The organism is Streptomyces sp. CLCI03 (genome assembly GCF_053615355.1).
Genome location: NZ_JBSIFU010000004.1, coordinates 1 through 53,893 on the forward strand (window position 1 = coordinate 1; position 53,893 = coordinate 53,893).

Genomic DNA, 53,893 nt, shown 5'->3' on the forward strand with positions numbered 1-53,893 from the left:
GCTATGTGGCTTCGTTCAGTTTCAAATTATTGCTCGCCAACTCCCTCACCTCCGGGCCTGACCGTGGTGATCAGCCGGACCCGTACCACCCTGATGACATCGGGGGCAGTGGGCCCCGACGCCCCCGGTCCCCAGGGCCTGATGCTGGTCGAGGCCTGGCCGACCGGCGCCGCCTACGTGTGGGAGACGTCCGACCGGCGCCTGTGCTGGGCGTCGGCCGGCGAGACCGGATCCTCCGAGCGAGCCTGCGCCACCGATCCCATGACCCTCGCCACCTCGCGCGGGGTGGACCCGATCGCAACCCTCTTCACCGATGGATGGGTTCGTCTCTTCGCTGCCGACCACCAGCAGGTGACCTCCGCGACCTGCGGCGGCGAACCCCTTGAAGTCCGCCGGGTCGGTACCGTCGCGGACGGTGCCCGGACCCTGTATGCGGTGTGGTTCCCGGACGACACGAAGGGCAGCATCACGTTGCTCCTGAGCCACGACGGCACCACGTCCACGGCTCCGCTCCGGCTCGGCGGCATCGGCGACCGCATCTGCGTCCCCTCCTAGGACTTGTCCAGCCGCACCGCAAGTCACCGGAGTCCCACGGCCGACGGGGGCGTTCGGGTGCCCACCGGCCGCGCGACGGACGACCCCGAACCGCGATATCGGGGCCCCGGCCGGCGTCACCTGCCGCTCGTCGTAGTAGCTCCACCAGGTCCCGCCGGTCAAGGTGCAGCCCGGCCCGATCTCCGGGTACACGATCGGCTCGGCCAGGAGCACCTCCGCGCGGGTGTTGCAGCCGTCGGACGGGATGTCGCCCGTGTTCCAGTGGCGGAAGGAGGTCCGCTGATTTCATGATCATCATGGGCCGGTTGTACCGGCCGCCGCGCCATCAGCAACAGGTCACCCTGGCCCGGTCCACCCGCCCGAGCACGCCGGTTCACCGGCGAAACGCCACTGCACCGGGCCGGTCAGCCGGCCGCCGCCGCCGGACCCTCTCCGGACCTGGGTACGTCTTCGAGCCCCACGTCCAGGCGCAGCCGCTGGAATCGGAGCGGGTGGCGGTGGACGCCGTCGTGGTCGATGGCGCGGTCGGCGCCGACTTCGGCGACCGGGGTGGGGTGGACGAGGGTGGTGTCGAGGACGTCGCGGCTCCCCCACGTCGCGGAGAAGCGCACGCCCTCCCACGGGTGCCCGGGTGCGGCCGCGGTGAGGTGCTCGGCGACCTGCCGGGCGGCGTCCGGGCGCAGCCGTCGAGTCGATGTGCCTCCAGCGCCAGAGCTCGAGATCACCGTCGTGGGCAGCCGCCTGCGGATCCTGATCACGTCCGAGTGGACGCCCGACCTGATCGCCGAGATCACCCCGCGGGCCACTGCGGACCTCGCCCTCGCGGACGGCTCCGACATCTGGACCGGCCTCAGGGCCGCCGAGGTCACGCTCGTCGAGCTCTGAACGGCCGAAACGGCCCGCCGGATGAACCGACGGGCCGTCACGAAATGCCGACTCGACTTACGGAGTCGTTGTTTCCTTGGTTCGGGTGAACCGGTCGCTGAGGGTGCAGACTTCATCGAAGTCCATCGAGACGCAGAGTTCGCTGCTCTTGAGCACGCTCAGCATGATGCTGCGGTCGCCTTGGGGGATTTCGGTGAAATTCACTCCGATCGTATCGCCGGCCGTTGCTTCCTTTGACATCGCCACGAGCCCGCCCGGGGCCCCGTTGTCCACATAGAAGCCCCAGCTCCCGCGCCCCGTTCCGGTGGGGCAGCCCTTCACGAGCGAAGGGTCGAACTTCAGCCCCTGCGAGGTGAAGGTGTGGTCTGCCGCGAAGGACAGGTGGGCGCCGGCTGCCGTTGACCAGTCCCCTTCGATGTCGCCCGCCTCCGCCGTGCCTTTGCTCTCTCCTGAACCGCCGCACGCCGAGAGGAGCAAAACAAATGCCAGGAGGAATAGTCGACGGCCGCGCATGTGGTCTCCGCAGTCTCTGAGTTGGCGATGTGAGTGAGCTTCTGCCTTACGGAACATCCGCACATGTTGAGCGGGATTCTCTCCTGCCACGAGAAGTCCTGCGTAGTGGCGGCGCCGAAGGTCTTGGTGAAGAAGGGATTCCAGGATCTGCGGATCATGTGTGTGGCGGAGTTCCAGTCGCTCTGGTTGTGAACGGTGAACTGGATTCGCACGTCGCCCTTCTTTTTGTCCACGCTGGTGATGCGGGCGGTCCCGGAATAGGTTCCAAGGTATGCGTCGGCACTGTTGGCGTGACCGAGCGGGAGACGCTCGGAGCGGACCCACAGGCCTTGGTTCGGTCGGAATCGATGACCGTCCGGTCCTCAGTCCGTGTCAGCCGTGACGGCAGCCCGCCGGCCTGGGCCTTGGTCACGTGGTCGGCGTGCTCAGGCGTCACGGTGCGGGTATGGACGAGGTTGGAGGCCGCCCACGGAGTGAACCACTCCTGGCGGTGTTCCAGGACGACTACGGATTGCTGCCCTGCAAGGACGCCTTCGCCTACCTGCCGGCCCCGATCCCCGACGGGGCGACCCACCTGCGGTGCTGGTCGCACGGAGTGCTGGACGAGACGTACCAGGTCACCTTCCGCATGCCACAGGCCGACCTCGACACCGCCGCCGGACGAGAACCCGTTCCTCCTCCGCCCCTGCGGGGCCGGCCTCTGCGTGGGCGTGATGCGAGACCGCATGGACCGCACCCGCACCGGTGCCACGGACATCGCGCTGACGGCACACCACGCCGACGGCGGCACCACACTGGTCTCCTTCGACGCCGGCTGGACCACCTCGCCGCCAGCAGCGCTGAACCCTGTGCTGCTCCGCACCGGCGGGGCGGGGGGGTGTACCGGCAACGGGCCTGCGGGCGGCAGGCCGCAGCCAGGAGGTCGCCGAGCACGGCGACATCACCGGTCGCGTCGGCCTGTACGGCGCGGTCGAGGAGTGTGGAGACCTCCCGGATCCGGCGCTCGGCCAACACCCGGCCCGCAGGCGCGACGTACGGGGTGAAGCTCACTGCCCCGGGGCGGCGGCAGGTCGTAGGCGAGCGTCTCGCCGGCTGACCACACCCGCCGGAACAGCGGTCCGCATGGTCCCCGGGTGACACCACCGCGTGCCCGACCAGGGCGCCGCCTCGTCAAGGCGGTCGCGCACGGGGAGGGCCGGTGTCGTGGAGCCGGTCGAGGAGATCCGCATCGCCGGGGGCGAGGGCGGCGGGGGTACGGACGGTGCGCTGCGGGGAGTCGCGGGCGGTCGCGGCCAGGGCCCGGCGGGCGGCTTCTGGGCCTCGCCGGTGAGCAGGCGGCGGCGGAGCCGACGCACTGGCACGACCGTGGGGCGGCCGCCCGGCGGTCGTCCTGATCGGCGTGGCGGGTCAGGAGCCGACGGGGGCGGGCGGCTTGAGAAGCGAGGTCGGAAGGTGGACGGACCTGGTCTGCAGGTCCCGGCCGTGCGCCTGGACGGCGAGCACGGCCAGGGCGATCGTGCCCAGGGGAGCAGGGTTTCGGGCGCGGGATGCTCGCCGACGTCGGCGCGGTGCCGGGCCGGTCGTTCGTCCGGGGCCCGCTCGAACGCGCTCTGATCGTCGGTCAGCAGGACGCGCAGCAGGCGCTGGTCAGGGCTCACGGCGTGGGCGGCGTCGAGGGCGAGGGCGGCGTCCGGTCGCTCGTCCGTCGAGGGCTTGGCCGGCGTCACCTGTGGCCGGTCTTGGGACAGGTGGCCGCGGGCCGGGGTCAGGTAGGCGCACAGGACGTCCGTGTGTGCGAGGTCGTCCGGTTCGGAGGCGGAGTCCCGGCCGGCGTGAGGCAGGTTGTTGTGGAGTGCGGGGGCGAAGTCTCTGCGCAGGAGCAGGCCGATCGCCTGCTCCCCGTCCTGCACCGGACCTCCGGTGACGCAGATTTCGAAGGCGTCGATCCATGTGCGGGCGGTGATCGTGTCGGTCGCGTCGTGCGTCTCGTCGTAGTCCAGCTCCTGCTGGTCGGACGCGTCCTGGTGAGGGGCAGGGGATCTCGCGGTCGCCTCCGGGAGCGTAGCCCAGGGCCGGCACACCCGGGCGGCACGCAGCGGTGCCGGGTCCTCGGGGGCGGTGGCGTGTGCGGTTGCCGCTCGTTCGGGTCGCGGCGCGGTCTGCCGGGTCGCCGAGTGCCGGCAGGGATGGGGCATCACACCGTTTCAGCCACCGGACGGACCGCGTCCGTCGTCGAGGTCGAGGGTGGCGATCGCGCCTCCTTCAGGGGCGTTCGCGAAGGTCAGTCCGGCGCCGAGGACCTTCGCCTGGCCGAGCGCGATGGTCAGCCCGAGTCCGTGCCCCCGTCCTCGCTCGGGGGTTCCCGTCCGGAAGCGTTGCGGGCCTTCCGTGAGCAGTGCGGTGGGGTAGCCGGGCCCTTGGTCCCGTACGAGGATCCGTGCGCCCGTGGTGGTGGCCTCCACGGTGACGTGGACGGGGTCGGCTCCGTGCCGGTGTGCGTTGGTGAGGAGGTTGACCACGATGCGTTCCACCCGGCGCGGGTCGGTCTCCAGGATCGGGGTGGCACGGATCGCCACGGCGGTCGGCGTCCCCGTGCGGCGGACGATGTCGGTGACCAGTTCGCCCAGCGGCACCGTGTCGGTCCGGGCTTGTTCGGCTCCGGCGTCGAGCCGGGAGATTTCCAGGAGGTCCTCGACCAGGGCGTTCAGGGCTCGGGCACGGTCCCGGACGAGTTCGGCCGCTTCGTCGTTCTCCGGGAGGAGACCGGCTGCGGTGGACAACCCCATCAGCGGGGTGCGTAGTTCGTGCGCGACGTCCGCGGTGAAGCGGCGTTCGCCCTCCAGCTTGTGCTGCAGGGCGGCGGCCATCTCGTCCACGGCTGCGGACATCTCGGTGATCTCGTCACGGGCCCGGCCGCCCGGTCCGATCCGGGCGTCGAGGTCGCCGTCGGCGATGGCTCGGGCCGTGCGGGATCCCCGGCGCAGTCTGCGGTTGATCGGTTCGGTGGCCAGGGCGGCGAGGGGTACGACGACCAGGAGGGCGGCGAGCACGGCTTCGACGATGCTGCGGTCCAGGAGTTGGAGGCCGCGTACCTCGGAGCTCATGTCCGTGCGGGCGACGAGTACGCGGCCGTCCTCGACGGGCATGGCCGCCCACATCCAGTACCAGTTGGGGGGTTTGCGGTCGTTCCAGGTCGCGTACAGGGCGGCCGGGTCCTTGGCGGCCAGCGCCCGGGCGAGCGGTGCGTCGAGCCGTTCGGGGGTGAGGACTTCGACTTCGAGCGGTGCGCTGCCCGTGCGGGTGTACTCGCGCTCCGCGGCTGCCAGGCGTGCGGAGAGGCGTTCGTTGCCGGTGTGTTCGCTTCGCTGGGCCATCGCCTGGTGGACGAGGACGCCGATCACGGCGGCCACGGCGCAGCAGGCGGTTGCGGTCAGGGCGGCTATCTTCCAGCGCAGGGCGCGCGGGTTGAGGAGTGCCATGGGTGGGGACGGTCCCTCAGTCGCGGACGAGTTTGTAGCCGAAGCCCCGGACGGTCTCGATGCGTCCGGCTCCGATCTTCTTGCGCAGCCGTAGTACGCACAGGTCCACGACGCGGGTGTCGCCTTCCCAGCCGTAGTCCCACACGTCCCGTAGGAGTCGGCGGCGGTCGAGTACGGTGCCGGGTGCCGCCGCGAACTCCAGCAGCAGCCGTAGCTCGGTGGGGGTGAGCGGAACGGGATGGCCGTCCCGGTGTACCTCCAGGCCGAGGGTGTTCACGGACAGGTCTCCGAAGACCAGCTCTGCGGGGGTCGTGCCGGTGTCGGCGGAGGCGGCTGCGGGGTGTGCCGGTCCGGCCGCGCGCGCCGGAGTCGTCTGCGGTCGGGCGGGCCGGAAGGTGGCGCGGCGTAGCAGTGTGCGGATGCGGGCGACGAGGACGGGGGTGTCGACGGGTTTGACGACGTAGTCGTCGGCGCCCGCCTCCAGTCCGGAGACCACGTCGAGGGCGTCTCCGCGTGCGGACATCATCAGGACCGGGACCAGGCTCTGCTCGCGGATCCGGCGGCACAGTCCGATGCCGTCGAGTTCGGGCAGCATCACGTCCAGGATCAGCAGGTCGTGCCGGCCGGCCCGGAACGCCTCCAGGCCGTCGAGTCCGTTCGCGGCCACCGCGACCTGATAGCCGTACCGCTCCAGGGACAGCTGTACGGCGCGGCGGATGGTGGCGTCGTCCTCGACGACGAGGACGCTGACGGGGTCTGGGACGCGGGGTGCCGGCACGCCACCTACCTGCTCGGATACGGACATTTGTGGGGTTCATCCTAGTCAGTGGGGCCTGCGGTGCGGTCACTGCGGTCACAGCCGGAGGGAGGCCGCGACGGGGAGGTGGTCGCTGCCGGTGGTGGGGAGGGTCCACGAGGAGGTCGTGTTCATTCCCTTCACCAGGATCTGGTCGATGCGGACCATGGGGAACGGAGCGGGCCAGGTGAAGCCGAAGCCGGCGCCCGCCTCGCGCTGCGCGGAGGTCAGTTGGGAGGTCACCGGTCGCAGGGTCGTGTCGTCCGCCGTTCCGTTGAGGTCACCCATCACGACGACCCGGGCCAGCGGCTCCGCCCGTACGGCTGCGGCCAGCTTCCGGGCCGCGTCGTTGCGGCGGTCGGTGGTGAATCCGGCGTTCGGGGTCAGGCGTACCGAGGCGAGGTGGGCGGTGTAGACCGCGACAGGGCCGTGCGGGGTCTCGACGGTGGCCCGTACGGCACGTGTCCACGGCATGATCGGGACCGCTTCCACGTCGTTCAGGGGGTGCTTGCTCCACAGTCCGACGCCGAGGGTGTCGGAGCGGTACGGGTAGCGGGCGGCGAGCTCGCGTTCGTAGAAGGGCGTGGTCTTCGAGGACATCTCCTGAAGGGCGAGCACGTCGGCGCCCGATGCGGCGAGCGCTCGGGCGGTGCGTGCCGGATCGGGGTTGTCCTCGTCCACGTTGTGGCTCACCACGGTGAAGTTCCCGTTGCCGGATCGTTTGTCGGTGAGGGTCCCGCCGAAAAGGAGGCCCCAGACGGTCAGGGGGGCCAGGACGGCGACGGCCGCGAGTCGGGAGCGGCGTACCGCCGCCGCTGCGAGGAGGACGGGGATGCTCAGTCCGGTCCAGGGGAGGAAGGTCTGGAACAGGCTGCCGAGGTTGACGGCCCCGTTCGGGATTCTGGTGTGCAGGGCCATGGTCAGGGCCGCGCACGCTGCGCCGGCGGCGATCAGCGAGCCGCGGTCACGGCCGGTGGGCAGGCGTAGGCGGTAGCGGTTGGTGGGCGGAGGTGGAGGCGGGGCGGGCGGCTCCGCTTTCCTGGTGGCTTCGGAACGGTACGGAGTGCTCAGCACGGCATTTGCCTTCCGGTGTCTCGTGAGCCGGTGATCCGGTACCGGGAAAGCCTGGGAGAGGCGCGCTTCCAGGGCGTCAGGAGAGCCTTTCGAGGGGCCCGCAGTTGCGTTTCGGCTGGGTATCGGTCGTGCGGGGCAGCCTGATGTTGTGCTCGTGCCCGCCGAGCCGTCGATCGCGCTGAAAGGTCATGGCCCGGCCGGTCGGGGTCAGGGCGTGGCCGGACCGGTGCACCGGTATCGGGCCCGGCGGCGGGCAGGCCGCGGTGTGCGGTGCGCATCGTTCGACCGGTGTGCGGCTTCGTCGCCGGGGGCGGGGTGGGTGCTGGTCGGACCGGCTGCCTCGGGCAGCAGGACGGCGGCGTCGGCGGCTTTCGTCTGTGCCCGGTGCTCCTCGCTCGGTGCCGGGCGGCCGCGGCCTCCACCGTCTCAAGGTGCCCCGGCAAGGTGAACCACCCGCCCGCCCGGACGCCGGAGCACACCCCCAGAGGCGCTTGTCCTGGTGGATGGGGTGGTGGCCCTGGTCAGGAGGTGGGGGCGGGGGTGAAGGCGTCGAGGGACTCCGGGAGGGTTTGGCCGCCGTCGACGGTGAGGGTCTGGCCGGTGATGAACGCGGCCTCGTCCGAGGCGAGGAAGAGCACCGCGTGCGCGATGTCCGCGGTCTCCCCGAGCCGGCCCAGCGGGATCGAGGCGGCCGTCCGGCGCAGATAGGGCTCGCCCGGTTCCGCCAGGCCCTCGGTGCGGACGTTGCCGGGCAGTACGGCGTTGACCGTGATGGCGTGGGGGGCCGGCTCCAGAGCGGCACCGCGAAGGAACCCCAACTGGCCGGCCTTGCTCGCCCCGTAGTGCGACCATCCCGTGTATCCCGTGGTGGGGCCGGTGATCGACGAGGTGAGTACGATGCGGCCCCGGCCCGCCCGCCGCATGGCGGGCACGCAGGCCCTGGCCGCCAGGATCGTCCCGCGCAGGTTGACGGCCAGGACCTCGTCGACATCGGCCGCCGTCATCTCGCCGAGCGGTTTCTCGGGGAAGATACCGGCGTTCGAGCAGAGCACGTCGAGGTGCCCGTGGCGTTCCTCGGCCTCGGCCGCCATGTCCTCGATCGCCTGCGGGTCGCGGAGGTCCACGCCCATGCCCGAGACCCGGCCCCCGGTGGCCCCGACGACCTGGCGTGCCACTTCGGTGGCGACGGACTGGGTGCGGCCGGTCAGCAGGACGGACGTGCCGCGCCGGGCGAACAGCTCGGCGATCCCCCTCCCGATTCCCCGCGTCCCGCCCACTGACCGGTCCTGCCAGTGGGTCGTCGTCATGTGCCTTACCTCGCCCCGCCGTCGTTCCGATCCCGATGCCGGATCGGCCGGGACGGTGACCACCGTAGTGAGATGTCCGGCATAGGGGCGCTTTCCATCCCTGAACGGATGAATTCGAGACCGCGGGTGACGTGGGTTCGGCACGGGAGGCGCGAGGCGCGCGGGCCGGCGGGACCGGTACGGCCGCCAGGGCGGCCGGCGCGTCCGCGTCCTCGTCGGTGGACCAGCCGGACGACGTGTCCTCGCCGGCTGGGTCGTCGGCCAGGTCCGGCCACGGGTCATCGAGGCGGAACCGGTGCGTGGCGCTGTGCCTGCGGCCCCGGCCGACACCTGTGTGGCGATCGTCGGCCCGGTGGGGACTTCGGTCTTTCGAAGGGGTCAGTCCAGGAGCGCGGTCGCCTCGACCTCGACGAGGACGTCCGGCTCGAAGAGGTACTCGACGCCGATGAGGGAAGCCGGGGGCATGGGAAGCCGGAGGCCGATCTCCTCGGCGACGGCCTCCACGCCGGCCATGAGGTCGCCGATCTTCTCCGGGCTCCACCGGGTCACGTAGAAGGTCAGACGCAGCACGTCCGCGAACGACGCGCCCGCGCCCTCCAGCCCGATCGCTGTGTTGCGCAGCGCCTGGGCGACCTGCCCGGCCAGATCGTCGGGCGCGACCGGAGTCCCGTCGGCCTGGCGCGCGATCTGGCCGCTGACGTGGACGTGCTTGGCGCCGGTGCCTACGGCGACGTGGTGGTACGGGACCGGCTGCAGCATGCCCTTTGGGGTGAAGTGCTGAACAGTCATGGGTTCCTCTCCTCGAAGTAGGTATCTGTAAGCTACCTAGTGGAAGAAGGACACTTCAACGAGACCAGGTTTCGCCATGGATACCGCCGACGAACTCCGCATCGACGCCCCGCACCGCGAACTGCTCGACCAGATCCTCGACAAGTGGTCGCTCAGCATCCTCAACGAGCTCTGCGAACGCCCGTGCCGCTTCAACGAATTGCGCCGGGCCATTCCTCAGGTCACGCAGAAGTCGCTGACCGCGACGCTTCGGCGGCTCGAACGCAACGGTGTGATCGAGCGCGAGGTCGTCTCCACCCGCCCCGTGGCGGTCAGGTACCGGATCTCACCCCTCGGCAAGACCCTCCGGCCGCCCGTCGACGTACTGCTGGCATGGGCCTCGCAGAACATGCCCGCCATCGAACGCGCGCGTGAAAGATTCGAGACGCGGGAAGAAGCGGAGGGCGGCGTCTGACCCCTCCTGGGGCCACACGTCGCAGGTCCGACCCCTCTCCGTCGCCACCGGTCCCGCTTCGGAGGGCGGGCGGTCGAAACCCTCGCCCCCTCCACCTTCATCCGTTTCGACCGCAGCGGCACGACCATCACCGCGACCGTCCCCGCCTGTCGACCCGAAGGCGTTGTCGGCAGCCGACGTCGACAGCGGGCAGCCGGCAGCGTCCGGGCCTCGCGCGACGCACGCAGGCGGCCGATGGTGCGCCCCGTCGCCCCAAGGGAGGCGGGGCGCACCGTCGGCCGGCTTTTCAGGCCCGGGTGTAGCCGCCGTCGGCGAAGAGTTCGGCGCCGGTGACGAACGAGGAGGCGTCCGAGGCCAGGAAGAGGGCGGCCTCGGCGATCTCCTCGGCGTCGGCCAGGCGTCCCAGTGGCACGACGGCCTCGGCGAACCGGTCGGCGTCCGGCCCCGTGGCGCGCAGCAGGGCAGGGGTCCGTGTGGGTCCCGGGCTGAGTACGTTGACCCGGAATCGGCGCTCCCGTGACTGCCACATCCGTCGCCGCTGCAGCCGCAGCCGTGGAGGATCCGGCGGCCGCCGCGTGCAGTTCGGCCTGCGCGGTCGCACCGTCGCCGGGCAGCACCGTGATCTCGGCGGCGTCCGCGACCGCACCGACCGGCCGCGCCACCTCGGCCGGCCCCGACACCCTCCGGTGGACGTGGACGCCCAGCATCCGGGGCACCCACTCTCCGAGGGCGCCCCGGATGTCCTCGCACAACCCGTCGACGGCCGTGTGCGGGCCTTCGGGCGCGATACCGGCCCTCATGTCCCCAGGCTCTCCCCCACCACCGACACCCCGCCTCGACGCCGTCCCCTGTGCGCAGCAGTACGGGCCGTCATCCCTCGGTGGGGGGGACGGCCCGTGCGGTCATGTCACGCGGGACCCCGACATCGTGCGGGGCCCGCGGTCGCGGTCCTAGCGGCGGCGGCCCCAGGTCTCGGTGTCGACGGTGCGGCCGCGGTCGTCGCGGAGGGTGGCGGTGTCGGAGTTGTTGTCCCAGACGTAGTCGCGGCGGTCCTGGAAGAGGTCGGTGCGGGTGTCACGGCCGTGGCCGGTGTGGATACGGATGGTGGCGCGGGGGGCGATGCGGACGTTGTCGAAGCGGTAGCGGTTGCCCTCGCGGTCGCGCAGCGTCCAGCCACGGAGGTTGATGCGGTCACGGGTGGTGTTGGTGATCTCCACCCACTCGGCGTTCAGGGACCGGTTGGAGCGGTCCTCGCGTCCGGGGCTGTCGGCCTGGACCCGGCTGATCTCCACCCGCGACCGCTGCTGGTGGTGACGGTCACCGTCGTGCGCGGCCGCCGGCAGCGCGGCCGCACCGACGACGGCGCCGGCCGCCAGGACGGTGGCGGCGATACGGCGTACGGAGGAAGAAGCAGAAGACATGGGTGACGCTCCCTCAAGAACAGCGCCCCACCAGCCGAAACACGGTGGTGGAAGCGCTTGCGGTGTCGGCCCGGATGAGCCGAGGGCCACACTCTCGACCCGACACGGCTGCTGCGGCAGCCCCCGCCGACGCCGGTTACCGGACACGGACATATCCGTCACAGTCGCTTTCCGGATGCACGCATTCCGCCCGAGCGTGCCCCTGACATTCACTGACCGCTACACCCACCCGCCCCACAAACCGGACATCAGGGTCGACACGCTCCGGCGCACCACCAGGCGCACTCCTCCCCCGCCTCACCCGCCCGGACCAGCCGATCAAGTAACAGTCGTTCTGCTGAATTCTTCGCATGCAAGTCCGTGAATCGCACACGAGTCGCACTTCGGCGGGTCGGTATTTCGGCCTGGGCTGCGCGTCCCTCGTCGCCGGAGCTGCTGGGGCGGGTCCGGTACCGCTTTCGGCGCATCCCGGTACGAGGGCGCGGCGGGAGCGGCAGCCGGGGGCTGCGGGCCGGCCGGCGGGCCCGGCCGATCGTGTGGTCGACAGGGTGGGGTCGGGGCGCGGCCGAGTACCCGCTCGACCGGACCACCCTCCCCGCGGACCAGCCACCGCCGACCGGGACGTGCCGATCGAACGGTCCAGGAGTGACTCGGCGACGACGGGGTCGGGGAAGAGCGGATGCCAGTCGCTGGGCGCCCGGTTGCCGGTGGTGGTCAGGGACCTGCCCTGTCGCTCGCCGACAAGGTCGTGGAGGTCATCAGCCTGGGACGCACCGAGCCGGCGCACGGCGAAGTCGTCGAGGACGAGCACGTCGGGCCGTACCGGTTCACGGGACGTGGGCACCCTGGCGAACGGCGAGGTGCCCGAGCTCGCCGCGCTTGCGTTCGTGGCCGTACCGCTGCCGAGCGGGCGCCTGCCCGCCTCGGAGAACTTCACGGCGTACGGGCGGACCTCTTCCGGCTCCGGGCACCCGTAGCCCGGGAGGCGCGCCGGGGACGGCCGGCCCGGGCCGAGTGGCATCTGCCGTGTCAGGCAGAGGCCATGAGGGCGAGCAGCGCCCGGACCTCGCCCACGCGGTGATGGCCGGGGTGGAGGTGACGTTCACAGGCGGTCAGCGCCCGTCGGGCCTCTTCCCTCGCCTCGTCGTGGCGGCCCAGGCCGTGCAGGGCGACGGCCGTGGCGAGCGCGTGCGCTCCGGAGTCGGCGGGAGACGACTCGGGGTGGCGCCTACCGGACTCGGCCAAGGCCTCCTGATGACGCCCCTGGCCGGACAGACTGTGAAGCAGGAGAAGATGCAGACCGAACGCGAGGTGTCCCTCGGCCCGCGGCAGATGCCCACGGGCGATCGTCTCCGCCTCCTCGTGCCGGTCCAGCGCGCACAGGGCATCGCCCAAGCACACCAGAGCACACAGTTCCAGCTCCCAGACATCGGTCACGTACATGGTCCGTGTCAACACCCGCAGGACGGACTTGGCCTCGGCCTCCGCCTCCGCAGGCCTGCCCTCCTCGATCAGCACCCACGCACGGAACAGCCGGGCCCTCAGCAGCAGCGCGCTCGCGCCGGTCAGCTGTTCCAGGCCGGCGATCAGGCCTTCCAGTTCGGCCGGCACCATTGCCCCGCGCCCGTGGAGGACAGCCGCCACAGTGGCGTAGTACCTGCCCTGCCAGACAGCCACAGGCCGCCGATCGCGCCCCCGCACACCCTCACGAGCAGCTACGACAGCCCGCGCCCGCGCCTCCGCAGCCTCGAACGAGCCCTCCCCCACAAGGCGGTGGGCATCGTCGAAAGCCGCTTGGTGCCACGGCGCCGCAGCACCTCTCGCCCATGCCGTCCCGGGCGTGGGCCCACCCGCCCCACAGGTGGTGGAGTCGAACCGGTAGGCCCGAGAGCCGCCCGGTGTCGTCACCCCGCTCGGCGGCGTCGGCAACGACGGTTGCTCCACCCGCCGGCCGCTGTTCGTGCCCGGACCGGCTGGTGGTCGGCGGAAGTCCGATCGCCGCTCCGGCCGTCAGATCCTTCCCGTCGTGCTCGCAAGACAGAGGCCGATGACCGCGACCACAGCGGCGACAACCCCCCAGGACGCAAGGCTGGTATGCCTGCCCCGCGTGCCGGCCCGCCCGCGCCGCTTCCCCTGTACGCTCCGGCTCCCACGCGGCAGAGCCGTCGGGGTGACGGCGGTCTCGGACAGCAGGCGGCGGCAGACCGCGGCCAGCTCACCGCTCCCGGCACACAGGCGCGCCACCGCCTCGACGCGAGCGGGGGCCGTCGTACCGCCGTCGAGGATCCTCCCGGCCCGCACGAGCACCTCGTCCCGCCCGCCGGTAGGGGCCAGGCTGATCCAACGCTGGACATGCTCCCCGCGTATCACGACACCGCCGGCGCGGTCCCGGTAGACGGTGTGCTCCCGCCAGAGGAGACCCGCCAACTCCGATGCGGTCTCTCTCAGTTGCCCACTCATTCCCGGTACGCCCCCACTGCTTGCCTTGATCGAACAAACAGCGGATCCTAACGGCCGCCACCGACAGTGGCACAGGCGGGGCGGGCGGGCGCCTCGGTGCGCTGTCGGCGGTTCAGCAGGCGATCGTGGATCCGTCCAGAGCGGACTCCACGGTCACCGTGTACTCCTTCGGTCCGTCGGCCCCCACCCGAAGCAGGGCCGGCTGACCGGCAACTTCCTTCTGGAAGCACATGCCGAAACCGCTCCGGAGCCGGTCCGGGGCCTGGGCCCGGGTGCCGACCGCCTTCCATCCTTCCTTGCCCGCGGTGTCCCAGTAGTGGGCGGCCAATGCGCGGGCGTCCAGGTCGTGGGTGTAGCCGCTGTCCGCGGCGACCCAGGGATCGCCGCTGTCGTCCATGCACTCCACGCCGGTCCGTTCCGCCACGGGCGTGGCACCGGCCGGGGCGGCGGGCGCCGCGGCCGAGGCCTGGGCCATGCGCTCGGCCGCCCTCGCCTCCTCGCACGAGCCTTCCGCCCCGTAGAAGAGCACGTACAGCGACCCCGCGAGCAAGGCGAGGCCGAGGGTGGCGGCCAGGCCCAGATACATCCCGTGACGCGGGGATCGTGTCGTGCTCATGGGGTTCATGGCCATCTCGTCTTCAGGTAGACCTTGTTGGTGGATTACGAGCGCATCCTAGGAGAGGCTCCACCAGAAGATGCCTGAGTAGTACCCCACCGCAGCATGCTCCACCAGTTCCGCACGGCGAGGTTCCGGGCGACGCCGGTGTCGTGCTGGTCGATCTTGGTGTCGTCATCGCTTTCGCCCCACCCGTGCGCGTCCCCCAGCCGCTTGGCCGCTCGCGCGCCGAAGAAGGAGGTCGAGGAACGGGCGCACTCGCTCCACCTGCTCGGATCGAAGGCTCTGCGCCGGGGAGAGCCGACCGTGGCGGCGGCGTGGACGGACGAGGCACGGTCCCTGGTGGCCGAGACCGCCCGACGCGGCCACGGTGACGCCGGGCGCCTCCTGGCCACACTCGCCCGCCGCCTCCCCGACGTGACCGCGGCGCCCGGCCTGCCGAACCCTGACCACGCTCGGCACGGACCCGTCGGTCGCACCGCCCGCCTGCCGCACCCGACCGAACCACCATGGAGATGCCGCCACATGCGAGGTCCCTCGCCCCGCTCGGCGTGTGCTTCGGCCCTCCGCGCGTTCTACCGGGCCAGGACGAAATCCCGGGTGGTCTGTCTCGGACCGGGCGTCGGAACGTGAGGCGGTCGGCGCAGGCCGGGAGCATGTCGCGTACATCGACGGGGGCCTCGCGGAGGGCCTCCGCCACTGCCTCGTCCGGCTGTCCGAAGTTCGTCGGGCCGACTCCCGGCGAACCCCTTGCCGTGGCCGGCCCTCTCCCGGTACGGGGCCAAGGAGGGGGCAGGGCCCGGGGCGCGTGCTCGGCCGAGGCTCGCCCCGCGGGGTTTCGGCGGACGTTCCGACCCGCGCAGCGCGTCGACGTGCGGTCCGTCGGCGGTGGTGGTCCGGCGCCTCGACGACCTCCCCCGGTCGGACCTCGCCCGGCGGGACCGGCACACCGACCGCATCCGACCAGCCTCTAGGGTTCACCCATGAGCTTGACAACAGGTCACGAGGGAGGAGTCCTGCCCGGTCCGACGGCATCGGCGCAGGGCTGGCAGGCGCCGAGCGCGGTCGAGCGGGGGCTGTACGAGGCGAAGGCGCGCGGCGACTGGCCCGCGTACTACGACCTCGTCGCACGGGCCGACCTGTACATGATGCAGTCGCGGGCGTACGTCGACGCGAACGGGAGCAGCACCCGCTTCCACCCTTACTGGAACCCGCAGACCCGGACCATGTGCCTGGCCGTCTACACCGGCGGCATGCTGCCGCCGCCCGTCGCCGACCCGGTCTACAACTGCTACGACCTGGGCTGGTTCGCGGAGGTCTGGAACCAGGACGACCCGCCCTACCTCGTCGTCAACCCCGGCAGCCCCTGCGAGGGCGTCCTGCCGGCCGGGCCGGAGGGCCGCGCCCTGTGGCAGCGTCACTCCGCCCCGGTCGAACGGCCGGGGCCGGCCCGGGACGTGGTCCACACCCTGGAGGTGGGCGGCCCGCGCACCGGCCCCGTCGCGTTCGGTCTGGCGGCCGGCGCGCACATCAACGTGCGCAACGGGCGCTACTGGAACGCGATGGCCTACCACGGCTGCGGTTACCGCGGCGAGAAGCGCACGCTGGAACGCTGGTGGGGCGTCATCACCCGCGAGGACTGGCAGGAGACGCAGGAACAGCTGCTGAGCGCCTCGATGGTCAGCGGGGTCTGGGAGTCCGTCCTGCAACTGCGCCGCGCCATGGCCCTGGACTTCGCGGGCCCCGTCGACGTCGACCACTGGCGCCAGGCCGCGGAGAACGTGGTGCGCCGGCAAGCCGAGGCCGTGGCCGAACCCCGCCTGACCGCGGACGGCGTCACCCCGGGCCGTACCGTCACCGCCGCGGAGCTGGAGGGCGAGGTGACCGGCCGTCAGCGACTGATCGGCCGCATCGCCCGCTACGAGGCGCGGTTCCGCGCCGACGGGCTGCTGCCCGAGGGGGGTTTCATCCGGAGCGTCGAGGCCTGGGACTACGGCCGGGCCTCCGCCATGGCCCGCTGGGGACTCGCCGCGCGCCTGTGCTCCCTTCAGGAGGCGGAGGCGGCCGTGGTCCGGGCGGGCCGTCTCGTCCAGCTCAACTACCTTTCGTGGGAGGACTTCTCGGCCGCCTACATCCTGGGCCGCTGCCTCCACTTCGACGAGGAGGAGTTCGGCGAGTGGTACGAGACGGTCCTGGCGACCCACCGTGCCCTGACCACGGACCCGGCCGGCCCGTGGCGCACGCTCCCTTGGATCTGAGGTTGTTCCCGCCACGGCGCCGCGGGCCCGCTCCCCTCGGGCCCTGAGGAGGGTGTACGGGCCGCTGGACAGGGCCGCCGTGGTCGGTGGAAGACCGGTCCCGCGAACCGTCCAGTTTCACGGGCTCGGACGGACCGGTCCGTGACGCCGGAGAGAAACCCGCCCTTCCGGCGACCGCGGCGGCGTGGACGGCCTGCCACCAGGGGCCGTCGAACTGCGCCTCGTTACCCTGGCGCGGTGATGCCCGACACCCTCCTGTCGAGAGCCATGAACGACACTCTCGATCAGCCGCTGCTCCTTCTGCCGGATCGCGTCGCGGAGCTCCTGTCGGAGCTGGGAAGCCCGCCGCGACTGGCAGCTCACCTGCGCGCCGTCCACGATGTCGCGCACCAGTTGATCGACTGGGTGGAACGGCACTCCCCCACCGTGGTCTTCGACCGCGAGGCCGTGCTCTTCGGGGCCGCCACGCACGACGTGGGAAAGACGGTGCACCTCGATGAGCTGTCCGGGCCCGGATCGGCGCACGAGGAGGCCGGGCAGGCTCTTCTGATCGGTCACGGCATCAGCCCGGAGTTGGCCCGCTTCGCCGCGACCCACGCCTCGTGGAGGGACGCGCGGGTCGGCCTGGAGGACCTGCTGGTCAGCCTCGCCGACAAGATCTGGAAGAACAGACGCGTCCCGGACCTGGAAGACCTCGTCGTGGCACGACTGGCCGAGGCGACCGGCCGGGCGGCATGGGAGGAGTTCCTCGCGCTCGACGGGATTCTCACGCGCATCGGCGACACCGCCGACGAACGTCTGGCGTTCCAGGCGTCGTTCCCGATCCACGGCTGAGGGTCCGAGGCGGCGCCGGCCGTCACTTCGCCGCGGCTTCGGAGATGGAGAGCCTGCGTCAGGCGGCGGCCATGCGCGCGAGCAGCGCCCCGATCTCGCCCACCCGTGGGTGGTCGGGATGGAGGTGGCGTTCGCATGCGGTCAGCGCCCGCCGGGCCTGCTCCTTCGCCTCGTCGTGGCGGCCCAGGCCGTGCAGGGCGACGGCGGTGGCGAACTCGTGCGCTCCGAAGTCGGCGGGAGACGAATCCGGGTGGTGTACGTCGCACTCGTCCAGGGCCTCCTGATGGCGCCCCTGGCCCGACAGACTGTGGAGCAACGAGAGGTGCAGGCCGAACGCGAAGTGCTCCGGGGCCCGTGGCAGATGCCCACGGGCGATCGTCTCCGCCTCCTCGTGCCGGTCCAGCGCGCACAGGACGTCGGCCATGCACACCAGGGCGATCAGTTCCAGCTCCCAGACATCGGTCACGTACTTGGTCCGTGTCAACACCCGCAGGACGGCCTCGGCCTCGGACTGCGCCTCTGCGGGCCGGGCTTCGTCGATCAGCACCCACGCGCGGGTCAGCCGGGCCCTCAGCAGGAGCGGGCTCGCGTCGGTCGGTGGCTCCAGGTCGGCGATCAGGTCTTCGAGTTCGGGCAGCACCGACGCCCCGCGGCCGTGGAGGGCTGCCGCCCAGATCGCGTAGTACCTGGCCTGTCGGACGGCCATGGGCCGCCGGTCGCGCCCCCGCGCACCCTCACGTTTCGCGACGGCGGCCCGCGCCCGTTCCTCCGCCGCCTCGAACCGACCCTCCCGAAGGAGGCGGTGGGCGTCGTCCATGGCTGCGTCGTGCCACGGCGAGGCGGCACCCCTCGCCCATGCAATCCAGCGGGACACGCCCCACGACCGGTTTCGCAACGTCATGAACAGCGAGAATACGTTCCGGCTCGAACAGGTCTTCGTTCGCGGGTCACGTCCCGGCAGGCGTGGAGAGCCGGGGAACGGGCGGTGGGCCCGGCGGGTCAGGCCAGGGTGAGGGGGAATCTGCCTGCCGTGGCGCGCAGTTCGCTCCGCTGGGCGTCGGTGGGCGGGCGGCGGCCGGTGCCGATCAGGAGTGCGTCCCGGTCGGTGAACGAGGTGGGGAACGCGGCTCGGGCGATCTTCTCCAGCATGGTGCGGGAGCGGGCCAGGCCCTCCTCGGGCGGCCGGGTCCGCGCGTCGGGGAGGTGGGCGACGAGGTCGAGGTGGTGCAGCGTCCACTCCAGGACGTACGCGCCGAGGTAGTCGGCCACGGTGAGGACCTCGTCGCGGGTGCCCACCCGGGCGTGCGGGTCGGCGAGTCGGGCCGCGCGGCCGGCGGCGGAGCCGACGTCGTCGAGGTGGAAGCGGAGCAGGTGCGGGTCCCCGTACGCGGCGGCCAGCCGGACGGTGAGGGCGTCGAGCGGGTCCTCGCCGGTCGGGGGGTGGTCCTGGACGTGCCAGTAGGTCACCGCGTCGACGGTCGGCTCGGTCGCGGCGGGGGTGGCGAGGGTGATCAGGACGTCCTGGGCATCGATGACCAGGTGACACACGAGGTCCCTTACGAGCCAGCCGGCGCAGCCCGACGGGCGCGCGAAGTCCCGGTCCGGGATCTCGGCGACCGCCGTGAGCAACGCCGTCCAGGAACGGGAGAAGAGGTCCACGTCCGCACCGTAGTGCGGCGTCGCCGCGGCGGCCACCTCTTCGGGTCCCGTGCCGTGGGACCGAGTGTCCGTGGGTACCGGTGCCGAAGGTGTCCGTGCAGGTGGGGCGGCGCCGCGCGGGGGCGGAGGGGGTCCGTGATCGCGGCGGTCCGGCCTGGTGGGTGGGTACCGGTCGAGGGGTTCCTGGCCGGACCGGTCCTCGCCGTCGCCGTCGCCGTCGGGCACCTGCTCCGGTCCGACCGTCGTGAAGGGTGCGGTGCCGAGTCGGCCTGCCGCGTCAGTGCCCGGAAGCCGTCCGGGAGCTGGGCTCGGGGCAGCAGGCCGTCACGTCGGGCTGTGCTGCCGCTGCCGCAGGGTGGGTGGGTCAGTGGTCCCAGGGCAGTCGTACGGCTTCGATCTGCGAGTCGTCGAGGAGGGCTTCGACCAGGGGGGTCGGGCCGGCGAGCTTGGTGGCCCACAGGTCGTGGTCCGTGCACAGGACCCAGGAACGTTCGTGGGCCCAGAGGTTGGACGGGGTCCACCACTCCTCGTCGGGGTGGTCGTACAGGGCCTTGGCGTCCGCGAGCCGGCCGGCGCGGACGTGGAGGTTCTCGAAGTCGTCGGCGCCTTGGCCCAGCGGGGTGTAGTAGGCGAGGCAGCGGGTGTCCGCGCCCTGCGGGCTGTGCTCGGTGAGGATCTCGATCAGCCGGTCCCAGTCGGCGCGGCCGAGGCGGCCCTCGGACGGGCCGGTGATGCCCAGCGGCCGGCCGTCCTGCTCGCGGAGCGACGGGAAGGACGTGTGGCAGGGCAGGCGGCCCTCGGCGGCCACGGATCTCCGGTCCGGCGGGCGAGTTCCGCCCAGCGCAGGCGGCGCCGACGTGGTCCGGGGTGCTCGCCCCGGGACGGGGCGGAGGTGTTCGAGGGATCGGTGAACACCTCCGCGGGGTCCAGGCCCGGGACGATCTCGGGGTCGGTGCTCCTGCTGTTCAGGAAGGCCCGCCGGTATGCGGTGTACGACATGTCGAACGGCGCGAGTTCGTGTTCGTACACGGAGTGGAGCACCCAGGCCGCGTCGGGCAGCGCGGGCGGCATGAACCCGGTGAGTCCGTCGTCGTCGGCCAGTTCCCGCAGCCAGTCGGTCTCCGCGGACGCGGCGAGCGGCCGGCGGGCGGCTGCCGGAGCGGCTGCGGTTTCGTACATCGGCTCAGGATATTGGGGACGGGGTCCCGGGCGGTCCGCCGCCCCGGTGCCCGGCGGACACGTCCAGGCAGGAGTCCCTGCCGGCGTTCCGGCCGGGTCGCGCCCGTGCCCTGCCCGGTCGTCGTAGGCGTCGATGCCCGGGCGGGCCCGGGACCGGATGCCGTCGGGTACCGGGCTCCGTGGGAGCGTCCGGTCGTACGTGGACCGGCCGGTTCGGAGTCGTCGTGCCCTCCGCGTGTCGTCGTCCCGGGCTGCGGGGTGGTGCGGGGCGTGTGAACCTGCCTGTGTGGATCTTCGACCTGGTGGTGCGGTGCCCGGTGATGCCGGCCTGGCGGCGCCGACCGCCGTGCTGATCGCGACCTGCGTCTCGACCCTGGTGGTCAACGCGAACACGTCGGCGGTGAGCATCCTGCTTCCCGCGATCAGCGCGGACACCGGCACGTCGCTGGACACCCTGCAGTGGGCCGTCACCGGCTATTCGCTGGTCGGTGCGGCGGTGATCGTCACCTCGGGGGCGTTGGGCGACGTGTTCGGGCGCCGGCTGGTGTTCCTGGGCGGCCTGGGGCTGTTCATCGCCTCGTGCGTGCTGATCGCGCTGTCCGGCGGCGGCGCGGGGGTGATCGCGGGCCGGGCGGTCCAAGGGGCGGCGGGGGCGACGATCCTGGCGTGCGGGATGAGTCTGCTGTCCGTGTCGACCTCCGGGGCGGGGCAGGTGCGGGCGGTGACGTGGTGGGGCGGTGCGTCGGCGGTCGGGGCCGCGGCCGGACCGTTGGTCGGCGGTGTGCTGGTGGACGGCACGGGCTGGCAGGGCCTGTTCTGGATCGACGCGGCGATCGCGCTGGCCTGCGTACCGGTCACGCTGAAGGGCGTCGCCGAGTCCCGGGATCCCGATCGCAGTCGCTCGATCGACTTCGCCGGGACGGTGCTGATCGCCACGGTGCTCGCGCCGGCGCTGCTCGCGCTCAGCGAGGGCTCGCAGTGGGGCTGGACGTCGGCCGCGGTCCTGGGGTGCTTCGCGCTGGCGTTCGTGGCGGCGGTGGCGTTCGTCGCGGTGGAGCGGCGGGTCGAGGCACCGCTGGTGGACCTGCGGCTGTTGAAGGAGCGGGTACTGATCGGGGCGACGATCGGGATCCTGCTGAGCGCAGGTGTGATCAACGGTCTGATGTACCTGGTCAGCCTCTACTTCCAGAACCCCGCCACGCTCGCGCTGAGTCCGCTGGAGGCGGGCCTGGCCACGCTGCCGGCGACGGTGGGCCTGATCGCGGTCACCCCGCTCGTGCCCCGGGCGGTCCAGCGGGTGGGCATCGCAGCGGTGATCGCGCTCGGCTTCGCCGCGGCGACGGGCGGCTGCGTGCTGCTGGTGTTCGTCCAGGGCGACTGGCGGTACGGGGCGTTCGTGCTGCCGCTCGTGCTGCTGGCGGCCGGCCTGGGACTCGTCAACGGTCCGGCGAGTTCGGCGTCCACCTCGTCGGTGTCCGCCGACGACGTCGGGGCGGCGTCCGGCATCTCGAACATGGCGCGCTACATCGGTGCGGCCGCGTTCACGGCGGCGGTGGCGACGGTCGACGCGACGGTGGGCTCGTCACGGAGCTCGGCCGGGGACGGGGCGGCGGACGCGCTGGCGGCGGGCCTGTCCGCCGCGTGTCTGCTCCTCGCGATCGCGTGCGGGGTGGGCATGGTGCTGTCCGTGCTGGCGGTTCGCGCCCGTCGTCGCCGGGCCGGGCCGAAGGCGTACGGGGCGGCCGCCGCCTCGCACGCGCACACCGTCCCCGTCGGGGACCGGTGACGACGCGGCCGGCCGGGCGCTCCCCCGTCGCCGCCGGATGGCCGTACCCGACTCGCCCGCCGGGTGTGCGGGGGCGAGTCTGACGGGATCGGCCCTGTCGACCCGGAGGCCCTCGTGAGCGCTGCGGATGTACCCGTTCCGGACGATCTCCCGAAGGACAGAACAGCGGGGGCGGGGGCTGCGGCGACCCGGTCCGGCACCCCCACGCTCACCTGGGTGACCCTCGCGATGATGACGACGGCGTCCGTCGCCAGTCTCCGCGCGGCGCCCACCATGGCGGTGTACGGCCTGGCCTGCGTGTTCCTGTACCTGGTGCCCGCGATCGTGTTCCTGCTGCCGACCTCGCTGGTCTCGGCGGAACTCGCGTCGGGTTGGTCGGGCGGCGTCTACCGGTGGGTGAGCGAGGGGTTGTCGAAGCCGCTCGGGTTCCTCGCGGTGTGGTGCCAGTTCGCCATGACGATCTTCTACTACCCCAGTCTGCTGGCGTTCGTCGCGAGTACGTTGGCGTACGTCATCGACCCGGCCCTGGCCTCCAACGGCGTCTACACGGCCATCGTGATCGTCGTCCTCTACTGGACGGGCGTCTGGGTGTCCTCGCAGGGCACCAAGGCCCTGTCCGGGCTCGCCTCCTGGGGCCTGATCATCGGCACCCTGATCCCGGGCTCCCTGCTGGTGATCCTCGGCATCGTCTTCCTCGGTCAGGGCAATCCGTCCGCCGCCCCGATGGGCCCCTCGAACATCTTCCCCGTCTGGACGGGTCTGGCCAGCCTGGTGCTCATCGTCAACAACTTCCTGAGCTACTCGGGCATGGAGATGAACGCCGTCCACGTCTCGTCGCTGAAGGATCCGCCGCGCGAGTTCCCCAAGACGATGTTCCTCGCGATGGGGATGGTGTTGTTGATCTTCATCCTGCCGGCCCTCGCCATCAGCTGGGTGGTCCCGGCCGACCAGTTGTCGCTGACCGCGGGTGTCATGCAGGCCTTCGACGCGTTCTTCTCCTACTTCCACATCGGCTGGCTGACCCCGATCGCCGCCGTCGCCCTGGTGGCCGCCTCCCTGGGCGGGATGCTCACCTGGCTGGCCGGACCCTCCAAGGGCCTGCTGCTGATCTCGCGTCAGGAGGGCTACCTGCCGCCCTTCCTGCAGCAGCTCAACAGCCACGGCGTCCAGCAGAACATCCTCGTCACCCAGGGCATCGTCACCACGGTGATCGCGCTGATGTACGCGTTGATCCCGAACGTCTCCAGCGTCTACTGGATCTTCTCGGTGATCACCACCCAGGTGTACCTGATCATGTATCTGCTGATGTTCCTGGCGGCGATGCGGCTGCGCAGGACCCAGCCCGACCACCCGCGCGGCTACCGCGCGCCGGCCCTGGGCCTGATCTGCGTGGTCGGTTTCCTCGCCTCCGCCGCGGCCATGATCATCGGGTTCGTGCCGTCCTCGCAGTTCGGCGGCGGCAGCGTCTGGACCTACGTCGCCATCGTCGGCGGCGGTCTGCTGCTGCTCGGCGTGGTCATCCCGTGGCTGTGCCTGCGGATGCGCAAGCCCTCCTGGCGCATCGCGGGCGCGGAGTCGACGGGGGACGTCGCATGAGCCCCACCGCCTTCGCCTCCCGGCACAAGTGGATCCACATCGGCGCGATCGTCCTGCTCGTCGGCTTCGTCGTGGTGGGGCTGATCCAGTACAAGGCGGTACGGTCCACCAACCAGTCCCTGGACAAGGCCAACCAGCTCACGGACGAGCTGGTCGCCGCCGGATTCGCCCGGCCCGATCCCGCCACCTTGGCCCGTGCGCTCGGCGAGGACGGGGGCATCGTCTGCGAGGACCCCGCCTCCGCCCTCAAGTCGGCCCTGTGGAAGATCAACATGTCGAACGGGGCGACCGGCCCCGGCCAGCGTCCGGTCATCGCCGACCGTCGGGCCCTGCAGGCGGAGGCGCTCGTGCTGAAGGTCTACTGCCCCGACACCCTGCACCGCATCCAGGAGGAGCTCGACGACCTGAAGACCGACCGGACCGTGAAGCGCGACGGCGGCGACGATGACTGACCCCGACCCCCGCCCCGGATCCGGCTCCGGCTCCGACCGCGGCTCCGGATCCGGCTCCGACCGCGGCCCCGCCGCCGTGCCGGACGCCGCCACCCTCGCCGAGCGCATCGACGCGCTGATGGCCCGCGCCCGGTCCGACCTGGCCGAACTGGTCGCCATCCCCTCCGTGGCCGACCCCCGGCAGTTCCCTCCCGAGGAATGCGCCCGCGCCGCCCGCTGGGTGGCCGACGCGTTCACCGAGGCGGGCCTGATCGACGTACGCCTGGAGGAGACCCCCGACGGCAGCCACGCCGTCCTCGGCCACCGGCCCGGCCCGCCGGGCTCCCCCACCGTGCTGCTGTACTGCCACTACGACGTACAGCCCCCGCTCGGCGAAGCCGCCTGGACCTCACCGCCGTTCACGCTCACCGAGCGCGACGGACGCTGGTACGGGCGCGGCACCGCCGACTGCAAGGGCAACATCGTCATGCACCTCACCGCACTGCGGGCCCTGGGCGACGCGTTGCCCGTGGGGTTGAAGTTCGTCGCCGAGGGGTCGGAGGAGCAGGGCACCGGCGGGCTCGAGGAGTACGTGGCCGCGCACCCCGGCGACTTCCGCGCCGACGCGCTGCTCATCTGCGACACCGGCAACGCCGCCGTCGGCCGCCCCACCGCCACCACCGCGCTGCGCGGCCTGGCCGACCTCGTCGTCACCGTCACCACCCTCCGCGGCGACCTGCACTCGGGCATGTTCGGCGGTCCCGCCCCCGACGCGTTGGCGGCCCTGATCCAGATCCTGTCCACGCTGCGCGACCCCGACGGCGGCACCCGCGTCGACGGCCTGGACTGCACCGGCACCTGGAGCGGGGTCCCGTACGAGGAGGAGCGGTTCCGGGCCGACGCCTGCGTGCTGGACGGGGTCCGCCTCACCGGCTCGGGCACGGTGGCGGACCGGCTCTGGGCGCGTCCGGCCGTGACGGTGCTGGGCATCGACTGCCCGCCCGTGGTCGGCTCCGCCGCCGCCGTGCCGGCGAAGGCGCGGGCCCGGGTGAGTCTGCGCGTGCCGCCGGGGACGGACTCCGAGGCCGCGGCGGCCGCCCTCACCGCGCACCTGACGGCCGCCGCGCCCTGGGGCGCGCGCGTCTCGGTCGAGAAGCAGGGCATCGGCTCGCCGTTCCGCCCGGCGACCGACGGGCCGGCCTACCGGGCCATGGGGCGGGCCATGGGGCAGGCGTACGGCCGGCCGATGGAGTTCCTCGGGCAGGGCGGCTCGATCCCCTTGTGCAACGTCCTCGCCGGAACCTGCCCGGACGCCGAGATCATCCTCATGGGGGTCGAGGAGCCCCGCTGCCTCATCCACGCGCCCGACGAGAGCGTCGACCCGACCGAGATCCGCAACATGGCGCTCGTGGAGGCCCTCTTCCTCCTGGACTACGCCTCGGCGCGCCGGCCCCGGTCGGGGTACGGGGACGGGGACGGGGACGGGGACGGCTACGGCCGGGGGCGCTCGAACGGGGAGGGGACGGGGAAGTAGGCCTCCAGGAAGGCGGCGACGATGTTGTGCTGCTGGGTGGCGGTCAGTGCGGACCCGTCCGCGGTCTCGGTGGGTGCGTCCTCGTCGTCGGCGAGGCAGAACGCGTCGTGGGCGCGTTCGGCGGCCAGCGGGGGCAGTTTGTCGATCACGTCGTGGTATGCGGTGCTGATGTAGGTGTGCACGAGGTGGCCCTCGACCGCGTGGCCCCGCGCGAGCGCGAGGTGGGAGGCGAGGGTGACGGGGGCGAGGTCGTCGGTGCTGCGGAAGACCGAGCGGGCGGTGGCGGCGAGCCGGCCGGGCAGCAGTTCCTCGACGTGGGTGAAGAGGGAGCGGGTGAGGGGGTAGGGGGTGTGGGCGAGGATGTGCGGGTAGGTGCGGCCGACGACCTCCTCGACGGCTCGGCGGGTGACCTTCTGCGACGAGGTGAAGACGTCGTCGCCGGCCCGGCTGCCGGGGTCGACGGCACGCCTGTCGTGGAACACCTTGGGCAGTCCGGAGGGCAGGAAGTAGTCCTGCGGGCGCTGGGGGCGGCCCAGGAGGATGTCGTCGTTGAAGTAGACGAAGTGTTCGGCCAGGCCGGGGATGCGGTGCAGCCGGCTCTCGATGGCGTGGGAGTTGAACACCTCGGGGGCGTCGGGGTCCGTCAGGAGTTCGCGGTGGTCGACGACCGTGATCCGGGGGTGGTCGGTGACGAGCCAGTGGGGGGCCTGGTCGTCGGTGACGAGGAAGACGTGCCGGATCCAGGGTGCGTAGGCGGCGATGGAGCGCAGGCAGTGGCGGAGTTCGCCGCGGTCGCGGTACCGGTTGTCCGCGAGGTCGATGCCCGTGTCGGAGCCGGTGGCGGAGGGGGTGGCGGCGCGTGCGGCGCGGTCCCTGCGTCGGCGCCAGGCGGGGTCGGCGGCGTCCACCCAGGTGATCACGGCGTCGACGGGGAAGTCGATGTCGTCGGGGAAGCGGCCCGAGAAGCAGTCGACGACGGGGTAGTCCCGGTCGCCGATCCGGTGGGTGGCCGTGGCGTCAAGGGAGGGGACCCACCAGCCGTACGGGGTCTCGCGGAGGCCGGCGACGGCGCCTTCGCCGGAGTCGGGGGTCTCCCAGAACTCCAGGTCGCAGCCGGTCTCGGGGCCGTAGGTCAGGGTCCGGCCGGAGGTGACGACCGGGTGGTGCAGGCGGACGGCCCGGACGGGGGCGGGGCGCGGGGCCTGGTCGGTGGGCGGGGTGTCCTCCCCCGGGTCGGGGGCGGTCTCGGCGGCGTCGACCGCCGCCGGGAGGTCCTCCGCCAGTACGTCGCGTGCGTCGGCCGGTGCGTCGGTGGCGTCGTCGGTGGTGAGGAGGCGGGCGTAGACGGGGAGGCCGGTGAAGGCGGTGGCGCAGGCCTTCAGTGCGGCGTCCCGGTCGCCGGGGGCGATGGCCACCCGGTGGGTGAGGCGGCCGTCGGGGACGAGGCCGTAGGGGACGGCGGCGGCTTCCAGGGCCTCGGCGAGCGAGCGGAGGTTGGCGTCGCGGGCATCGGCGGGGAGCAGGTCGTCGCGTACGAGGGCGAGGCGGCCGCGGTGGCGGACCAGGTTCGCCACGGTCGCCAGCAGTTCCTCCTCGCGGTCGGTGGCCGGGCCGGGCCGTGCGGGCCTGTCGGTGGTGCGTTCCGGTCCGGTGGGTCCCGGTTGGGGCGGGATGCCGCCGCGGCGACGTACGGTCCGGGCGAGTCTGCGCAGCCCGGTCGGAAGGGGAAGCCGACGTATTGCCTGCATGTACGTCCTCGGTGTGCGGCGCTGATGAGCGGCTGCCGTTCGCCGGGTGTCCCCTTCGGCGGGAGTGGTGCGTCGGGGGCACGGCGGATGACTTGTTCAGCGAAACGTTTCCTTTTGTTTACGTTTCATGCAAGGGTCCGAGGTCCTGTTGTCCCGACTCACAGCGACTTCTCATGTGCGGGGCGTCGGCTCAGGCGTCCGAGGCCTCGGCGTCGTGCCGGAGCCGGAGGTAGGCGACCGGCTGGGTCCTGTTCCAGGTCTCGGCCAGGGTGGGGTCGACCGGGAGGAATCCGGCGGCCCGATAGCAGCGCGATGCCGGCTCGTTGTCCGGATGCACGCGCAGGAAGATGTCGTGGTGGCCCGCCGCGAGGGCCTGCGCGAGGAGCCCTCGTACGAGCGCACGGCCGAGTCCCTTCCCGCGGGCGTCGGGGGCCACGATGATCCGGGCGAGTTCGACCTCGTCCTCCTCGGCGTCGAACCACAGTTCCCCGTAGCCGACCACCCGCTCGTCGTCGACGAGGACGTGGGCCCGTACGTCGTCGTCGCGCTGCCATTCGGTGATGGCGGCCGGGGGGACGGGGAACTCCTGCCGTCCGCACCACAGGGCGACCTCCTGGGCGGAGGTCGGCCAGCCGGCCACCGTGGGGGCATGGGTGTCGGTGAAGGGAAGAAGGTCCATGGGTGTCGATCCCCTCCGGGGTCGTGATCCGGGAAGGGCGTCGCGACGGGTGTGCGGGCCGACACCGTGCGCCCTGTCCGTGCCGGCCCGCCTGAAGGGTTTCACCCGCCTGCCGCCGTCGTCGCGGTGTTTTCCTCGCGGGCGGTCCTCCCGGGTGGTGGCGCCGACGGGAGCGGGTGTTCGGGTGGACGGCCACGGTTGCGGGTCGACCGTCCGGTCGGTGGCGGCGGGGGCGGGGGCGTTGGCGCTCCAGGGGCCGGGGCGTGGTTTCGGGGACGGCGGGGGTGCGTCGACCGTTCGTCTGCGCCGGTCTGCCGGCCGCCGGGGCGTCGAGGTGGTCGTCGGCGCCCCGGCGGCGGGTGGGGTCAGCGGGCGGCGGTGGCCAGGAGGCGGGGGGCGGCCGCGTGGGCGGTGGGGGCCCAGCTGAGGAGGGTGGAGCCCACCGACATGCCGCCGCCGAAGCCGGACAGGAGGACCACGTCGTCCTCGGCGAGCAGGCCCCGGCGGTGGATCTCGTCGAGGGTGACGGCGACGGACGCGGCGCCGGTGTTGCCGTAGCGGGACAGCTCCAGGTGGAGGGCGGCGTTGTGCAGGCCGAGCGCCGGCCACACCTCGCCGATCATGACCGCGTTGGCCTGGTGCGGGACGAAGTGGTCGACGGCGCTCGCCGGCAGTCCCGTGCGGGTCAGGAGGTCGGCGACGGCCGCGGGGAGGTTCTCCTGGACGAAGGCGCGGACTCCGCGGCCGTCCATGCGGAAGTGGTGGGCGCCTTCCGCCAGGGTGCGGGCGGAGGCGGGGCGGCGGCTGCCGCCGGCCGGGACGCCGATCAGTTCGTGCTGGTCGCCGCGGGTCAGCAGGCTGGTGCCGAGCATGCCGTGGCCGGAGGGCGAGGGGCCCAGGACGGCGGCGCCGGCTCCGTCGCCGAAGAGGATGGCCGTCCTGCGGTCGGTGTGGTCCAGGATCCGGGAGTAGATGTCGGCGCCGATCACCAGGCCGTGGGCGTCGCCGGGCTCGGCGCGCAGGAGGCGTTCGGTGACGGTCAGCGCGCAGACGAAGCCGCTGCAGACGGAGTTGACGTCGAAGGCGGCGGCGTTGACCGCGCCGAGCAGGTGTTGGACCACCGCGGCGGTGGCCGGCTGGGGCTGGTCGGGGGTGGAGGTGGCGACCACGATGTAGGCGAGGTCGTGGGGGTGGATGCCCGCCTGTTCCAGTGCGCGGCGGCCGGCGTGGGCGGCGAGGTCGGAGGTGGCTTCGTGGGGGGCGGCGCGGCGGCGTTCGTGGATGCCGGTCTTGCGCACGATCCATTCGTCGGTGACTCCGGTGGTGGAGGCCACCTCGTCGTTGTGGACGATCTGTTCGGGCAGGTAGGAGCCGGTGGCCAGGACCGCTGTCGGGGCGGCCGTCGCGCGGGGTCCGTTCGTCACGTTCTCGTCTCCTGGTGTCGGGGTTCGGCGGCCGCTCGGGTGTCGGGCAGCCGCTCCCATCCGGCCCGCTGCGCGTGTGCGGTGAGTACGGGGTCCGAGCCGACGACCACCGGGTGGCCGACGGAGCGCAGGAGGTCGAGGTCGCTGCTGTGGTCCCCGTAGGCCGAGCAGTGCGCGAGGTCGAGGTCGTGGATCGCGGCGACGGCGTGGGCGGTGCGGCCTTTGGCCGCGCCGATCAGCGGGGTGACGACCTGGCCGGTGAGGAGGCCGGCGCGGATGACGGGTCGGGTGCCGAAGGCTCGGTCGGCGCCGAGGTGTTCGGCGATCGGGTCGAGGCAGGCGAAGAAGGAGCCGGAGACCAGGACGGTCAGGTCGCCGTGTCGGCGGTGTGCGTCGAAGCGGGCGGTGGGGGCCGGGATGAAGGGCGCGTCGGCCAGTTCGTGGGTGAACCAGGCTCGGCCGGAGGCCGCCAGGGAGGTCGCGCTCTCCCCGGCGTAGAACTGGTAGTAGCGGCGGTTGACCTCGGCGCGGGGGGCGCCGTCGGCGGCGGCGCGGTGGAGGGTGGCGGTGAGGCGCTCGTAGGTGCCGGGTGCCGCTCCCCGGCGTTCCAGGTGGAACGCCAGGAAGCGGAACATGGTCTTGAAGCCGATGAGGGTCTCGTCGACGTCGAAGAAGGCGGCGGCGGTGGTCATCGCGGGGTCCGGACGCGGGCGAGGTCGAGGGTGAGCAGGCACAGGCTCTCGCCGTCCTGGTGGGCCTCGACGCGTACCGGGATGCGGTCGGTGTCGGGTGTGTGCTCGTCGCCGAGTTCGACGATGCCGCCCTGGGTGTAGTAGGAGGCGTCTTCGTCCGGGCGGCCGGCGTCGCGGCGTTCGCCGACGACGGCGGTGAGGGTGGCGGGGCTGTCGAGTTCGCCGAACCGGTTGAAGGTGACGGCCAGGTCGGTCGGGTAGGTGCGCGAGGGTGACATGCCGCGCACGTCGAGGGCTCCGTAGAGGGCGATCTGGCGGGCGGCCTCGGCGATGACCATGCCGGGCAGGTGGTCCTGGGGGTGGTCGAACATGCTGGGGTGGCCGCCGGGGGTGCGGATCCCGGCGGTCAGGGTGTCTCCGGCGACCTCGATGCCGGTGAGGACGACGTTGTCGGCGTTGGCCCGGCCCACGCGGTACGGCTCGACGGGTGCGCCGGTGGTGGCGCCGGGCCCGGGGTGGTCGGCGGAGGAGGGCAGGGGTCTGTGGTCGCGGTTGCGCAGGCGCAGCGCCGTGTAGGACTCGGGGGACTTGAAGCGTAGGCCGATGCCGGCGCGGCCGATGCTGAGGTCGCCGACGCGGAGGTCCACGTCGTAGTCGAGGCCGTTGGTGCGGCCCTCGCGGACGTAGTGGTTGCTGGTGGTGACGTGGAGGGTGAGTTGGCAGGGGGTGGGGCCGACGGCTATCCGGTCGGGGCGTGAGAGGTGGACGCGCAGGTGGGTGAGGATGAATTTGTCGGTGCGGGGCACCGAGAAGTAGGCGTGGGCGCCGGCGAGTGCGGCCTGCCGGCAGGCCTCCAGGAGCAGGACCGGGTCGTAGACGTTGGGGTTGAGGAGGTGGTCGCCGTAGTAGGCGTGGGAGCGGGGCAGTTGGGCGGCGGCGACGTACGTGGTGGTGCCGAGGGGCTGGAGGTCGGTGAGGAAGACTTCGCCGAGCGAGTCCCGGTGGACCAGGGTGCGGTCGACGGTCCGGCTGTAGCTCAGCTCAAGTGCGGCGAGGTCCTGTTCCAGCGGCGAGGGTGCGGTGGTCACGTGCGGAACCTGCTTTCTCGGGTGGTGTGCTGTTCGGCGTGCGTGTGCGTCGTCGTCCGGGTGGTCAGCGGCGTTCCAGGAGCACTCCTGTCCAGGTGAATCCGGCTCCGGCGCCGAGGAGGAGGACGCGGTCGCCGGTGTCGAAGGTGTGGTGGCGTTCGAGGTGGTCGAGGCCGGCGATCTGGTCGCCGCTGCCGAGGTGGCCGACGGTGGCGCCGAAGTCCCACAGGGAGGTGTCGGCGCCGCCGGGGAATTCGGGGAAGTAGTTCTCCTGGAGCAGGGGCAGGCCGAGGTTGGGGTAGACGACGCGGCGCGGTGCGGGGTCGGTGCCGTGGGGCAGGAGGGTCTCGCGGATCTCGCGGACGGCTGTGCGGGTGGCTTCGCGCAGGCTGTCGGTGCCGTGGGCGGCGAGGTAGCGCTTCTTGGCGGCGCGTACGTCGTGTTCGGTGCCGAACAGGGTGCGGGTCTCGGGGGCCGGTTCGTCGAGGCGGTGGAGTCCTTCGAGTTCCGGGTCGCTGACGCTGTGGGTGTCCAGGACGTGCCAGGTGGGGGTGGTGGGGGTGGGGGTGTCGGCGGTCAGGACGGCGGCGGCGGCTCCGTCGCCGTAGACGATGCCGTAGTCGGCGGTGAACCGGTCGAAGCCGGAGGCGGCGAAGCGGTCGGTGGCCACGATGAGGGCGGTGCGTCGGCCTTCGGTGGACAGGAGGTCGGCGGCGAGGTCGAGGACGAGGAGTTGTGCGTTGCAGCCCTGGGTGACGGTGAAGGGCAGGGCGTGGGTGGCGCCGAGGCGGGACTGGAGCCAGGAGGCCGGGGACCACAGGCGTTGGTGGCCGTGGCGGTGGATGGCGGTGACGGCGATGAGGTCGATGTCCTCGGGTGCGGTTCCGGCGGCGGCCAGGGCCCGTTCGGCGGCGATGAGGGCCATGTCGCCGGGGTAGAGGGTGTCCTCGGCGGCGATGGTGCGGTAGCCGGTGGCGCGGATGCGTTCGGCGTCGGGCGCGGGGTGGCGGGCGGCTTCGGCGGTGAGGTCGAGGCGTCGTTCGGGAGGTAGCTGCCCGTGCCGGCGATGCTGATGCCGGACGGGGGGCGGGGTGGGGTCGTGGTCATGCCGCCTCCTTCTCGGTTTCGGCGGTGGCGCCGGCGGTGGTGTGCGGGTCGGTGGGGAGGGTGTGGGCGACGTGGCCGTCGGGGCGTACGAGGACGGCGGTGGTGCCGGTGGGGAGCCAGGTGCGTTGGGTCGGGGTGAGTTCGGCGGTGCGGGTGTGCGGGGGCAGGTGGGCCGGGTCGGGTGTGGCGCCGGGTAGGTGGAGGCAGGTGTGGTGGCCGGGTTGGGGGCGGTGGCCGGGGACGCGGGCGCCGGGGTGCAGTCGGTGGCCGGTGCGGGCGGGCAGCACGGGGTGTGCGGTGTCGGGTGCGGCCGCGGCGCCGGCCGGGGGTGCGGGGGTGGGGTGGTAGTCGAGGTAGAGCTGGCTCCAGGCTTCGGCGTATCCGGTGAGCGAGCGTTGTACGCGCTCGCGTGCGGTCTCGGTGGTGGCGTGGCGCATGGCGTCGAGGAGTCGCAGGACGCCGGTGGTGCGGGCGACCTCGGTGGCGGCGGCGCGGCGTTCGCGGTCGTAGTCGGCGAGGAGGGGGGCGGTGGAGCCGGCGTCGAGGGCGGCGAGGCGCCAGGCCAGGGCCCAGGCGTCGCCGAAGCCGGTGTTCATGGCCTGGCCGCCGGCGGGTGAGTTGAGGTGGGCGGCGTCTCCGGCCAGGACGGTCCGGCCGCTCGTGAAGCGTTCGGCGAGGCGTTCGTGGACCTGGTAGTGGGCGATGCGGTCGACGCGTTCGAACCGCAGGGCGGGTCCGAAGCCCAGGGCGTCGACGCTCTCGCGGAAGTGGCGGGTGCTCAGTTCGCTGTCCCGCTCCAGTGCTTCGGGTGAGACGGGTCCGGCGATGCGGACGGTGCCGTGGGGCAGCGGCAGCAGGGAGACGGCGCCGGCGGGGCCGATGTACATGGCGGAGGCGTCCGGGTCGGCGGGCCGGGTGGGGGCGCCTTCGGCGAGGAGGTAGCTCATCGGGTAGGTGATGCCGGGGAAGTCGATGCCCAGGGCGGTGCGGACGGTGCTGCTCGCGCCGTCGGCTCCCACGAGGTGGCGGGCGGTGAGGGTGTGCGGGCCGTCGTCGGTGACGGCTTCGGCGGTGACGCCGTGCTCGTCCTCCTGGTGGCCGGTGTAGCGCAGGCCGCGCAGGAGTCGGCCGCCGGTGGCGGTGAAGTGGTCGGCGAGGACCGCTTCGACCTGGGGTTGCGGGACGTTCACGTAGTAGGGGAAGGGGGTGTCGAGGGTGGTGAAGTCCACGGTGAACAGGGCGTGGTGGCGGGTGTGGAAGTCGATGCGGGTACGGCGTACGCCCGCGTCCTCGACGGTGGTGCGTAGGCCCAGGGTGTCCAGGATCTCCAGTCCGGCCGCGTGGAGCATGACGGCGCGGGTGCGGGGGTCGATGGTGTCGCGTCGGTCGATGACGGTGCAGGCGATGCCGTGGTGGCGCAGGAGGCAGCCGAGCATCAGTCCGGTGGGGCCGGCGCCGACGACCAGGACGTCGGTGGTGCGGTGGTCGTCCGCCCGGGCACCGTGGGTGTTCCGGTTCATCGGTTCGTCGCCTTTCCGTGCGTTCGGGCGTGGCCGTCGCCGGGGGCCTCGGGGGTGGTGTGGCCCCCGGCGACGGTCGTTCGGGGCCGGCCGGGGTGGGTCAGTGCCGGGCGGTGGTGCGGCGGTTGCGGAGGAAGAGGGCGACCAGGAGGGCGACGGCGACGAGGATGAGGCCGTTGACGAGGATCGCGAGGTTGATGCCGGACAGGGTCGCGTCCTTGACGGGTTCGGCGGAGAGGCTGCGGATCTGGGCGGTGGCGATGGCGCTCATGATCGGGATGCCGATGGTGATGCTGATCTGCTGGGTGAGGGTGGTGATGCCGGTGGCCAGGCCCTGCTGTTCGTCGGGCAGGCCGGAGGTGGCGGTGACCATGAAGCCGACGATGGCGGCGACGTGGGCGTAGCTGCTGAGGAAGGCGAGGCCCAGGACTCCGTAGAGCCAGCCGCGGGCGTCACCGGCGAGGTAGAGGGTGCCGACGGTGATGCCCTGGACGAGGAGGCCGGCGACGAGTACGGCTCGGCTGCTGCCGAGGGCGCCGATCCAGCGGGGGGCGGTGACGCCTCCGAGGAAGGCGCCGACGCCGAGGACGCCGAAGGTCAGGCCGGTCGCGATGGCCGAGTAGCCGAGGACTTCCTGGAGGTAGAGGGTGAGCAGGAAGATCATGGCGGTGAAGCCGATGAAGGTGGCGGCGCCGCCGATGTTGCCCCAGGTGACGCTGCGGCGGCCGAGGACGCGCAGGGGTGCGAGCGGTTCGGTGGCGTTCAGTTCCACGAAGCCGAAGACGACGAGGAGGACGACGCCGACGGCGAGGGAGATCAGGGTGGTGGGGTCGCCCCAGCCGTACTGGCCGGCGGCGGAGATGCCGTACACCAGGGCGATGAGGCCGGCGCTGACGGAGACGGCGCCGGGGATGTCGAGCTTGCCGCTCGTCGTGCGGGAGCCGCCCTTGAGGAGCATGGGGGTGACGACGATGAGGAGGATGCCGATGGGGATGTTGATGAAGAAGCCCCAGCGCCAGCTCAGGGTGTCGGTGAGGAGGCCGCCGAGGATGGCGCCGCAGGTGAAGCCGGCGGAGAGCATGGCGCCGTTGAGGCCGAGTGCGCGGTCGCGCAGGGGTCCTTCGGGGAAGGAGGTGATGAGCAGGGCGAGGCCCGCGGGGGTGACCATGGCGGTCGCGAGGCCTTGTGCGACGCGGGCGGCGAGCAGGGGGCCCGCGTCGTCGACGAGGCCGCCGGCCAGGGAGGAGAGGGTGAGCAGGACGAGGCCGGCGAGGAAGACCTTGCGGGCGCCGATGATGTCGGCGATCCGGCCGAAGAGGAGGCTGAACCCGGCGGCGCTGAGTGCGAAGGCGGTGGCGATCCACTGCAGGTTCTCGGTGGCGAAGTCGAGTTCCCGGCCGATGACCGGGACCGCCACGTTCATGATGGAGAAGTCCACCGCCAGGGTGAACTGTGCGCCGAGGAGCAGGAGCAGGATGAGCGTCTGGCGCTTCGTCATCCGTTCCGGCGCGGGGGCCGCCGGGCCCGGCGACTGATCTGCCCGAGTCTCCTCGGGGCTGTTGACCGTTGACATGAGAGACCTTTCGCTTCCTGCCGGTTGGTGTGGTCCGAGCATCTGCGCGGTGGGGAGGGCTAGCCAGTACCCGCTGTTTCATAGGGCTGCGGTGGGTACCACTGGCTGGGTCTGTCTCATGCGGCCCGGCCGTGAATACGTTTCGGGGCATGACGAAATCCACACTCTCCGTAGTCGAAGACTTCTTCGGTCGGCTCGGTGCAGGCGAGGCCGACCGGGCGCTCGAACTGCTCGCCGAGCCCCTGGACTGGTTCACTCCCGGTGACACCGCGCTGATCCCGTGGATGGGGCGGCGTACCACCCGCGGCGAGGTCGCGGCGTTCTTCGAGCAGGCGGGTGAGCATCTGACGCCGGAGGAGTTCGCGGTCGAGCGGATCCTGGCCGAGGACGGGACCGCGGTGGCGTTGGGGCGTTTCCGTTACCGGGTGAACGCGACGGGTAAGTCGTTCGCCTCGGAGTTCGCGGTCGAACTGCACGTCCGTGACGGTCTGATCACCCGCTACCGCATGCACGAGGACAGCTACGCCATCTCGTTGGCGTTCCTCTGAGCCGTCCGGCCCACTTCGATCCGGCTTCGGACGGCGAGCGCGAAAGAGGCTTCGATGACCACCCGGTACCCCATTGAAGAAGACGCCGGCGCGGATGCCGGCGCGGATGCCGCGCGGGGCGCCTGCGACGTCCTGGTCGTAGGTGCCGGTCCGACCGGCCTGACCGCGGCGTGCGAGCTGTTGCGTCGGGGGGTCCGCGTCAGAATCGTGGACGCGGCCCCCGGCCCCAGTGTGCATTCCAAGGCGATGTTGGTGTGGCCGCGCACCCTGGACATCCTGGAGGACCTCGGGCTCTCCGGGGGTGTCGACCGGGTCGCGGTCACGTTGCGGCAGATGACCTACTACTCGGAGAAGAAGCCGGTCACCCGGATGCGGATGGCCGACGACATGGCTCCCTACTGTCTGCCGCAGCGGCTGACCGAGGAGGTGTTGACGGAGGGTCTGCATCGGCTCGGCGGTCGCATCGAGCGTGATGTGCGGCTGGTGTCGCTGCAGGACGTGGACTTCGGCGGGGCGATACGTGAGGGCCGGCCGGTCACCGCGGTGTTGGAGCACGCCGGTGGGAGCGTGGAGCGGTTCACGGTCCCGTGGGTGATCGGCGCGGACGGTGCGACGAGCGCGGTGCGTCGCCAGCTCGGTATCGCCTACGAGGGTGCGACGTACGAGAACCGGTTCCTGATCACGGACGCGAAGGTGGCCGGTGATCCGCTGGAGAGCGACGAGATCCACTACTACCAGTCGCGGATGGGTGTGCTGGCGATCGTGCCGCAGCCGTTCGGGCTGTTCCGTTTCTTCACCAACGCTCCGGCGGACATGGCGGACGGGTCGTTGGCGGACATGCAGCGGCTGGTCGACCTGCGTGGGCCGGGCGGGTTGCGGCTGACCGATCCGGACTGGGTGACCACCTTCCGGGTGCATCGGCGTCGTGCCGCCTCCTTCCAGTCGGGTCGGGTGTTCCTGGCCGGTGACGCGGCCCACGCGCACAGTCCGATGGGCGGGCAGGGGTTGAACACCGGGATCCAGGACGCCCAGAACATCGCCTGGAAGTTGGCGTCGGTGGTGCGGGGTGAGGCGCGGACCGCGCTGTTGGAGAGCTACACCCCGGAGCGGGCGGCGGTGGCCGACGCGGTGGTGCGCGACACCGATCTGCAGACCCGGGCGGCGATGTGGACCCGGGGCAGCCAGGTCACCCTGCGGGACACGGCGATGCGGGCCCTGGACCGTACGGGGGTCCTGGACCGTTTCTACGTGCCGGTCGCCGCGGGTCGGCGCTGGGTGTACGGGCCGGTCGCGGACGGGTCGCGGCGTGGTAGGCCCGTGCACTGGTGCTCGGCGCGGGCGGGGTTGCGCCGGCACGCCCGGGAGGGTGCGGCGTTGCCGCGGCGGCTGGCGGTGGCGCTCGGGGTGGCGGGGCCGGGCGCCGATCCGGTCCGGTTGCACCTGGTGGTGCTGCCGGGCGAGAAGGACCCGGACCGTGGTCTGGCCGAGGCGGTGCGCCGGTTGGTCGGGCCGTGGGCCGGCCAGGTGCGGGTGGTGGACACGGCGGCTCTGCCCGGGCGCGGGCCGGCCGTGTCGGCCGCTCGTGAACTGCACTGCCGGCACGCCGGTTTCCATCTGGTGCGGCCGGACGGGCACGTCGTCCTGCACGGGCACCGTGAGGAGCTGCGCGAGCTGTACGACACCCTCGATCGCCTTCTGGTCCCGGGGGCGGGCACCGCTCCGGGGGCCGTCCTTTCATCGACCGACGAACTCCCGCTGGAGGAAGAAGACATGTATCAGAGCGCCGGATCCGTTCCTTTCGCGCACACCGTGGGCTCCGGTCCGCACAAGGTGATCGTGCTGCACTCCCTCTTCGGTGGGCACCAGTCGTTCTCGCCGTTGTGGCCGTACCTGGACGGGTCGCGTTTCACCTACGCGTTCATGGACGCCCGGGGGTTCGGGCGCAGCCTGGACGTGGCCGGTACGTACACGACCGACGAGATCGCCTCGGACGTGCTGACGTTGGCCGACAGCATGGGGTGGCAGGAGTTCTCGCTGATCGGGCACTCGCTCGGCGGGCAGCCGATCCAGCAGGTGTTGTTGAAGGCTCCGCAGCGGGTGCGGCGGATCGTGGGGTTGAGCCCGGTTCCGGCGGGCGGTATGCCCATTCCGGATGCGGACTTCCCGTTGTTCGCGGAGGCCGCGCACAAGGTGGAGAACCGTCGCATCGTCATCGACATGACGACGGGGAACCGGTTGTCGCCGCACTGGGTGACCGCGTTCGCCGAGTCCTCGATGAAGGAGGTCGGGCCGGTCGCCTTCCGCGGCTATCTGGATTCCTTCCGTACCACCGACTTCGCCGACCGGGTGAGCGGTGCGCAGGTGCCGGCGCTGGTGGTGGTCGGTGAGCACGACCCGGCGGTGACGGCGGAGTCGATGCGGGAGACGTGGATGAAGCACTACCCGAACGGTCGGCTGGCCGTGGTGGGCAACGCGGGTCACTACCCGATGGTGGAGACCCCGGTGGCGCTGGCCACCCTGCTGGAGGAGTTCCTCTCCCAATAGTCCTGGCTGCCCCTGCCCCGTCCCCCGCGGGCGGGGCGCCGAGGAGGCGGAGGCGGATGTCCGGTGACTTTCCTGTCGGTTGCCCGGGCGTCCGCCTTCTGTCTTGTCCGGGGCCGGTCGTGGGCCGGTGCGGGAGCGGGAGGAGGGAGGGTGGATGCCCAAGGTGACGGCGGCCGCGGTGCCGGTGCGTGGGTGCGGGTCGGGGTTGGTGGCGGTGGTGGCCGGGCGCGAGTTGACGGCGTTCGTCGGCGCGGCCCTGGAGGCGGCGGGTGCCCGGCCGGCGGACGCGGAGTTGACGGCCGAGGTGTTGGTGGCCGCCGATCTGGCGGGGGCTGCCCGGCACGGGGTGGTCCGGCTGCCGCCCTACGTGCGGGGGTTGCGGGGCGGGACGATCAACGGTGGGGCCCGGCCGGAGATCGTGCGCCGGTACGGGGACGTCACCGTGATCGACGCGCATCACGGGCTGGGCCAGCCCGCGTTGGCCTTCGCGGTGGACCGGGCGGTGGAGCGGGCCCGGGTGCGGGGTGCGGCGGCGGTCTCGGTGCAGCATTCACGCCATGTCGGCATCACGGCCTGGTACGTGGGGCGGGCGGCGCGCGGGGGCGCCTTCGGTGTCATCACCACGCGTGCTGCCGGGTCCGCGGGGGGTGCGGGACGGTTTCGGGAGGGGGCGGTAACAAGCCAGTTCTTGATGTGTGTGGACCGCACGGCCGCGGGTGGCGCGGGGCGCTCGGTATCGGTGGCGCCGGCCGGTGCGGGGGTGGTGCGGCCGCGGTTGACGCTGCCGGTTCCGGTTCTGGAGGAGCTCGGTCGGATCGCGGCTCTGGTCAAGGTGACGCCGGTACGGGAGCTGGATCGGCGTCGGCCGACCCGTTCCGAGGACCCGTGAGTAAACACTCCCGACTTATTTCATTTACCGGCCGTGCGGGAGAAGGCGCGGGAAGGGAGGTGGTACACACCCGAACCAAAAATCGTACACACCTCAACAATCGAGGTGGATTTACACGGTAAGTGACCAGTAACGACGACGTCGGCGGCCCGCCCGGGAATGCGGCGGCACTTGGCTGAATTGTCGTCGGTGTTCCCCCGTAGGGGGACTCGCAGGTCCTGCCCTGCTCGCCAAATCGCCTTGTGGCATGGGACCTTGGCCCACGGCCTTGCGGAGTGACGGACGTCACGGGCCGGAATTCGCTGTTCCGGGTTTCCTTTGTAAGGAGGCCCGTGGCGTGAATCGGACCGGCCGCGGACGGGCACTTCCCCATGTTCCCATCGGCTAGTATTCGGCGGATGTTTCAGCGCAGTGCGCGGGCAGCGAAAGGCGAAAAGAGAATGCAGCGGGCGGCGGGAGTTCGAGATTCTGATCTTGGAAAGTTCCTTCAGGTACGGCGCAGCCTGCTGACGCCGGACGACATCGGCCTGCCCGGCGACGGCAAGAGACGCCGGGTGCGGGGGCTGCGCAGGGAGGAGGTCGCCCACATCGCCCAGGTCAGCGTCAACTACTACACGCGCCTGGAGCAGGGGCAGAACCGCAGCGCCTCTCCCGAGGTCCTGGACGCCATCGCCAACGCGTTGCGCCTGAACGCGGGCGAGCGGGCGCACCTGCACAACCTGTCCCGCGCCGCCGAGCTCGCGCGCCCGGCCAAGGCCGCCGAGGAGGTGCGGCCCGCGGTGGCCCGGATGATCTCGGCCTACCTGCAGGGGCCGGCGGTCGTGCTGGGCCGGCAGATGGACATCCTCGCCTGGAACGCGCTCGCCCGGACCATGTTCTCCGGACACATCGACATCGAGGAGCTCCTGGCCCGGGACGCGCCGCCGAACCTGGCCGAGCTCGTCTTCCTCCACCCCGGCGCCCGCGCCCTCTACCCCCGTTGGAACGACGAGGCGGTCGAGATGGCGGGGTACCTGCGGATGATGGCCGGTCGTTTCCCGGGCGACCCGGAACTGGTCGAGCTGATCGAGCGTCTCTGTCTGGCGAGCCCGGAGTTCACCGAGATCTGGTCGGGGCACGTGGTGTGGGACAAGACGTTCGGTACGCGCCATCTCCACCATCCGGCCGTCGGGGAGCTGACCCTGGCCTTCGAGAGTCTGCGCCTTCCCGATTCCCCCGACCAGTGCATCGTGCTGTACCACGCGGAGCCCGCCTCCCTTGAGGAAGAGGCGCTGCGCGTCCTGCTGGAAGGCCGCGGCGGCGGCTGAGCGCCCTCGCCGCGTGGACGTCGGCGCCGGTGCGGACACAGTCGAGAATCCGTCAATACCCGCTGAGGATGACCAGCAGGGGCAGGCGAGGGGATCAACGCCTCGCCGAGACTGGACCCATGGACTCCTTCGCCGACCTCAGCCAGTTCCTGCGCTCCCACCGCCTTCGCACGGCCCCTGAGCAGACGGGGGTGTCGACGGGCGCGGGGGCGCGGACCGCGCCCTGTCTGCTGCCCGCCGAACTGGCCCGGGCCGCAGGGCTCGACGCCGACCGCTACACCGACATCGAGGACGGCCGGGCCGGCCGCGTGTCCTTGTCCGTCCTGGACGCGCTGGCGTCGGCCCTGCACCTCGACACCGACGACCGGGCCGAACTGTTCCGGCTCGGGGCCTCCCCCGGAACGTCCCGGCTACGGGGGCTCGGCCACCTCACCCGCGCGGTCCCCATGCTGCCGGTCATCGCCTTCAACCACCGCTACGACATCACCGGATGGAACCTGCCCGGGCAGGCGCTGCTCGCCTGGGACCTGGACCGGCCCGTGGAGCACGTACAGCCCAACCTCGCCCGGATGCTCTTCCTCGACAGGGCGACGCGGGCCCTGTACGGGCACGCGCGGGGCCAGGTCGCCGGGCTCGTCGGGGCGCTGCGGCGGGCGAGCGAGCAGCATGTGGACGAGGAACTGTCCTTGATGGTGGTCGAACTGGCGGCGACCAGCCGGGAGTTCGCGGAGTTGTGGTTCCGTCCGGTCGAGGAACGCGAGGACGAGGAGGACTGCGGGGTCCTGGTCCGTTTCGAGCATCCCGCGGTGGGTCCGATGGAGCTCTCCCGGGTGGTGCTGGAGGAGGGGGCGCAGAACGGGGAATGGGCGGTGGTGTTCAGCCCGGAACCCGGTTCCGCGTCCGGCGCGGCGTTGGACGACCTGCTCGCCCGGATCTCGGGCCGGTCGGGCTGACCGGCCACGGCCGTACCCGCAGGCCGTCGCCCGGCGGTCGTGGCCCGGCGGGTGCGGGGGCGGTGGGGGCGGGGGCGGGAGTGGTGGGTGTGCGCGGGGCCGGGCCCGCTCAGGCGGGCGGCCCCGGCAGCCCCGGATAGGCGCGCTGCGCGCGCGGGGGCACGGCGAAGGTGGCCCGGCTGCGGACGTCCATGAACGCGTTGATGCCGTTGTTGCGGCGCACGCCGATCCCCCCGTGGTGGGTGGACGCGTCGGCCGCGTTCATCATCGCCCGGGTGGCGTGGAAGTCCTCCATGGTGCGTTGCAGGGACACGAAGTGGGTGCCGGGCACCCCGTGGTCCGTCGTCGCGAAGTCCCTGCGGTTGATCCGCGGCCGGCCGGCGAGGCGGGCCCGCCCGGTCGCCTGGGCATGGCCGACCCGGCCGTGGGCGGCGGCCACCGCCGCCAGCTCCGTACGGTCGCTCTCCGCGTCCTCGACCAGCTCGTGCGCCTGCTTCGCACTCGTGCGGGGCGAGTACATCAGGGCGGCGCGCTCGTCCTCGTGCTGCTCGTACCAGCTGTCGGTGTCCAGGACGATGTAGCTGACGTGCATGGTCGTGCCGCCGGCCAGCGGCCCTTCGAGGATCGAGACCTCCTCCTCGGTGGCCTGGTTGCGGCGCAGCCCCGAGTGGAAGCCCAGCAGCAGCGGGGCGTCCGCGGGGATCGCGGCCTGCGGTCGCCGCGCGGCCGGCAGGCCCTCCCCCACGAAGCCCGTGCGGGTCTCGCGCAGCACCAGGCGCCCGCGCTGGTCGTGCGGTCCCGGGCCGAAGAGCGCGGCGGCGGCCTCCGTCACCGTCTCCTGCCGGTCGGAGGCCAGGTGCAGGCAGGCGTCGTACTCCTCCAGCACCGGGTTCTCCCAGCGGGCCATCGGGACGGGCCGCCCCACCGGGGAACGCAGCGGTGTGTGCCGCTCGAACCAGCCCGGACCCCAGCCCAGGCACATCAGGATGCCGTCGGGCCCGTGCCCGTACCGCTCCTCCAGGGCGACCAGCGCGGCCTCCAGGTGGTGGGCGTCGCGCGGCCGGGGGGAGCCCACCACGTCGAGCATCAGCAGTCGGTGGTGGCGGGGCGGCAGGGCGCGGCCGGCCTCGTCGGCACGGAAGGTGTCCTCCCAGGCGTGCTGGGCGGCGGGACGTGGGGGCATCACAGCTCCTCCTGCGGCTCGTCGCGGCGCAGGGCCGCGAACGCGGCGGCCCAGTCGGCCACGGGGGTGCCGGGTTCGTTGAACAGGCTGAAGGTCGTGCACCGGGCGGCGGGCTCCTCGATGGCCGCGACGATCGCGGTGGCCATGTCGGCGCGGGCCACCATGCCGTCCCCGTAGGGGTGTTGGGTGAGGGTCAGGGCGTGGCTGCCGGGCGGGTCGTCGGTCATCCAGGTGGGCCGCACGACGGTGTAGGGCAGGCCGCTCGTGCGCACCAGTCGCTCGGCGGCGACCCGGGCCGGCAGCAGCGTGTCGTCGATCCGGTTGAGGGGGTGGGCCGGTCCGTGGCCGACCGCGAAGGAGCTGAAGAGGACGAAGTGCGCGCCGGGGGCGTGGCGGCGGACCTGCTCCAGCAGCACCCGGGTGGCCCGTTCGGTGTGCACCCGGGCGTCCCCGCGTCGGGGCACGAGCACGACGGCGTCGGCGCCTGCCCACACGGTGGCGGCGTCGGCCGGTTCACCGAGGTCGTCCGGCCGGGCCGGGTCGCCGAGGTCGCCGACGTAGCGGACCGTGTGGCCCCGTTCGGCCGCCGTGGCGGCGATGATCCTCCCGCTGCCGGCCCGGTGGGGCGAGCCGACGACGACGATCCGTGCCATGCCCTCACGCCCCGTCGTGGACGAGCAGGGTGGCCTTGCCGGCGATCCGGCGTTCGCGCAGCGCGGTCATCACCTCGGGGAGCCGCTCCCAGGCGTCCTGGTGGCCCAGGACCGGTCGCAGCCGGCCGAGGTCGACGAGGCGGACGAGCAGTTCCAGGTCCTCGCCGACGGGCTCGCCGGACCCGAACACCCAGAAGGGGTGCAGGGTCTGGCGGGCGTGGGGCACGAAGGAGGAGATGCTGAGGCTGGCCGTGCGGCCGGAGGAGGTGCCCAGGACCACGATGTGGCCGAAGGCCGACAGCCGCTTGAGTGCCGTGACCAGCACCTCCCCGCCCACGGATTCGAGGATCACGTCGAAGTCGCCGTCGGTGTCGGCGAGGGAGGTGACGACGTGGTGGGCGCCCAGGGCCTTCAGGTCGAGGTCGCGGTGGGTGCCGGTCAGCGCGGTCACCTCGGCGCCCTCGGCGGCGGCCAGTTGCACGGCGAAGGAGCCGACGCCGCCGCTCGCGCCGGTGACCAGGACGCGGCGGCCCAGCAGCGGCCCGCCGCGGCGCAGGGCGCGCAGGGCGGTCAGTCCGGCGACGCCGAGGGTGGCGGCCTCGGTGAAGGCCACCGCGTCGGGCAGGACGGCGAGGCGGTCGACGGGGACGGCCGCGTACCGGGCCCAGCCGCCGAAGTCGTTCATCGCCGCGATCCGGGTACCGGCGGCGGGTCCGCTGCCGTCGGCCGCGGCCCGTACGACGGTCCCGGCCAGGTCCTGCCCGGGCCGCCAGCCCTCGGCGCGGCGCCGGAACAGGTTCAGTTCGCCGCGGTTGACGGAGAAGGCGGCGACGCTCACCAGCGCCTGGTCCGGGGCCGGTTCGGGCAGGGCCACGGTGCGCAGGTCGGGGCCGTCGGGGGTGCCGATCCAGGCGCGCATCCGCTGCGGGAGGATCGGCGGAACGGGGCGCGTGGAGGCGTCGGTCGTGCGGGAGGAGGTCATGCGTCGACGGTAGGCAGGGCCGCGGCCGGGAGGGAAAGACCGGCTCTGTCTCGGTTCATAACTCCCGGGTATGAATGGGGCGGTGGCCCCTACGATGACGGGGTGACCATGCCCGAGGCGAGACTGTTGCGCTACTTCCTGGCCGTGGCCGAGGAGGGCAGTTTCACCCGGGCGGCGGCCCGACTGCACATCGCGCAACCGGCGTTGAGCACGCAGATCCGCCGGCTGGAGAGCCGGCTGGGTGTGCTGCTGCTGCACCGCACCACCCGTGTCGTGCGCCTCACGGAGGCCGGAGCGGCCGTGTACCAGCGCGGTGCGGGTGCGCTCGCCGCGCTGGAGGACGTGTGGGAGGCGGCCCGGCGGGCGGGGCGCGGCGAGCTGGGCCGGCTGCGCCTGGTGTACAGCACCAGCACCGGGTACGGGACCGTGCCGGGTCTGGTGGAGGCGTTGCGGGTGCGGCTGCCGGACGTCCAGGTCGCCGCCGAGGTGCTGCGGACCCCCGACATCGCGCACGCGGTGCTCGACGGGCGGGCGGACGCGGGGATCGCGCGTTCGCCGGAGGCGGTGGCGGGCGTCCGGCTGCTGCTGGTGCGGACCGAACCGCGCGGGGTGCTTCTGGCGGCCGCCCATCCGCTGGCCGCACGGCGCGAGCTGACCTTGGCCGAGGTCGCGGCGTTCCCGCTGGTGCTGCACGAACGGCAGGCCAACCCCGGCCACTACGACGAGGTGCTGGCGGTGTTCCGGGGGGCCGGCCTGGTGCCGCGGCTGACGGAGCGCCCGATGGCCTTCGACCCCACGCAGAGCGTGCTGCGGGACGCCCGCACGGTGGGTCTGGTCGCCGCGTCGTCCGGCGACCAGCTGCCGGGCTGGCTGCGCTGGGTCCCGCTCGCCGACGGGACCCGGCCGCTCGCCACCCACCTGGTGCTCCCGGAGACCTCGCCGTCACCGATCGTCACTCACTTCACGAATGCCGCGCTGGACGCGGCCCGGGAGGCGGGATGGTTGGACGACGGGGCGGCGGCGCCGGGACGTCCCGACGCGGCGGTGTGAGCGTGGCCGTGGCCGGCGGGCCCGGTCCGCGGGACCACCGGCGGTGCGCGGAGCCCCGTTCCCCTGACGGGATCAGGCCGTCGAGGACGGTACGGCTGTCGTCGCCCCGGCGGTGCGGTCGGGGCGTCGCCGCCCGGGAATGCGGACCGCCGGACCGCCGGATCACCGGGACCGCTCCCCCGGGTCACCGCCAAGATCCCCACCTCGCTGCCGCCCCGGCTCGTCACCGGGGTTCGGGCGCGTGGTCCCGCCCGGCCCGTTCCCCGGCGCCTTCCCCGAACGGTTGCCGGAACCCGAGCCGGAGCCCTGGCCCGAGCCCGAGCCGGAGCCGGAGCTCTGGCCGGAGCCGGAGCCCCGGCCCGGCGCCTTTCCGGGATCCTGGCCCTGCTCCCTGCCCGACTCGTTCCCGGGCGGCGTCCCGGGAACGGTGCCGCCCTTGTCCGGGGCCTCGCCCTGCCGCCGGCCGGAGTCCGTCGCCTTCCCGGGGGCCGTGTCCGGAGCCTGGCCCGGCGGGCGCCCGGACTCCTGGCCGGTGCCCTCGCCCCTGTCCTGGCCGGGGGCCCTCCCGGGGTCGCGGCCGGAGTCCGGGGCCTGGCCGGGAGCCGTGTCCGCGTCCGTTCCGGGCGCCTTGCCCGACCCCTGCCCGCGGTCCTTCGCCGGGTCGTGACCCGACTCCTGGCCCCGGTCCTTCGCCGGGTCCTTGCCCGACCCCTGACCGGGCACCTTCCCCGGAGTGTGGCCCGACTTCTCACCCGAGTCCTGGCCAGGCTCCTTCGCCGGGTCCTTGCCCGACTTCCGGCCCGAGTCCTTCGCCGGGTCCTTGCCCGACTCCTGACCCCGGTCCTCCACCGGACCCTTGCCCGGCTGTTCGCCCGGCTCCTTGCCGGGCGCCTTCCCCGAGTCCTCGTCCGGCTCCTGGTCGGTGGCCTTCCCCGGTTCCTGACCAGGCACCTTCGCCGGGTCCTGGCCCGACTTCCGGCCCGAGTCCTTCGCCGGGTCCTTGCCCGACCCCTGACCGGGAACCCGCGGAGCCTGATCGGACTTCTCTCCCGGCTCCTGGCCGGGGTCCCTGCCCGGCTGTTCGCCCGGCTCCTTGCCGGGCGCCTTCCCGGGGTCCTCGACCGGCTCCTCGGCCGGGCCCCGGTCGGGTGCCTGTCCCGGGTCCTTTCCCGGGTCCTTTCCCGGGTCCTTGGCGGGAGCCTCGTCAGGGTCCTTGGCCGGGGCCTCCGCGGGGGGTTTGTCCGGGGCCTGGTCCTGCTGCTCGCCCGTGTCCGGTCCGGGCGCCTTGTCAGGCTCGCGGCCCGGCTCCTTCTCCGGGTCCTGTCCGGGCTTCTTCTCGGGGTCCTGTCCGGGCTTCTTCTCGGGGGCCTTGCCCGGGTCCTGGTCGGGTGCCTTCTTCGGGCCCTCGTCCGGAACCTGGTCCGGGTTCCGGACCGAGGGCGGGGCCGGCTCCTGTCCAGGGGGCTGTTCCGGGGCGTCGCCCGGGGGGTGGTTCGGGGTCGTGGCGGGGGGTGGCCGGCCCGTTCCCGGGTGGGCCGCCGGCAGGACCGGGTAGGCGGAGCCGGGGGTCTGGCCCTTCGGAGGCGGGACCGCGCGGTCGGGCTTGCCCCGCGCCGCACCGCTCGGGCGCTCGTACCATTCCTTGCCGTCCTGGTCGAAGACCGTGACGGTCTTGACCGGCTTCGCGGCGGGCTTGACGGCGACGAGGCCGGAGGAGCGGAACGAGGACCACTTCGCGCCGCTGTACGTCTGCCTGCCCCTGACCGCGACGGGCGGGTCCAAGGGGTTGCCGCAGGCGCAGCGGACCCGGGGCACGCCCTGGGCGTCGACCAGCACGGAGGTACCGGCCTGCAGGACCGCCTGGTAGCTGGTGGGCGCGCCGTCCCGGTATCCGTGGTTGGTGACCCTGGTGTCCCAACCCAGTCGGACGGGGGTCAGCGACCGCAGGTACGAGGGGATCCCGGACGGTCGGACGCCCAGCGAGGCGCCGAAGGCCCTGCCCTTGTCCGGGTGCCGTGCGAGGAAGCCGATCTGCTTCTCGACGTCGCAGCTCGCGATGTTCCGCGTGCCGCCGTACAGCCCTGGGTACCCGCCGTCGACCTCGAGCGTGCGCGCGCCGTCCGTGGTGGCCTCGGTGCGTTCGGGGCTCGTACCGTCCTGCGTGTTCGCGCCCGTGTTCATGGGCATGGCGTTGGCGACGTTCTCGGCCTGTGTGGCCGTCGAGGGGGTGAACGGGTCGGGTCCGGCCTCCGGGGCGGCCTGGAGGAAGACCTCGCCGCCCGCGGCGGTGTTCCCGCCCAGCACGGTGAAGCTGAGGACCACCGCCGAGACCACGGCCACCGCCGTGCTCGCGCTCAGCAGGATCCTGCGCGACCGCCGTCCGCGAACGCGGCCACCGCCGTCCGCCGGCGCCGGTGGGAACCCGCCCGAGGAGACCGGGAGGGGGCCCGACGGGGGCCCCGTGGGCGGCGGAGGGCCCGGTGGGGGCGGCGGGGGCGGCGGCGGGGGCTCCGGATGTGCGCCCCGGCCGGACAGGGGGCCGGGCGGCGGGCCGGTGGGCTGCTCGGAGGAAGGGGGCAGGGAATTCACGACGCTCGCCCCCCGGCACAGGGCAGTGGGTAAACCGTGGTGACTCGCATGCGCTCACTCCTTCCGAACCGTCAACGCCTCCACATCCCGCAGGTGGGACCCGGACGTCCGAGAACGCCCCGGCGGGGACCGTCCACCACACGTACGTCCATCTCCTGAGTAGGCCCCGCTCCCCCGCACTCCGTCATGCCGCGACCTTTCGGGACTTGACAGATCAAGGTCGGGGGTGACGGTCGGCGGTGTCCCTGCCCGGCACCCCGTGTACCGGGCCGGGCCGGGCATTCCCGCCCTGGCGCCGGGTGCGGTGCGGTGTGGTTCCGTCGTGTGTCGTGGTCAGCCGCCGTGGCGGTGCGGGCTGCGGCCGAGGGGAAGGAGGTACTGGAGCGGCTGGTCCGGGTCGTGGAGTCCGAGCAGTTCGTGGGCCAGGTCGTCGTGGAAGCCGCCCAGCGTGGTCCCGCCCAGGCCCAGGGCCGACGCCGTGAGCAGCAGGGTCTGGGCCAGGTGGCCGGTCTCCAGCAGGGCCAGGCGCAGTGCGCGCAGTCCGTAGCGGCGGCGCAGCAGGCCGAGGTCGGTGTAGAGGGCCAGGAGTACGGGTGCCTGTGCGATGCCGATCCAGTCCGGGTCGGTGGCGGGGCGTGAGAGGTAGGTCGACAGGGCGGTGATGTCCGCGAGCGGGGCCGCCGGGCCGATGCGGCGCAGGGTGCGGCGTTCGGGGACGCAGTCGTAGGTGCCGGCGGGGAGGCCGGGCACGTCGAGGACGAGGAGGCGTACGCGTGCCGTGTGGAGGGCGCCCGCGCTGGGGTAGGGGCGGTGGGCCAGCGTACGGGTCGTGCCGTCGGCGAGGTGTTGTTCGCTGCGGCCGCTCTCGGCGAGGGAGTGCCACAGCAGGGCGCCGAGCGTGCCGGTGTCCAGGGGGCCGGTGAGGGCGCCGCGCAGCGAGGAGCGTGCGGCGAGGACGGCGGCCAGGGGCACGGCGGGCAGCGGGTCGGCGGGGAGCGGGATCTCGGCGGGGCCGGCCGGGGTCGGGCCGGCCGGGGTCGGGGTCGGCGGGGGGCGCAGTGCCGAGTCCTCGCCGCGGCCGATCTGGAACTTGCTGCGCTCCAGGTACTGCAGGTCGGGGGCGGTGGGGCCGGGCGGGAAGAAGCCCGTCGGTCCGTCCGTCTCCAGCAGGGTGCGCGCGGCCAGCCGGCACACGGCCCGTTCCTCGTCGGGGCTCACTCCGATCCGGTTGAACAGCATGTGCAGTTGGGAGCCCCAGATCCCGGCCCGGGCCGGCTCGCCGGGGCCGTCGAGCGCCGCGTCGGCCTCCCGGACCCGTTCGGCCCAGTACGCGAGCCAGGGCGCCGCGGTGCCGGCGTCCAGGCGCTCGCGCAGGTCCGCGGCGCGCGCCGCGAGGGCCCGGCGCTGCGCGGCGTGGACGGTGTTGACCCGGGTGTGGACGGCGGCGGCGGGCAGCAGCGGCACCTCGGTGACCCAGCGCCAGCCGGCCGCGTGCGCGCGGAGCCAGCGTGCGGCGGCGAGCGGGTCCATGCCGAGCGCGTAGGCGGTGGTGTGGGCCAGGTCCGCGGCGGCGGTGAGGCGGGATGCGGCCGTGGTCGTGGCGGGCAGGGCCCGCAGGACGTCGAGGGCGGTGCGGGTGGAGGCGGCGAAGAGGGTCTCGGCGACGGGCAGGGCCCGCGGTCCGCCGTAGCGCCGGGTCTCGGGTACGTAGGGCACGGCGCGGATCTCGGCGTGCCGGGAGGGCCAGGGGCCGGGGACGGCGGGCACCTGGCGGGCCCGCCGGGCCAGCAGGTCCGGCAGGTCCGGCAGGTCCGGCAGGTCCGGGGGCGGGGTGCGGTCCGCGGCGGTCGTGGTCGCGGTTGCGGTGGTGCGGACGCGGATGCGCAGGTGGGGGCCGTCCTGCCCGTAGCGGATGAAGAACCAGTCGGTGGCTTCGCCGGTGGTCACGAGTCGGTCGAGGAGGGGGGCCGCGTCCCGGGTCAGGAAGCGGTCGGTGTCCTCGGTGGTGGAGTGCAGGAAGAGGTGGTGGCTCTGCCAGCTGCCGGCGGTGGCGTTCGTGCCGGTGCCGGTGCCGGTGTGGTCGTCGGTCGTCGTCACGTCGTCCGGTCCTCGCCTCGCGTGTCGGGTCAGGGGAAGGGGTGGGGGTGCAGGGGCAGTTCGCCGTGGTGGACCGGCCGGCCGGTGCGGCCCAGGCGGTGGGGCACTTCCAGCAGCCGGGGCAGGCCGAGGGTGCGCCGGTTGACGTGTCCGAAGGTCATGGGGAGCGCGCCGGGGACGACGACCTTCACGCAGTGCAGGCCGAACCGCTCGCGCAGGTAGGGCTCGCTCTGGTCGACGGTGACGACCTCCAGTCCGGCCCCGGCCAGCCGGGCGACGGTTCGTGTCAGGAGGTCGGTGAGGTCGGGCACCGGGGTGGGGGCGCCGGGCCAGGCCGCCTCGATCGTCACGGCCGGGGTGTCGGCGAGGAGGAACTCCAGGCGCGGGGCGGCCTCGGGCAGGGTGTTCAGCCCGACGTGGTCGTCCAGGGTGAGGACGAGGTCGGGGTGTTCCAGCATGGGCCGCAGACGTTCGGCGTCGCGTGGCCCTCCGTGGGTGAAGGAGCGGTGCGGTGCCTCCAGCACGTTGGTGACGACCTCGGCGACGGCGGAGCGGACGGCGGTGCGGGGGTCGTGGTGGGCGCCGGCCGCGAGGAACATCCGTGGTGCGTCCGGGTGGTCGCCCTCGTAGCGGCAGACGGCCAGGACGGCCGGGACGGCGAAGTCGTTGGTCGCGTCCAGGAGCAGGAGCCGGTAGCCGGCGGCGGCCGCCCGGTCCGCGAGCATCAGGGTGTCGGTGTCGTCGGCCGGCGGGTGGATGCGGCGCAGCGGGGTGGCGGCGTACCAGGCCATGAGGAAGGCGTCGCGTTCGGCGACCTCGAACAGCCCGTACAGGGCGGCCTCTTCGGGGCTGTTGCCGAGGCCGCAGCCGTTGGAGGACTCGTAGACGACGCGTGGCCGGTCCGCTCCCGGCACGTCCCAGTAGGCGACGTGTTCGGGGACGGCGATGGGCCTGTGGTGGGTGAGGGACCAGCCGTGCACCCAGTGGAGCGGCAGGTCCGGGGTGTAGGGGACGGTGGGTGAGGCGGGGTGGCCGTGGTGGGCGGGGTCGGGCAGACCGAGTCGTGCGGGGTCCAGGGCGCGGGCGGGGCCCAGTTCGGCGTAGGAGGCCAGCAGGTCGGTGCGGCGGCCGGTGGGGCGCATGCCCGCGTACCGTTCGACGGCCTCGAAGAGGGCGATGCGTTCGCTGTCGGGGAAGGTACGGGCCCGGCCGTGGCCGCCGTCGTCGACGGATCTGCCGTCGGTGACGATCGCGCTGGTGAGGCTGAACGCCGAGTCCTCGGAGCGGCGCAGCAGCCGGACGGGGCCGAAGCGTTCGTCGTGCAGGGCGGTGCGCAGTGCGGTGCCGCTCGTGCGGGGGTTGGGGCCGCGCAGGACGGCCGGGTCGGGCAGCGGGCGGGGTCCGCGGGGCAGGGGGTGGAGCGGGGTCCGTGTGTCGGAGGGCAGCGGGTGGCAGACGTCGCAGCCGCCGACGGGGCGGACGTGGTGGGTGGACCAGGTACCGCGGTCCTGGTGGACGACGTGGACGACGGCCGTGCCCGGGCCCGCGTCCGCGTCCGCGTCCGGGTCGAGGTCGGGGTCGGGGTCGGGGTCGGGGTCGAGGAGGTCGTGGACGAGGGCCTCCACGGCCGGGGTCAGGGCGGGTGAGGGGACTCCGGCCAGGGTCAGCTTCGGGCTCTGCCACGGGACCCGGCCGCCCGCGGTCGCCAGGCGCTGGTGCTCGGTACAGACGAGGCAGGCGGCGGCGCCCGGCCGGAGCACCGGTCCGATCACCGCCAGCGGGCCGTCGTGGCGCACCGGGACCAGGGTCACGGGCCGGTGCAGGGCGTGGCGGCTCAGTTCCTCGGCGAGGCCCAGGGTCCAGCGGGTCAGCACGACGGCGGCCCGGCCGGTGGTGGCCGCCAGAGCCGCGGTGGCGTCCAGTACCGGGACGGGGACGGGGCCCGGACCGGCAGCGGCAGCGGCAGCGGCAGCGGCAGCGGCAGCGGCCGCAGGGGCGGGGGTGCCGGTGGGGGCGGGGGCGGGGCGGGTCATCGGGCCTCCTCGGCGGTGTGCAGCACGGTGAAGCCGAAGGAGCGCAGCAGGCCGGCGAGGCCCGAATCCCGTGCGGGTGCGGCTGCGGTCGGTGCGGGCGGTGCGGGCGGTGCGGGCGTGGGGGTGGCTCCGTACAGCCGGTGCAGGGTGTCCTGGAGGGCTTCCTCGTGTCCGGCCAGGTCGGCGAGCCAGCCGCCGGTCCAGCCGGGGTCCTCCCAGGCGGCGGTGGGCACGCCGGCCGTCGCCAGCGGGGCGGCCGCGCCCCCGGAGGGCGGTGGCGGGGCGCCGGGCGCCGCGGCCGCGGTGGTGCGGACGGCGGTGACGGCGGTGACGGCGGCCAGTGCGGCGAAGGCGGCGGCGTCACCGGGGGTGGCCTCGACGGCCTCACCGAGCAACGGGCCCGGCCCGCACCCCGGCCCCGGCTCGTGCGGGGTGCGGCGGACCACGGCCCGGTAGGCGTGTGCGTGGGGGGCCGCCCGGTGCACCTCCAGTCGTGCGGGGACGGCGAGCCGGCCGGTGAGGGTCGTCCACCAGTGGCGCAGCTGCGGGTGGCCGGACCAGTGGTCCGAATCCAGCGGGGCGCGGTCGTGCGGGGCGGCGGCGAGGCGGCGTGCGGCGGTGCGGCGCAGGGCACGGCCGCGGGCGTGCCCGGGGTCGGCGCCGACGATGAACGCGCTCTCCCCGAGGAGGAGTTCGGCGGCGCGGCAGAACAGTTCGAGGCGGGCGAGATCCAGGCGGGGCCCGCCGCCGGTCAGGGTGCGGGGGGTGGTGGCGTGCCCGGCGGGGGTCGTGCAGGTGGCGAGGGGGACCGGGAGTTGGGGCAGGTCCCCCGGCAGGGGTGCGGGCAGGGGTCCCAGGCGGTGCTCGCCGAGGGCGGCGATCCGCCGCAGTGCCTCGGCGAGTCCGGTCGGGGGCGCGAGGCGGACGTGGCGGTCCGCGTCGATCCGGTCGGGGCCGAGCCAGCTGTGGTGGTCGGCGCGCGCGGGGCGGGCGTCGGCGAGGAGGACGGCGGGGATGCCGGGGAGCAGCCGCGGGTCGTCGGCCTCGGTGGCCGGGTCGGGCAGGCGGGCGGCCGCGCACAGCAGCCGGTGCGCGGCGGCGCCGGCCAGCAGCGCGGCGAACGTGCCCGGAATCCTGCGGGGTCGCGGCGGCACGGCGGCGGGGTCGACGGTGCGGGCGGTGCGGGTGAGGCGGGTGAGGCGGGCTTCGAGGGCCGCTGCGTCGGCGTGTGCCTGGGCGGTGCTGCCGGGGGCGGTCACGTACCCGGTGGCGCCGCCCCGCCCGGCCGCGACCGCCCGGTCCGGGCCCGCGCCGCGGACGGTCAGCAGGATCCGGTCCGGGGGCAGGTCCGGGTCGGGGGTGAGGGTGACGGGCACACCGCCGGCCGTCAGCGCCCGTACGGCGGCGGTGGCGGGCGGGGAGTGCGGGTCGCAGGCCAGGACCTCGGCCCGGGCGGTGGCCAGGAGCGCGGCCGCGGTGTCGGGGTGCGCGGCGGTGGCGTCGATCCACCGTGCGACAGCGGGATCCGGGTCGGGGTCGGGGTCCGGGTGGGGGTGGGGGTGGGGGTGGCGGGTGGTACGGGAAGGAGAAAGTCGTGGTCGGCGAGCC

At 73.1% G+C, this 53,893-nt stretch carries 45 protein-coding genes and 3 pseudogenes; 16 read left to right on the forward strand and 32 right to left on the reverse strand.

The window, feature by feature from the left end:
• The first annotated feature begins 93 nt into the window (after positions 1-93).
• Positions 94-555, forward strand: a complete 462-nt coding sequence (locus ACWG52_RS39635) for a hypothetical protein (protein WP_390141149.1) — start codon at positions 94-96, stop codon at positions 553-555.
• Between the two features lie 102 nt (positions 556-657).
• Here the strand turns inward: ACWG52_RS39635 and ACWG52_RS39640 are convergent.
• Positions 658-834, reverse strand: a pseudogene (locus ACWG52_RS39640) (HNH endonuclease); the annotation flags it as partial.
• A gap of 125 nt (positions 835-959) precedes the next feature.
• A complete protein-coding gene (locus ACWG52_RS39645) occupies positions 960-1,280 on the reverse strand; it encodes a hypothetical protein (RefSeq protein ID WP_390141147.1) in 321 nt (106 codons plus the stop codon).
• Between the two features lie 4 nt (positions 1,281-1,284).
• On the opposite strand from ACWG52_RS39645, the gene ACWG52_RS39650 reads away from it, so the two are divergent.
• Positions 1,285-1,440, forward strand: a complete 156-nt coding sequence (locus ACWG52_RS39650) for a hypothetical protein (RefSeq protein ID WP_390141145.1) — start codon at positions 1,285-1,287, stop codon at positions 1,438-1,440.
• Positions 1,441-1,497: 57 nt separating this feature from the next.
• Here the strand turns inward: ACWG52_RS39650 and ACWG52_RS39655 are convergent, their stop codons facing one another.
• The 7 genes from ACWG52_RS39655 to ACWG52_RS39685 all read right to left on the reverse strand — a co-directional run bounded on the left by ACWG52_RS39655 (position 1,498) and on the right by ACWG52_RS39685 (position 9,398).
• Complete coding sequence (locus ACWG52_RS39655; protein WP_453129207.1) at positions 1,498-1,953, reverse strand: hypothetical protein; 456 nt, start codon at positions 1,951-1,953, stop codon at positions 1,498-1,500.
• Between the two features lie 1,046 nt (positions 1,954-2,999).
• Complete coding sequence (locus ACWG52_RS39660) at positions 3,000-4,148, reverse strand: Imm49 family immunity protein (RefSeq protein WP_453129208.1); 1,149 nt, start codon at positions 4,146-4,148, stop codon at positions 3,000-3,002.
• Positions 4,149-4,157: 9 nt separating this feature from the next.
• Positions 4,158-5,432: a sensor histidine kinase gene (locus ACWG52_RS39665; protein ID WP_453129210.1), complete on the reverse strand. Its 1,275-nt coding sequence runs from the start codon at positions 5,430-5,432 to the stop codon at positions 4,158-4,160.
• 16 nt (positions 5,433-5,448) lie between these two features.
• A complete protein-coding gene (gene cseB, locus ACWG52_RS39670) occupies positions 5,449-6,237 on the reverse strand; it encodes a two-component system response regulator CseB (RefSeq protein WP_389815675.1) in 789 nt (262 codons plus the stop codon).
• 48 nt (positions 6,238-6,285) lie between these two features.
• The gene (locus tag ACWG52_RS39675; RefSeq protein WP_389815881.1) at positions 6,286-7,209 is read right to left on the reverse strand and encodes an endonuclease/exonuclease/phosphatase family protein; all 924 of its coding nucleotides are present in this window, start codon (positions 7,207-7,209) and stop codon (positions 6,286-6,288) included.
• A 614-nt stretch (positions 7,210-7,823) separates the two neighbouring features.
• Positions 7,824-8,609, reverse strand: a complete 786-nt coding sequence (gene fabG / locus ACWG52_RS39680; RefSeq protein ID WP_389815677.1) for a 3-oxoacyl-ACP reductase FabG — start codon at positions 8,607-8,609, stop codon at positions 7,824-7,826.
• 378 nt (positions 8,610-8,987) lie between these two features.
• Entirely contained in the window at positions 8,988-9,398 is a 411-nt protein-coding gene (locus tag ACWG52_RS39685; protein WP_389815680.1) for a RidA family protein, read from the reverse strand.
• Between the two features lie 76 nt (positions 9,399-9,474).
• Here ACWG52_RS39685 and ACWG52_RS39690 point away from each other — a divergent pair, with 76 nt between their 5' ends.
• On the forward strand, positions 9,475-9,852 hold the full coding sequence (locus tag ACWG52_RS39690; RefSeq protein WP_389815684.1) for a winged helix-turn-helix transcriptional regulator: 378 nt from the start codon (positions 9,475-9,477) through the stop codon (positions 9,850-9,852).
• 286 nt (positions 9,853-10,138) lie between these two features.
• Here the strand turns inward: ACWG52_RS39690 and ACWG52_RS39695 are convergent.
• The 3 genes and pseudogenes from ACWG52_RS39695 to ACWG52_RS39705 all read right to left on the reverse strand — a co-directional run.
• Positions 10,139-10,375: pseudogene (locus ACWG52_RS39695) on the reverse strand (SDR family oxidoreductase); the annotation flags it as partial.
• Between the two features lie 427 nt (positions 10,376-10,802).
• Positions 10,803-11,273, reverse strand: coding sequence for a lamin tail domain-containing protein (locus ACWG52_RS39700; RefSeq protein WP_389815686.1), 471 nt, complete (start codon positions 11,271-11,273; stop codon positions 10,803-10,805).
• A 559-nt stretch (positions 11,274-11,832) separates the two neighbouring features.
• A pseudogene (locus ACWG52_RS39705) lies at positions 11,833-12,105 on the reverse strand (ATP-binding protein); the annotation flags it as partial.
• A 4-nt stretch (positions 12,106-12,109) separates the two neighbouring features.
• On the opposite strand from ACWG52_RS39705, the gene ACWG52_RS39710 reads away from it, so the two are divergent.
• Positions 12,110-12,250, forward strand: coding sequence for a hypothetical protein (locus ACWG52_RS39710; RefSeq protein WP_389815691.1), 141 nt, complete (start codon positions 12,110-12,112; stop codon positions 12,248-12,250).
• A 52-nt stretch (positions 12,251-12,302) separates the two neighbouring features.
• Here ACWG52_RS39710 and ACWG52_RS39715 read toward each other — a convergent pair whose 3' ends face one another.
• Entirely contained in the window at positions 12,303-12,917 is a 615-nt protein-coding gene (locus ACWG52_RS39715) for a tetratricopeptide repeat protein (protein ID WP_389815693.1), read from the reverse strand.
• Positions 12,918-13,845: 928 nt separating this feature from the next.
• Positions 13,846-14,349 (reverse strand): hypothetical protein, encoded by a 504-nt coding sequence (locus ACWG52_RS39720; RefSeq protein WP_389815696.1) that lies wholly within the window; start codon positions 14,347-14,349, stop codon positions 13,846-13,848.
• Between the two features lie 983 nt (positions 14,350-15,332).
• Between ACWG52_RS39720 and ACWG52_RS39725 the strand changes: the two genes are divergently transcribed.
• On the forward strand, positions 15,333-16,607 hold the full coding sequence (locus tag ACWG52_RS39725) for a DUF1266 domain-containing protein (RefSeq protein WP_453129213.1): 1,275 nt from the start codon (positions 15,333-15,335) through the stop codon (positions 16,605-16,607).
• A gap of 240 nt (positions 16,608-16,847) precedes the next feature.
• A complete protein-coding gene (locus ACWG52_RS39730) occupies positions 16,848-17,441 on the forward strand; it encodes a phosphohydrolase (RefSeq protein WP_390141124.1) in 594 nt (197 codons plus the stop codon).
• A gap of 58 nt (positions 17,442-17,499) precedes the next feature.
• On the opposite strand, the gene ACWG52_RS39735 is transcribed toward ACWG52_RS39730, so the two are convergent.
• The 3 genes from ACWG52_RS39735 to ACWG52_RS39745 form a co-directional block, all read right to left on the reverse strand.
• Positions 17,500-18,258, reverse strand: a complete 759-nt coding sequence (locus ACWG52_RS39735; protein WP_389815704.1) for a tetratricopeptide repeat protein — start codon at positions 18,256-18,258, stop codon at positions 17,500-17,502.
• Positions 18,259-18,440: 182 nt separating this feature from the next.
• Complete coding sequence (locus ACWG52_RS39740; protein ID WP_453129216.1) at positions 18,441-19,100, reverse strand: maleylpyruvate isomerase N-terminal domain-containing protein; 660 nt, start codon at positions 19,098-19,100, stop codon at positions 18,441-18,443.
• Positions 19,101-19,464: 364 nt separating this feature from the next.
• Positions 19,465-19,908: a hypothetical protein gene (locus ACWG52_RS39745; RefSeq protein ID WP_453129217.1), complete on the reverse strand. Its 444-nt coding sequence runs from the start codon at positions 19,906-19,908 to the stop codon at positions 19,465-19,467.
• 657 nt (positions 19,909-20,565) lie between these two features.
• On the opposite strand from ACWG52_RS39745, the gene ACWG52_RS39750 reads away from it, so the two are divergent.
• The 4 genes from ACWG52_RS39750 to ACWG52_RS39765 all read left to right on the forward strand — a co-directional run bounded on the left by ACWG52_RS39750 (position 20,566) and on the right by ACWG52_RS39765 (position 25,626).
• Positions 20,566-22,065, forward strand: coding sequence for an MFS transporter (locus ACWG52_RS39750; RefSeq protein WP_389815712.1), 1,500 nt, complete (start codon positions 20,566-20,568; stop codon positions 22,063-22,065).
• A 114-nt stretch (positions 22,066-22,179) separates the two neighbouring features.
• On the forward strand, positions 22,180-23,661 hold the full coding sequence (locus tag ACWG52_RS39755) for an APC family permease (RefSeq protein WP_326746640.1): 1,482 nt from the start codon (positions 22,180-22,182) through the stop codon (positions 23,659-23,661).
• Entirely contained in the window at positions 23,658-24,113 is a 456-nt protein-coding gene (locus ACWG52_RS39760) for a hypothetical protein (RefSeq protein ID WP_033226249.1), read from the forward strand. Before ACWG52_RS39755 ends, ACWG52_RS39760 begins: the two co-directional genes overlap by 4 nt.
• The gene (locus ACWG52_RS39765; protein WP_390141117.1) at positions 24,106-25,626 is read left to right on the forward strand and encodes a dipeptidase; all 1,521 of its coding nucleotides are present in this window, start codon (positions 24,106-24,108) and stop codon (positions 25,624-25,626) included. The genes ACWG52_RS39760 and ACWG52_RS39765 overlap by 8 nt, the downstream gene beginning before the upstream one ends.
• Here the strand turns inward: ACWG52_RS39765 and ACWG52_RS39770 are convergent.
• From ACWG52_RS39770 to ACWG52_RS39805, 8 genes are all read right to left on the reverse strand, one after another.
• The gene (locus ACWG52_RS39770) at positions 25,584-27,374 is read right to left on the reverse strand and encodes a Stealth CR1 domain-containing protein (RefSeq protein WP_453129220.1); all 1,791 of its coding nucleotides are present in this window, start codon (positions 27,372-27,374) and stop codon (positions 25,584-25,586) included. The genes ACWG52_RS39765 and ACWG52_RS39770 overlap by 43 nt on opposite strands.
• 190 nt (positions 27,375-27,564) lie before the next feature.
• Complete coding sequence (locus tag ACWG52_RS39775) at positions 27,565-28,053, reverse strand: GNAT family N-acetyltransferase (protein ID WP_453129221.1); 489 nt, start codon at positions 28,051-28,053, stop codon at positions 27,565-27,567.
• Between the two features lie 365 nt (positions 28,054-28,418).
• The gene (locus tag ACWG52_RS39780) at positions 28,419-29,477 is read right to left on the reverse strand and encodes a 3-oxoacyl-ACP synthase III family protein (protein WP_390141112.1); all 1,059 of its coding nucleotides are present in this window, start codon (positions 29,475-29,477) and stop codon (positions 28,419-28,421) included.
• On the reverse strand, positions 29,474-30,169 hold the full coding sequence (locus ACWG52_RS39785) for an HAD family hydrolase (RefSeq protein ID WP_453129222.1): 696 nt from the start codon (positions 30,167-30,169) through the stop codon (positions 29,474-29,476). Before ACWG52_RS39785 ends, ACWG52_RS39780 begins: the two co-directional genes overlap by 4 nt.
• Positions 30,166-31,257: a ScbA/BarX family gamma-butyrolactone biosynthesis protein gene (locus tag ACWG52_RS39790; protein WP_389815728.1), complete on the reverse strand. Its 1,092-nt coding sequence runs from the start codon at positions 31,255-31,257 to the stop codon at positions 30,166-30,168. Before ACWG52_RS39790 ends, ACWG52_RS39785 begins: the two co-directional genes overlap by 4 nt.
• Positions 31,258-31,321: 64 nt before the next feature.
• On the reverse strand, positions 31,322-32,182 hold the full coding sequence (locus ACWG52_RS39795; protein ID WP_453129224.1) for a ketoacyl-ACP synthase III family protein: 861 nt from the start codon (positions 32,180-32,182) through the stop codon (positions 31,322-31,324).
• Positions 32,183-32,360: 178 nt separating this feature from the next.
• Complete coding sequence (locus tag ACWG52_RS39800; RefSeq protein WP_453129225.1) at positions 32,361-33,884, reverse strand: FAD-dependent oxidoreductase; 1,524 nt, start codon at positions 33,882-33,884, stop codon at positions 32,361-32,363.
• Between the two features lie 100 nt (positions 33,885-33,984).
• Entirely contained in the window at positions 33,985-35,382 is a 1,398-nt protein-coding gene (locus ACWG52_RS39805) for an MFS transporter (RefSeq protein WP_389815737.1), read from the reverse strand.
• Between the two features lie 224 nt (positions 35,383-35,606).
• On the opposite strand from ACWG52_RS39805, the gene ACWG52_RS39810 reads away from it, so the two are divergent.
• The 5 genes from ACWG52_RS39810 to ACWG52_RS39830 all read left to right on the forward strand — a co-directional run bounded on the left by ACWG52_RS39810 (position 35,607) and on the right by ACWG52_RS39830 (position 41,698).
• Positions 35,607-36,005 (forward strand): nuclear transport factor 2 family protein, encoded by a 399-nt coding sequence (locus ACWG52_RS39810; protein ID WP_033226241.1) that lies wholly within the window; start codon positions 35,607-35,609, stop codon positions 36,003-36,005.
• A 54-nt stretch (positions 36,006-36,059) separates the two neighbouring features.
• Positions 36,060-38,549 carry an alpha/beta fold hydrolase gene (locus ACWG52_RS39815; RefSeq protein WP_389815741.1) on the forward strand — a complete coding sequence of 830 codons (2,490 nt, stop codon included), beginning with the start codon at positions 36,060-36,062 and terminating at the stop codon, positions 38,547-38,549.
• Between the two features lie 154 nt (positions 38,550-38,703).
• The gene (locus ACWG52_RS39820; RefSeq protein WP_453129226.1) at positions 38,704-39,438 is read left to right on the forward strand and encodes an Ldh family oxidoreductase; all 735 of its coding nucleotides are present in this window, start codon (positions 38,704-38,706) and stop codon (positions 39,436-39,438) included.
• A 440-nt stretch (positions 39,439-39,878) separates the two neighbouring features.
• Entirely contained in the window at positions 39,879-40,745 is an 867-nt protein-coding gene (locus ACWG52_RS39825; RefSeq protein WP_037864822.1) for a helix-turn-helix domain-containing protein, read from the forward strand.
• Between the two features lie 119 nt (positions 40,746-40,864).
• On the forward strand, positions 40,865-41,698 hold the full coding sequence (locus ACWG52_RS39830; protein WP_390141104.1) for a helix-turn-helix transcriptional regulator: 834 nt from the start codon (positions 40,865-40,867) through the stop codon (positions 41,696-41,698).
• A gap of 109 nt (positions 41,699-41,807) precedes the next feature.
• Here the strand turns inward: ACWG52_RS39830 and ACWG52_RS39835 are convergent, their stop codons facing one another.
• The 3 genes from ACWG52_RS39835 to ACWG52_RS39845 are packed head-to-tail and all read right to left on the reverse strand — an operon-like array spanning position 41,808 to position 44,516.
• Positions 41,808-42,881, reverse strand: a complete 1,074-nt coding sequence (locus ACWG52_RS39835) for a DUF7405 family protein (RefSeq protein ID WP_389815749.1) — start codon at positions 42,879-42,881, stop codon at positions 41,808-41,810.
• Positions 42,881-43,534 (reverse strand): NAD(P)-binding oxidoreductase, encoded by a 654-nt coding sequence (locus ACWG52_RS39840; RefSeq protein WP_453129227.1) that lies wholly within the window; start codon positions 43,532-43,534, stop codon positions 42,881-42,883. Before ACWG52_RS39840 ends, ACWG52_RS39835 begins: the two co-directional genes overlap by 1 nt.
• Before the next feature lie 4 nt (positions 43,535-43,538).
• Positions 43,539-44,516 carry a zinc-binding dehydrogenase gene (locus tag ACWG52_RS39845; protein ID WP_453129228.1) on the reverse strand — a complete coding sequence of 326 codons (978 nt, stop codon included), beginning with the start codon at positions 44,514-44,516 and terminating at the stop codon, positions 43,539-43,541.
• Positions 44,517-44,624: 108 nt separating this feature from the next.
• Here ACWG52_RS39845 and ACWG52_RS39850 point away from each other — a divergent pair, with 108 nt between their 5' ends.
• Positions 44,625-45,566 carry a LysR family transcriptional regulator gene (locus ACWG52_RS39850; RefSeq protein ID WP_389815884.1) on the forward strand — a complete coding sequence of 314 codons (942 nt, stop codon included), beginning with the start codon at positions 44,625-44,627 and terminating at the stop codon, positions 45,564-45,566.
• 162 nt (positions 45,567-45,728) lie between these two features.
• Here ACWG52_RS39850 and ACWG52_RS39855 read toward each other — a convergent pair whose 3' ends face one another.
• The 4 genes from ACWG52_RS39855 to ACWG52_RS39870 form a co-directional block, all read right to left on the reverse strand.
• Positions 45,729-47,900: a DUF6777 domain-containing protein gene (locus ACWG52_RS39855; RefSeq protein WP_453129229.1), complete on the reverse strand. Its 2,172-nt coding sequence runs from the start codon at positions 47,898-47,900 to the stop codon at positions 45,729-45,731.
• A gap of 588 nt (positions 47,901-48,488) precedes the next feature.
• The gene (locus ACWG52_RS39860) at positions 48,489-50,252 is read right to left on the reverse strand and encodes a thiopeptide-type bacteriocin biosynthesis protein (protein ID WP_453129231.1); all 1,764 of its coding nucleotides are present in this window, start codon (positions 50,250-50,252) and stop codon (positions 48,489-48,491) included.
• Between the two features lie 29 nt (positions 50,253-50,281).
• Positions 50,282-52,285, reverse strand: coding sequence for a TOMM precursor leader peptide-binding protein (locus tag ACWG52_RS39865; RefSeq protein ID WP_453129233.1), 2,004 nt, complete (start codon positions 52,283-52,285; stop codon positions 50,282-50,284).
• On the reverse strand, positions 52,282-53,893 hold a 1,612-nt coding region (locus ACWG52_RS39870; RefSeq protein ID WP_453129235.1), incomplete at its 5' end, for a hypothetical protein. The genes ACWG52_RS39865 and ACWG52_RS39870, both read right to left, overlap by 4 nt.

Coding starts and splice junctions, on each gene's coding strand:
- ACWG52_RS39795 (WP_453129224.1), bottom strand. CDS start 32,182: ATGGCCCTCATCGCCGCCGAACGGGCCCTGGCCGCCGCCGGAACCGCA.
- ACWG52_RS39810 (WP_033226241.1), top strand. CDS start 35,607: ATGACGAAATCCACACTCTCCGTAGTCGAAGACTTCTTCGGTCGGCTC.
- ACWG52_RS39685 (WP_389815680.1), bottom strand. CDS start 9,398: ATGACTGTTCAGCACTTCACCCCAAAGGGCATGCTGCAGCCGGTCCCG.
- ACWG52_RS39825 (WP_037864822.1), top strand. CDS start 39,879: ATGCAGCGGGCGGCGGGAGTTCGAGATTCTGATCTTGGAAAGTTCCTT.
- ACWG52_RS39720 (WP_389815696.1), bottom strand. CDS start 14,349: ATGAGCACGACACGATCCCCGCGTCACGGGATGTATCTGGGCCTGGCC.
- ACWG52_RS39665 (WP_453129210.1), bottom strand. CDS start 5,432: ATGGCACTCCTCAACCCGCGCGCCCTGCGCTGGAAGATAGCCGCCCTG.
- ACWG52_RS39785 (WP_453129222.1), bottom strand. CDS start 30,169: ATGACCACCGCCGCCGCCTTCTTCGACGTCGACGAGACCCTCATCGGC.
- ACWG52_RS39850 (WP_389815884.1), top strand. CDS start 44,625: ATGCCCGAGGCGAGACTGTTGCGCTACTTCCTGGCCGTGGCCGAGGAG.
- ACWG52_RS39815 (WP_389815741.1), top strand. CDS start 36,060: ATGACCACCCGGTACCCCATTGAAGAAGACGCCGGCGCGGATGCCGGC.
- ACWG52_RS39835 (WP_389815749.1), bottom strand. CDS start 42,881: ATGCCCCCACGTCCCGCCGCCCAGCACGCCTGGGAGGACACCTTCCGT.
- ACWG52_RS39655 (WP_453129207.1), bottom strand. CDS start 1,953: ATGCGCGGCCGTCGACTATTCCTCCTGGCATTTGTTTTGCTCCTCTCG.
- fabG (WP_389815677.1), bottom strand. CDS start 8,609: ATGACGACGACCCACTGGCAGGACCGGTCAGTGGGCGGGACGCGGGGA.
- ACWG52_RS39635 (WP_390141149.1), top strand. CDS start 94: ATGACATCGGGGGCAGTGGGCCCCGACGCCCCCGGTCCCCAGGGCCTG.
- ACWG52_RS39765 (WP_390141117.1), top strand. CDS start 24,106: ATGACTGACCCCGACCCCCGCCCCGGATCCGGCTCCGGCTCCGACCGC.
- ACWG52_RS39735 (WP_389815704.1), bottom strand. CDS start 18,258: ATGGACGACGCCCACCGCCTCCTTCGGGAGGGTCGGTTCGAGGCGGCG.
- ACWG52_RS39865 (WP_453129233.1), bottom strand. CDS start 52,285: ATGACCCGCCCCGCCCCCGCCCCCACCGGCACCCCCGCCCCTGCGGCC.
- ACWG52_RS39730 (WP_390141124.1), top strand. CDS start 16,848: ATGCCCGACACCCTCCTGTCGAGAGCCATGAACGACACTCTCGATCAG.
- ACWG52_RS39840 (WP_453129227.1), bottom strand. CDS start 43,534: ATGGCACGGATCGTCGTCGTCGGCTCGCCCCACCGGGCCGGCAGCGGG.
- cseB (WP_389815675.1), bottom strand. CDS start 6,237: ATGTCCGTATCCGAGCAGGTAGGTGGCGTGCCGGCACCCCGCGTCCCA.
- ACWG52_RS39770 (WP_453129220.1), bottom strand. CDS start 27,374: ATGCAGGCAATACGTCGGCTTCCCCTTCCGACCGGGCTGCGCAGACTC.
- ACWG52_RS39775 (WP_453129221.1), bottom strand. CDS start 28,053: ATGGACCTTCTTCCCTTCACCGACACCCATGCCCCCACGGTGGCCGGC.
- ACWG52_RS39725 (WP_453129213.1), top strand. CDS start 15,333: ATGAGCTTGACAACAGGTCACGAGGGAGGAGTCCTGCCCGGTCCGACG.
- ACWG52_RS39830 (WP_390141104.1), top strand. CDS start 40,865: ATGGACTCCTTCGCCGACCTCAGCCAGTTCCTGCGCTCCCACCGCCTT.
- ACWG52_RS39760 (WP_033226249.1), top strand. CDS start 23,658: ATGAGCCCCACCGCCTTCGCCTCCCGGCACAAGTGGATCCACATCGGC.
- ACWG52_RS39690 (WP_389815684.1), top strand. CDS start 9,475: ATGGATACCGCCGACGAACTCCGCATCGACGCCCCGCACCGCGAACTG.
- ACWG52_RS39660 (WP_453129208.1), bottom strand. CDS start 4,148: ATGCCCCATCCCTGCCGGCACTCGGCGACCCGGCAGACCGCGCCGCGA.
- ACWG52_RS39800 (WP_453129225.1), bottom strand. CDS start 33,884: ATGAACCGGAACACCCACGGTGCCCGGGCGGACGACCACCGCACCACC.
- ACWG52_RS39820 (WP_453129226.1), top strand. CDS start 38,704: ATGCCCAAGGTGACGGCGGCCGCGGTGCCGGTGCGTGGGTGCGGGTCG.
- ACWG52_RS39700 (WP_389815686.1), bottom strand. CDS start 11,273: ATGTCTTCTGCTTCTTCCTCCGTACGCCGTATCGCCGCCACCGTCCTG.
- ACWG52_RS39845 (WP_453129228.1), bottom strand. CDS start 44,516: ATGACCTCCTCCCGCACGACCGACGCCTCCACGCGCCCCGTTCCGCCG.
- ACWG52_RS39805 (WP_389815737.1), bottom strand. CDS start 35,382: ATGACGAAGCGCCAGACGCTCATCCTGCTCCTGCTCCTCGGCGCACAG.